The 54,945-nt window shown below is 74.1% G+C and carries 52 protein-coding genes, 2 pseudogenes and 1 riboswitch (2 of these 55 running past the window's edge); of the genes and pseudogenes, 26 read left to right on the plus strand and 28 right to left on the minus strand.

Going from position 1 to position 54,945, the window contains the following annotated elements:
• The 4 genes from LG324_RS01770 to LG324_RS01785 form a co-directional block, all read right to left on the minus strand.
• Window positions 1-466: the 5' portion of a hypothetical protein gene (locus tag LG324_RS01770; protein WP_404351295.1), read on the minus strand. It extends 2,159 nt beyond the left edge of the window; the window shows 466 of its 2,625 coding nt (coding positions 1-466); its start codon is at window positions 464-466; its stop codon lies off the left edge, out of view.
• Between the two features lie 166 nt (window positions 467-632).
• The gene (gene map, locus LG324_RS01775) at window positions 633-1,406 is read right to left on the minus strand and encodes a type I methionyl aminopeptidase (RefSeq protein ID WP_030527218.1); all 774 of its coding nucleotides are present in this window, start codon (window positions 1,404-1,406) and stop codon (window positions 633-635) included.
• A gap of 118 nt (window positions 1,407-1,524) precedes the next feature.
• Window positions 1,525-2,886: a dicarboxylate/amino acid:cation symporter gene (locus tag LG324_RS01780; protein WP_404351299.1), complete on the minus strand. Its 1,362-nt coding sequence runs from the start codon at window positions 2,884-2,886 to the stop codon at window positions 1,525-1,527.
• Between the two features lie 203 nt (window positions 2,887-3,089).
• Window positions 3,090-3,770, minus strand: a complete 681-nt coding sequence (locus LG324_RS01785; protein WP_404351302.1) for an NUDIX domain-containing protein — start codon at window positions 3,768-3,770, stop codon at window positions 3,090-3,092.
• 92 nt (window positions 3,771-3,862) lie between these two features.
• Between LG324_RS01785 and LG324_RS01790 the strand changes: the two genes are divergently transcribed.
• Window positions 3,863-4,876: an SPFH domain-containing protein gene (locus LG324_RS01790; RefSeq protein ID WP_030527215.1), complete on the plus strand. Its 1,014-nt coding sequence runs from the start codon at window positions 3,863-3,865 to the stop codon at window positions 4,874-4,876.
• Window positions 4,873-5,760 (plus strand): hypothetical protein, encoded by an 888-nt coding sequence (locus tag LG324_RS01795; protein WP_404351305.1) that lies wholly within the window; start codon window positions 4,873-4,875, stop codon window positions 5,758-5,760. Before LG324_RS01790 ends, LG324_RS01795 begins: the two co-directional genes overlap by 4 nt.
• A 107-nt stretch (window positions 5,761-5,867) precedes the next feature.
• Here the strand turns inward: LG324_RS01795 and LG324_RS01800 are convergent, their stop codons facing one another.
• On the minus strand, window positions 5,868-8,642 hold the full coding sequence (locus LG324_RS01800; RefSeq protein WP_404351308.1) for a DEAD/DEAH box helicase: 2,775 nt from the start codon (window positions 8,640-8,642) through the stop codon (window positions 5,868-5,870).
• Window positions 8,643-9,004: 362 nt separating this feature from the next.
• On the opposite strand from LG324_RS01800, the gene LG324_RS01805 reads away from it, so the two are divergent.
• Entirely contained in the window at window positions 9,005-9,127 is a 123-nt protein-coding gene (locus tag LG324_RS01805) for a hypothetical protein (protein ID WP_404351311.1), read from the plus strand.
• A 21-nt stretch (window positions 9,128-9,148) separates the two neighbouring features.
• Here LG324_RS01805 and LG324_RS01810 read toward each other — a convergent pair whose 3' ends face one another.
• On the minus strand, window positions 9,149-9,820 hold the full coding sequence (locus tag LG324_RS01810) for a DUF2461 domain-containing protein (protein WP_404351314.1): 672 nt from the start codon (window positions 9,818-9,820) through the stop codon (window positions 9,149-9,151).
• A gap of 59 nt (window positions 9,821-9,879) precedes the next feature.
• On the opposite strand from LG324_RS01810, the gene LG324_RS01815 reads away from it, so the two are divergent.
• Window positions 9,880-10,716, plus strand: a complete 837-nt coding sequence (locus LG324_RS01815) for an Fpg/Nei family DNA glycosylase (protein ID WP_404351317.1) — start codon at window positions 9,880-9,882, stop codon at window positions 10,714-10,716.
• A 27-nt stretch (window positions 10,717-10,743) separates the two neighbouring features.
• On the opposite strand, the gene LG324_RS01820 is transcribed toward LG324_RS01815, so the two are convergent.
• The gene (locus LG324_RS01820; RefSeq protein ID WP_404351320.1) at window positions 10,744-12,396 is read right to left on the minus strand and encodes an ABC-F family ATP-binding cassette domain-containing protein; all 1,653 of its coding nucleotides are present in this window, start codon (window positions 12,394-12,396) and stop codon (window positions 10,744-10,746) included.
• 167 nt (window positions 12,397-12,563) lie between these two features.
• On the opposite strand from LG324_RS01820, the gene LG324_RS01825 reads away from it, so the two are divergent.
• The gene (locus tag LG324_RS01825) at window positions 12,564-13,613 is read left to right on the plus strand and encodes a zinc-binding dehydrogenase (RefSeq protein ID WP_404351323.1); all 1,050 of its coding nucleotides are present in this window, start codon (window positions 12,564-12,566) and stop codon (window positions 13,611-13,613) included.
• Between the two features lie 117 nt (window positions 13,614-13,730).
• Here the strand turns inward: LG324_RS01825 and LG324_RS01830 are convergent, their stop codons facing one another.
• Window positions 13,731-14,261: a YdeI/OmpD-associated family protein gene (locus tag LG324_RS01830; protein ID WP_030527207.1), complete on the minus strand. Its 531-nt coding sequence runs from the start codon at window positions 14,259-14,261 to the stop codon at window positions 13,731-13,733.
• A 4-nt stretch (window positions 14,262-14,265) separates the two neighbouring features.
• Window positions 14,266-15,426, minus strand: coding sequence for a WD40/YVTN/BNR-like repeat-containing protein (locus tag LG324_RS01835; RefSeq protein WP_404351326.1), 1,161 nt, complete (start codon window positions 15,424-15,426; stop codon window positions 14,266-14,268).
• A 468-nt stretch (window positions 15,427-15,894) separates the two neighbouring features.
• Between LG324_RS01835 and LG324_RS01840 the strand changes: the two genes are divergently transcribed.
• Window positions 15,895-17,076 carry an acyl-CoA dehydrogenase family protein gene (locus LG324_RS01840; protein ID WP_404351329.1) on the plus strand — a complete coding sequence of 394 codons (1,182 nt, stop codon included), beginning with the start codon at window positions 15,895-15,897 and terminating at the stop codon, window positions 17,074-17,076.
• Window positions 17,077-17,201: 125 nt separating this feature from the next.
• Here LG324_RS01840 and LG324_RS01845 read toward each other — a convergent pair whose 3' ends face one another.
• The 5 genes from LG324_RS01845 to LG324_RS01865 form a co-directional block, all read right to left on the minus strand.
• A complete protein-coding gene (locus tag LG324_RS01845; RefSeq protein ID WP_404351331.1) occupies window positions 17,202-18,062 on the minus strand; it encodes an aldo/keto reductase in 861 nt (286 codons plus the stop codon).
• A 112-nt stretch (window positions 18,063-18,174) separates the two neighbouring features.
• Window positions 18,175-18,993, minus strand: a complete 819-nt coding sequence (locus LG324_RS01850) for a ketose-bisphosphate aldolase (RefSeq protein WP_404351334.1) — start codon at window positions 18,991-18,993, stop codon at window positions 18,175-18,177.
• Window positions 18,990-19,868 (minus strand): SIS domain-containing protein, encoded by an 879-nt coding sequence (locus LG324_RS01855; protein WP_404351336.1) that lies wholly within the window; start codon window positions 19,866-19,868, stop codon window positions 18,990-18,992. Before LG324_RS01855 ends, LG324_RS01850 begins: the two co-directional genes overlap by 4 nt.
• A gap of 308 nt (window positions 19,869-20,176) precedes the next feature.
• Complete coding sequence (locus tag LG324_RS01860; RefSeq protein ID WP_404351338.1) at window positions 20,177-20,356, minus strand: hypothetical protein; 180 nt, start codon at window positions 20,354-20,356, stop codon at window positions 20,177-20,179.
• A 130-nt stretch (window positions 20,357-20,486) separates the two neighbouring features.
• A complete protein-coding gene (locus LG324_RS01865; RefSeq protein WP_030527200.1) occupies window positions 20,487-20,693 on the minus strand; it encodes a DUF2945 domain-containing protein in 207 nt (68 codons plus the stop codon).
• A 299-nt stretch (window positions 20,694-20,992) separates the two neighbouring features.
• On the opposite strand from LG324_RS01865, the gene LG324_RS01870 reads away from it, so the two are divergent.
• Window positions 20,993-24,292, plus strand: coding sequence for an ExeM/NucH family extracellular endonuclease (locus LG324_RS01870; protein ID WP_404351341.1), 3,300 nt, complete (start codon window positions 20,993-20,995; stop codon window positions 24,290-24,292).
• Between the two features lie 94 nt (window positions 24,293-24,386).
• Here the strand turns inward: LG324_RS01870 and LG324_RS01875 are convergent, their stop codons facing one another.
• Together LG324_RS01875 and LG324_RS01880 are read right to left on the minus strand one after the other, a co-directional pair.
• Window positions 24,387-25,946 carry a DEAD/DEAH box helicase gene (locus tag LG324_RS01875; RefSeq protein WP_404351343.1) on the minus strand — a complete coding sequence of 520 codons (1,560 nt, stop codon included), beginning with the start codon at window positions 25,944-25,946 and terminating at the stop codon, window positions 24,387-24,389.
• Between the two features lie 252 nt (window positions 25,947-26,198).
• Window positions 26,199-27,146: an ROK family protein gene (locus tag LG324_RS01880; protein ID WP_404351345.1), complete on the minus strand. Its 948-nt coding sequence runs from the start codon at window positions 27,144-27,146 to the stop codon at window positions 26,199-26,201.
• A gap of 90 nt (window positions 27,147-27,236) precedes the next feature.
• On the opposite strand from LG324_RS01880, the gene LG324_RS01885 reads away from it, so the two are divergent.
• From LG324_RS01885 to LG324_RS01900, 4 genes are all read left to right on the plus strand, one after another.
• The gene (locus LG324_RS01885) at window positions 27,237-28,043 is read left to right on the plus strand and encodes a DeoR/GlpR family DNA-binding transcription regulator (RefSeq protein ID WP_036829115.1); all 807 of its coding nucleotides are present in this window, start codon (window positions 27,237-27,239) and stop codon (window positions 28,041-28,043) included.
• Window positions 28,044-28,267: 224 nt separating this feature from the next.
• Window positions 28,268-29,527, plus strand: a complete 1,260-nt coding sequence (locus LG324_RS01890) for an extracellular solute-binding protein (RefSeq protein ID WP_404351348.1) — start codon at window positions 28,268-28,270, stop codon at window positions 29,525-29,527.
• A 5-nt stretch (window positions 29,528-29,532) separates the two neighbouring features.
• Entirely contained in the window at window positions 29,533-30,498 is a 966-nt protein-coding gene (locus tag LG324_RS01895; RefSeq protein ID WP_404351351.1) for a carbohydrate ABC transporter permease, read from the plus strand.
• Window positions 30,495-31,319, plus strand: a complete 825-nt coding sequence (locus tag LG324_RS01900; RefSeq protein WP_030527193.1) for a carbohydrate ABC transporter permease — start codon at window positions 30,495-30,497, stop codon at window positions 31,317-31,319. Before LG324_RS01895 ends, LG324_RS01900 begins: the two co-directional genes overlap by 4 nt.
• Window positions 31,320-31,471: 152 nt before the next feature.
• Here LG324_RS01900 and LG324_RS01905 read toward each other — a convergent pair whose 3' ends face one another.
• Complete coding sequence (locus LG324_RS01905; protein WP_404351353.1) at window positions 31,472-32,179, minus strand: M50 family metallopeptidase; 708 nt, start codon at window positions 32,177-32,179, stop codon at window positions 31,472-31,474.
• Between the two features lie 96 nt (window positions 32,180-32,275).
• On the opposite strand from LG324_RS01905, the gene LG324_RS01910 reads away from it, so the two are divergent.
• The 3 genes from LG324_RS01910 to LG324_RS01920 all read left to right on the plus strand — a co-directional run bounded on the left by LG324_RS01910 (window position 32,276) and on the right by LG324_RS01920 (window position 34,263).
• On the plus strand, window positions 32,276-33,199 hold the full coding sequence (locus tag LG324_RS01910) for an N-acetylglucosamine-6-phosphate deacetylase (RefSeq protein WP_404351356.1): 924 nt from the start codon (window positions 32,276-32,278) through the stop codon (window positions 33,197-33,199).
• Between the two features lie 87 nt (window positions 33,200-33,286).
• A complete protein-coding gene (locus LG324_RS01915) occupies window positions 33,287-33,952 on the plus strand; it encodes an LON peptidase substrate-binding domain-containing protein (RefSeq protein WP_404351359.1) in 666 nt (221 codons plus the stop codon).
• A gap of 29 nt (window positions 33,953-33,981) precedes the next feature.
• The gene (locus tag LG324_RS01920; protein WP_030527189.1) at window positions 33,982-34,263 is read left to right on the plus strand and encodes a MazG nucleotide pyrophosphohydrolase domain-containing protein; all 282 of its coding nucleotides are present in this window, start codon (window positions 33,982-33,984) and stop codon (window positions 34,261-34,263) included.
• Between the two features lie 34 nt (window positions 34,264-34,297).
• Here LG324_RS01920 and LG324_RS01925 read toward each other — a convergent pair whose 3' ends face one another.
• A complete protein-coding gene (locus LG324_RS01925; RefSeq protein WP_404351362.1) occupies window positions 34,298-34,996 on the minus strand; it encodes a dienelactone hydrolase family protein in 699 nt (232 codons plus the stop codon).
• Window positions 34,997-35,150: 154 nt separating this feature from the next.
• Window positions 35,151-35,918 carry a fructosamine kinase family protein gene (locus tag LG324_RS01930; RefSeq protein ID WP_030527187.1) on the minus strand — a complete coding sequence of 256 codons (768 nt, stop codon included), beginning with the start codon at window positions 35,916-35,918 and terminating at the stop codon, window positions 35,151-35,153.
• A 93-nt stretch (window positions 35,919-36,011) separates the two neighbouring features.
• On the opposite strand from LG324_RS01930, the gene LG324_RS01935 reads away from it, so the two are divergent.
• Genes LG324_RS01935 through LG324_RS01950 form a run of 4 tightly spaced genes read left to right on the plus strand, consistent with a single transcriptional unit; the run spans window position 36,012 to window position 39,246 of the window.
• A complete protein-coding gene (locus tag LG324_RS01935; RefSeq protein WP_404351365.1) occupies window positions 36,012-36,785 on the plus strand; it encodes a GAF and ANTAR domain-containing protein in 774 nt (257 codons plus the stop codon).
• Window positions 36,786-36,808: 23 nt separating this feature from the next.
• Complete coding sequence (locus tag LG324_RS01940) at window positions 36,809-37,960, plus strand: App1 family protein (protein WP_084696599.1); 1,152 nt, start codon at window positions 36,809-36,811, stop codon at window positions 37,958-37,960.
• A 37-nt stretch (window positions 37,961-37,997) separates the two neighbouring features.
• Entirely contained in the window at window positions 37,998-38,858 is an 861-nt protein-coding gene (locus LG324_RS01945) for an Fpg/Nei family DNA glycosylase (protein ID WP_404351368.1), read from the plus strand.
• Between the two features lie 49 nt (window positions 38,859-38,907).
• Complete coding sequence (locus LG324_RS01950; protein WP_404351371.1) at window positions 38,908-39,246, plus strand: rhodanese-like domain-containing protein; 339 nt, start codon at window positions 38,908-38,910, stop codon at window positions 39,244-39,246.
• Window positions 39,247-39,328: 82 nt separating this feature from the next.
• On the opposite strand, the gene LG324_RS01955 is transcribed toward LG324_RS01950, so the two are convergent.
• Window positions 39,329-39,643: a multidrug efflux SMR transporter gene (locus LG324_RS01955; protein WP_030527182.1), complete on the minus strand. Its 315-nt coding sequence runs from the start codon at window positions 39,641-39,643 to the stop codon at window positions 39,329-39,331.
• Between the two features lie 10 nt (window positions 39,644-39,653).
• Window positions 39,654-39,719: riboswitch (guanidine-III (ykkC-III) riboswitch) on the minus strand.
• A gap of 259 nt (window positions 39,720-39,978) precedes the next feature.
• On the opposite strand from LG324_RS01955, the gene LG324_RS01960 reads away from it, so the two are divergent.
• Window positions 39,979-41,634: an alkaline phosphatase D family protein gene (locus LG324_RS01960; protein WP_404351373.1), complete on the plus strand. Its 1,656-nt coding sequence runs from the start codon at window positions 39,979-39,981 to the stop codon at window positions 41,632-41,634.
• A 96-nt stretch (window positions 41,635-41,730) separates the two neighbouring features.
• On the opposite strand, the gene LG324_RS01965 is transcribed toward LG324_RS01960, so the two are convergent.
• The gene (locus tag LG324_RS01965; protein WP_404351376.1) at window positions 41,731-43,296 is read right to left on the minus strand and encodes a M20/M25/M40 family metallo-hydrolase; all 1,566 of its coding nucleotides are present in this window, start codon (window positions 43,294-43,296) and stop codon (window positions 41,731-41,733) included.
• A gap of 299 nt (window positions 43,297-43,595) precedes the next feature.
• Here LG324_RS01965 and LG324_RS01970 point away from each other — a divergent pair, with 299 nt between their 5' ends.
• Window positions 43,596-44,810, plus strand: a complete 1,215-nt coding sequence (locus tag LG324_RS01970) for an ATP-binding protein (RefSeq protein WP_404351379.1) — start codon at window positions 43,596-43,598, stop codon at window positions 44,808-44,810.
• Between the two features lie 129 nt (window positions 44,811-44,939).
• Here the strand turns inward: LG324_RS01970 and LG324_RS01975 are convergent, their stop codons facing one another.
• The 3 genes and pseudogenes from LG324_RS01975 to LG324_RS01985 all read right to left on the minus strand — a co-directional run.
• Window positions 44,940-45,104, minus strand: a complete 165-nt coding sequence (locus LG324_RS01975) for a hypothetical protein (protein WP_404351382.1) — start codon at window positions 45,102-45,104, stop codon at window positions 44,940-44,942.
• Window positions 45,105-45,291: 187 nt separating this feature from the next.
• A pseudogene (locus LG324_RS01980) lies at window positions 45,292-45,387 on the minus strand (hypothetical protein); the annotation flags it as partial.
• A gap of 139 nt (window positions 45,388-45,526) precedes the next feature.
• Window positions 45,527-45,799: pseudogene (locus LG324_RS01985) on the minus strand (PAS domain-containing protein); the annotation flags it as partial.
• Window positions 45,800-45,923: 124 nt separating this feature from the next.
• Between LG324_RS01985 and asd the strand changes: the two are divergent.
• The 4 genes from asd to LG324_RS02005 all read left to right on the plus strand — a co-directional run bounded on the left by asd (window position 45,924) and on the right by LG324_RS02005 (window position 49,268).
• Window positions 45,924-46,775, plus strand: coding sequence for an archaetidylserine decarboxylase (gene asd / locus LG324_RS01990; RefSeq protein ID WP_404351385.1), 852 nt, complete (start codon window positions 45,924-45,926; stop codon window positions 46,773-46,775).
• A 153-nt stretch (window positions 46,776-46,928) separates the two neighbouring features.
• Complete coding sequence (locus LG324_RS01995; RefSeq protein WP_404351388.1) at window positions 46,929-47,534, plus strand: alpha/beta hydrolase family esterase; 606 nt, start codon at window positions 46,929-46,931, stop codon at window positions 47,532-47,534.
• Complete coding sequence (locus tag LG324_RS02000; RefSeq protein ID WP_404351391.1) at window positions 47,531-48,007, plus strand: hypothetical protein; 477 nt, start codon at window positions 47,531-47,533, stop codon at window positions 48,005-48,007. Before LG324_RS01995 ends, LG324_RS02000 begins: the two co-directional genes overlap by 4 nt.
• 40 nt (window positions 48,008-48,047) lie before the next feature.
• Entirely contained in the window at window positions 48,048-49,268 is a 1,221-nt protein-coding gene (locus LG324_RS02005; RefSeq protein ID WP_404351393.1) for an FAD-binding domain-containing protein, read from the plus strand.
• Between the two features lie 3 nt (window positions 49,269-49,271).
• Here LG324_RS02005 and LG324_RS02010 read toward each other — a convergent pair whose 3' ends face one another.
• The 3 genes from LG324_RS02010 to LG324_RS02020 form a co-directional block, all read right to left on the minus strand.
• A complete protein-coding gene (locus LG324_RS02010; RefSeq protein WP_404351396.1) occupies window positions 49,272-50,696 on the minus strand; it encodes an HNH endonuclease signature motif containing protein in 1,425 nt (474 codons plus the stop codon).
• A gap of 137 nt (window positions 50,697-50,833) precedes the next feature.
• Window positions 50,834-51,412 (minus strand): DUF664 domain-containing protein, encoded by a 579-nt coding sequence (locus LG324_RS02015; protein ID WP_404351399.1) that lies wholly within the window; start codon window positions 51,410-51,412, stop codon window positions 50,834-50,836.
• The gene (locus tag LG324_RS02020; RefSeq protein WP_404351401.1) at window positions 51,409-51,984 is read right to left on the minus strand and encodes a dienelactone hydrolase family protein; all 576 of its coding nucleotides are present in this window, start codon (window positions 51,982-51,984) and stop codon (window positions 51,409-51,411) included. Before LG324_RS02020 ends, LG324_RS02015 begins: the two co-directional genes overlap by 4 nt.
• Before the next feature lie 55 nt (window positions 51,985-52,039).
• Here LG324_RS02020 and LG324_RS02025 point away from each other — a divergent pair, with 55 nt between their 5' ends.
• Both LG324_RS02025 and LG324_RS02030 read left to right on the plus strand, forming a co-directional pair.
• Window positions 52,040-53,011 carry a YafY family protein gene (locus LG324_RS02025; protein WP_030527173.1) on the plus strand — a complete coding sequence of 324 codons (972 nt, stop codon included), beginning with the start codon at window positions 52,040-52,042 and terminating at the stop codon, window positions 53,009-53,011.
• Between the two features lie 57 nt (window positions 53,012-53,068).
• Window positions 53,069-54,475 (plus strand): amino acid permease, encoded by a 1,407-nt coding sequence (locus tag LG324_RS02030; RefSeq protein WP_404351404.1) that lies wholly within the window; start codon window positions 53,069-53,071, stop codon window positions 54,473-54,475.
• Window positions 54,476-54,515: 40 nt separating this feature from the next.
• Here LG324_RS02030 and LG324_RS02035 read toward each other — a convergent pair whose 3' ends face one another.
• Window positions 54,516-54,945 carry the 3' portion of a VOC family protein gene (locus LG324_RS02035; protein WP_404351406.1) on the minus strand. The gene runs 260 nt beyond the window's last position, so the window shows 430 of its 690 coding nt (coding positions 261-690); its start codon lies beyond the right edge, outside the window; the stop codon is at window positions 54,516-54,518.

A 54,945-nucleotide genomic window follows, 5' to 3' on the forward strand; every position in this document is an offset into this window, starting at 1 on the left:
CGGGGGCTCCGTCGACCGGGACGTCGCTGAGCACGCGGGCCCCGGGCTCACCGGCGAGCAGCACGGTGAGGCGCGCGACGATGCGCGCCAGCGACGGCTCGTCGACGGGGTAGACCGTCACGACCTTGCCGGCGCCGGACGGCTCCGCGTACTTGGCCTGCGTCGCCGCGACGAGGCGCCGGGTCCGCAGGTGCTTGCACGTGAGGTCCTCCGCGAGCGCCTCTGCGACGACGAGCGGCACGACGTGCTCGGCCCGGGACGGGACGCACGACACGTGCACCTTCCAGCCGGAGTCGGGCAGGATGCACGGGGTGCGGTAGACCCGCCACGGCCCCTGGTCGCTCACCTCGACGCGCTCCGGGACGACCGCCGGCCCGAGGACGTCAGCGGCGTCGCACGGGACCTGCCACACGTCGTCGTAGAAGTCGGGGTCGGCGTCGGCGTGGGCGAGGTGGCGTGGGTCCATCCGGGCTCCTGCGGCTCAGGGTGGAGGAACGCCGGCGGCTCCCCCAGGCTGTCGATCCTGTCGGCGTCGCGCACCGGCCGTCAGTGACAGGTGTCACCGGTCGGGATGACCGGTGTCATCTCCGGGGTCGGCGCGCCCGCCGTGGCAGCGCCCTGGGCGGGGCCGCTCAGGCCGCCGGCGGCAGGGTGAGGACGTCGACGCCGTCCTCGGTGACGACCACGGTGTGCTCGCTGTGCGCAGTGCGGCAGCCGGTCTCGCTGCGCAGGGTCCAGCCGTCGGGGTCGGTGACGAGGCGGTGGGTGTCGGCCATGACCCACGGCTCGATGGCGAGCATCAGGCCCGGGCGCAGGGTGTAGCCGCGGCCCGGCCGGCCGGTGTTGGCGACGTGCGGGTCCTGGTGCATCGTCGAGCCGATGCCGTGCCCGCCGAACTGGGTGTTGACGGAGTAGCCGGCGCCCTCGAGCACCGCGCCGATGGCGTGCGAGACGTCGCCGAGCCTCGCCCCGGGCCCGGCGACGGAGATCGCCGAGGCGAGCGCGCGCTCGGTGACGGCGATGAGCGCCTCGTCCTCGGGGGCGGGCGTCCCCACGACGAAGCTCACCGCGGAGTCGGCCGCGACGCCCCCGAGCACGACGGCGAGGTCGAGGGTCAGCAGGTCGCCGTCGGCGAGGGCGCGGTCGTGCGGCAGGCCGTGGAGGACGGCGTCGTTGACCGACGTGCAGATGTAGTGACCGAACGGGCCGCGGCCGAAGGACGGCTCGTAGTCGACGTAGCAGGAGGTCGCCCCGGCGTCCTCGATCATCGCCCTGGTCCAGGCGTCGATCTCGAGGAGGTTGGTGCCGACGGTCGCCCGCTCCCGCATCGTCGCCAGGATGGCGCCGACGAGCGCGCCGGTGGCCCGGGCGCGCTCGACCTGCCGGTCGTCGAGGATCTCGATCATCGGGGCGGCCTTTCGGTGGGGGTCGGGTCCAGTCTCACAGGGCCGGACGCCGCGGTCGCCCGCACGCCCCGAGGGGTGTGCGGGCGACCGAGGGACGGTGCGGTGCAGTGCGCGTCGGTCAGGCGGCGACGAGCGCCGGGTCCCCGACGGGGTCGCTCGCGCGGTCGCCGTCGTAGACGCTCTCGTCGAGGATGCCCTCGCGCCTGGCGACGATCGTCGGCACGAGCGCCTGCCCGGCGACGTTGGTCATCGTCCGCATCATGTCGAGCACGGGGTCGATGGCCAGCAGCAGGCCGACGCCCTCCAGCGGCAGCCCGAGCGTCGACAGGGTGAGCGTGAGCATGACGACGGCGCCGGTCAGGCCCGCGGTGGCCGCCGAGCCGACGACGGACACGAACGCGATGAGCAGGTAGTCGGTGACGGACAGGTCGACCCCGAAGAACTGCGCGACGAAGATCGCGGCGAGGGCCGGGTAGATCGCGGCGCAGCCGTCCATCTTCGTCGTCGCGCCGAGCGGCACGGCGAAGGAGGCGTACTCGCGAGGCACCCCGAGGTTGCGGGTCGTCACGTACTGCGTGACGGGCATGGTGCCGACGGAGGAGCGCGAGACGAAGGCCAGCTGGAGGGCCGGCCAGGCGCCGGAGAAGAACTTGCGCGGCGAGAGGCCGTGCAGGCGCAGGACCACCGGGTAGACGACGAGCAGGACGATGGCGCAGCCGACGTAGACGTCGATCGTGAACACGGCGAGCGGCGCGAGGAGGTCCCAGCCGTAGGAGGCGACGGCGTTGCCGATGAGACCGAGCGTGCCGAGCGGCGAGAGGCGGATGATCCACCACAGCACCGTCTGGACGACGGCGAGGAAGCTCTCGGAGAACGCGACGAAGGGCTCCGCCTTCTGGCCGGTCTTGAGGACGGCGACGCCGATGAGCAGGGCGACGACGACGATCTGGAGGACGTTGAAGCCGAGGCTGACCGAGCCGTCGTCACCCGTGCTGCCCTCGAGGCCGAGGATGTTCGAGGGGACGATGCCCTGGAGGAAGTCGGTCCACGAGCCGGTGGTGCCGGGCGCCGAGGCGGCGGAGCGGTCGACGCTCGTGTGCAGGCCGGGGTCGGTGAGCAGGCCGATCGTGATGCCGATGACGACGGCGACCGCGGCGGTGATGGCGAACCAGAGCAGCGTCTGGCCGGCGAGCCGCGCCGCGTTCGTCACCTCGCGCAGCCGGGCGACGCTGACGACGATCGCGAGGAAGACGAGCGGGACGACGATCGTGCGCAGCAGGCTGACGAAGCTGCTGCCGATGACGTCGAGGGTCGTCGCGAGCCCGTCGACCGACCAGGTGCGCGCGACCCAGCCCAGCAGCGCGCCGACGACGAGGCCGGCGATGATCTGCGCCCAGAACGGGAACCGGGGGCGGCGGTGCGCGCGGGTCGGTGGGGCGTCGTCCGGGTGGCGGGCGTCGGTGGCGGTCGAGGAAGCCACGGGGTTCCTTCCGAGGGTGGTCTGCAGGGGGACGGGCGCAGCGGTGCGCCGGAGGTGCTCGTGCACGGGGGTGGTGGTCCCACCCGAGGGGCGCCAACACGACCTCGCCGCGAGGGATTCCCCCCCCCCCTTCCTCCCGCGAACGCGTGTGAAATCGCCGGTGACCCCCGGCGATTTCACACACGTTCGCGGTGGAGCGGGGGTCAGGTGTCGCCGCGGGTAAGGGGCGGGCTGAGGACCTCGAGGGTGCCGCGGCGGTAGAGCCGGGCCGGGCGGCCGCCGTCGGCCGTCGAGGTGCGCTCGGTCTCGGTGAGGAACCCGGGGGTGCGCGTCACCTTGCGGTGGAAGTTGCGGGGGTCGAGCGGATGGCCCCACACGGCCTCGTAGACCGCGCGCAGCTGGGCGACGGTGAACTCCTCGTCGCAGAAGGCGGTGGCGAGCGGCGAGTACTCGAGCTTCGCGCGGGCCCGCTCGAGGCCGTCGGCGAGGATCCGCGCGTGGTCGAAGGCCAGCGCCGCGAGGTCGAGGTCGTCGACGGCGACGAAGCGTGCGGCCGCGGCGTCGGTGCCCGCGGTGGGCTCGGGCAGGTCCGGCGCGAGCGCCAGCCAGGCGACCGAGACGGTGCGCATCCGCGGGTCGCGGTCGGGCGCACCGTAGGTCGCGAGCTGCTCGAGGTGGACGCCGTCGCCGACCCCGGTCTCCTCGCGCAGCTCGCGCCGCGCGGCAGCGAGGAGGTCCTCGTCGGGCCGGACGAACCCGCCCGGCAGCGCGAGCGCACCGGCGTACGGCGCCTCGCCCCGCTCGACGAGCAGGACGGTGAGCCGGCCGGCGCGCACCGTGAGGACGACGAGGTCGACGGTGACGGCGAAGGGCGGGTGCTCCATGCCGCCATCCTACCGGGTTTTCGTCATCTTGACGAGATGGGTGACGAGGGCTTATCGTCACATCAACGACAAGTCCTACCGAGGAGGCAGAGATGGCCACCATCACCCGTTACCCGTTCGCCGCCCACCTGCGCAGCACGACGACGATGCACGTCCACCACCTGGCCGGCGGCCGGGTCCGGCACAGCGGCCCCGGTGCCTCGTTCTGGTTCCGGCCGATGTCGGCCGCGATCAGCGAGGTGCCGGTCGACGACCGCGAGCAGTCGGTCCTCGTGCCGGTGCGCAGCGCCGACCTCCAGCAGCTGAGCGCCGCCGGCGTCGTCACCTACCGGTTCGCCGACCCGGTGCTCGCCGCGACCCGCGTCGACTTCGCCGTCGACGTCGCGAAGGGTGTCTGGCTGCGCACACCGCTCGAGACGGTCGGCGGGATGATCCACGGCGCGGCGGCCGCCGCCGTCACCTCGACGCTCGCCGGCCTCGACCTGCGCGCCGCCCTCGCGACGCCCCCCGCCGAGCTCGCGACCCGGGTCACCGCGGCGCTCGCGGTCGACGAGCGCCTGACCGCCGTCGGCGTCGAGGTCGTCGGCGTGCGCTTCGGGCTGCTGCGGCCCGAGCCCGACGTCGAGCGTGCCCTGCAGACCCCGGCGCGCGAGGTCATCCAGCAGGAGGCCGACCGGGCGACGTTCGAGCGGCGGGCGGTCGCCGTCGAGCGCGAGGCCGCCATCGGGCAGAACGAGCTGGCCAGCCGGATCGACCTCGAGGCGCGGCGCGAGCGCCTCGTCGCCCAGCAGGGCGCCAACGACCGGCGCGAGGCCGAGGAGAAGGCGGCCGCGCAGGCGGTCGGGGTCCGGGCCGAGGCCGAGCGCACGACCGCTCTCGCCGAGGCGTCGGCGCAGGCGCTGCGGCTCACCGGGGCCGCCGAGGCGGAGGCCGAGCGCGCCCGGCTCGCGGCCTACGAGCAGGCGAGCCCCGCCGTGCTCCTGGCCCTCGCCGCCCGCGAGGCCGCCGGCAACCTGCCCCACGTCGACCAGCTCGTGCTCACCCCCGACCTCCTGAGCGGCGTGCTGGCCCGGCTCACCGCCCGCGCCGAGGACGGCGCTCGATGAGGACGCCCCGGGCGGTCGTCGTCCGCCGGCGCACCGAGTACGACGAGCTCCTCGCGCGGCACGGGACCCTCGGCCAGGCGGAGTTCTTCCTCCGCACGCGCGGGCAGTCGATCGACCCCGTCCGCGAGCGCCACGAGCGCACCGGCGCCGCGGTCGCGGCGGTGCTCGGGGCCATCCCGGCGGAGTGGCGGCGGGCCGAGGTCGAGCGGGACGAGCTGCCGCGCTTCCTCTTCGAGCCCGGCGACGTCGTCGCGGTCGTCGGCCAGGACGGCCTCGTCGCCAACGTCGCCAAGTACCTGCACGACCAGCCGGTCATCGGGTTCGACCCCCTGCCCGGGGCCAACCCCGGCGTCCTCGTGCCGCACGACCCGGGCTCGGCGGCAACCCTGTTCGCCGCCGTCGCCACGGGGCGGGCACGCATCGTCGAGCGGACGACGGTCGTCGCCCGTACGGACGACGGGCAGGAGCTGCGCGGCCTCAACGAGGTGTACGTCGGCCAGCCCGGCCACCAGTCGGCCCGCTACGACCTGGCGTGGCGGGGTCGCTCCGAGACGCAGTCGTCGTCCGGCGTCATCGTCGGGACCGGGACGGGCGCCACCGGCTGGTGCGCGTCCATCGCCCGGGCGAGCGCGCCCGACGCGGTGCTGCCGTCGCCGGACGAGCGGGGGCTCGCCTGGTTCGTGCGGGAGGCCTGGCCGTCCCCGACGACCGGGACGACCCTGACCGCCGGGGTCCTGGGTGCGGACGAGGCGCTGCGGCTGCGGGTGTCGTCGGACTCGCTCGTCGTGTTCGCCGACGGCCTCGAGGCCGACCGGTTGCTCGTCGGGTGGGGGCAGGAGGTGTCCGTCGGGGTGGCCGAGCGGGGCCTGCGCACCGTCGCCTGACGTCCGTGTCACCCCCGTCCCTTCCGCGAACGCGTGTGAAACCGCCGGTGACCCCCGGCGATTTCACACACGTTCGCGGAGACGTGGGGTCGGGTGCAGGGCCGTCGTCAGGTGAGGGGGGCGAAGCGGGTGACGACGAGCACGGGCTCGCCGGCCTCGTCGGTCGCGGCGAGGTCGAGCTCGGCGCCGATGCGCCAGTCGTGGTCGCCGTCCTCGTCGTCGAGCACCTGCTCGACGACCCAGGTGCCGTCGCCCTCCTCGACCCGGAACAGCTGGGGACCGCGGGCGGCCGGCCCGGTGGAGACCTCGCCGTACTCCGCGAGGTACTCGGCCGCGGCCTCCTGCCACTGCTCGGCGGTCAGGCCGCCGTCGAGCGCGGCGAGCGCCTCGAAGCGACGCAGGGCCAGCAGCTCGACCCGACGGAACATGCTCTGGCGCACCATGACCCGCAGCGCGCGCGGGTTGTCGGACAGCGCCCGACCCTCGGTCGACGGACGGACCTCGGTGCCCGGCTCGTCGCCGTCGGGGTGCGCCAACGACTCCCACTCGTCGAGGAGGCTGGAGTCGGTGTGGCGTACGACCTCGCCGAGCCACTCGACGAGGTCGTCGAGCTCCTCGGTGCGCGCCGAGTGCGGCACGGTCGAGCGCAGCGCCCGGTACGCGTCGGTCAGGTAGCGCAGGACGATGCCCTCGGCGCGCGCCAGCTTGTGGTGGGCGACGAACTCCCCGAACGACATCGCGCGCTCGAACATCTCGCGGACGACCGACTTCGGCGAGAGGTCCCGAGGGTCGACCCACGGGTGGCTCTGGCGGTAGGTGCGCAGCGACAGCTCGAGCATCTCGGCGAGCGGCTTGGGCCAGGTGACGTCCTCGAGGGCGTCCATCCGCTCCTCGTACTCCATCCCGTCGGCCTTCATCGCGGCGACGGCCTCGCCGCGAGCCTCGAACTGCTGGGCCTGGAGCACCTGGCGCGGGTCGTCGAGGGTGGCCTCGATGACGCTGACGACGTCGAGGGCGTAGCCGGGCGCCTCGGGGTCGAGGAGCTCGAGCGCGGCGAGCGCGAACGCCGAGAGGGGCTGGTTGAGGGCGAACCCGTCGTGGAGGTCGAGCGCGACCTGGAACGGCCCCTCGTCGTAGCGGCGCCCCTCGCGGCGCAGGAAGCGCTCGAGCGGGGTGACCTCGCGCGGCGCCTCGTCCCCGCTCTCCGCCGGCGCAGCCGGGGTGGCGTCCTCCGTCGCGGCGGGGGCGAGACCGGCGGCGGCCAGCGCCTCGCCGAGCGCGCCCATCCCGCCGGCGTCGAGCGGCTGCGGGGCCGGCTCGGGGGTGGCGGCGGGAGCCGCGTCGGGCTCGCCGGCCACGGCATCCGGCTCGGGCGGCAGCCACGCGTCGACGCGCGAGCCGTCGTCGGGCTCGACGACCCCGGCCCGCACCAGCGAGCCGAGCACCTGCACCGCGCGCTCGACGAGTCGCTCGCGCCGCTCCTCGCTCTCGTGGTTGTCGAGGACGAGGGTGTGCAGGGCGTCCTGCTGGCCCTCCCACTGGTCGAGGACGTTGAGGACCATCGCGTGCGTGACGCGCATCTTGGGCTGGAGCGGCTCGGGCGCGGCGGTCACGAGCTTGTCGAACGAGGCCTCGGTCCACGTCAGCACGCCCTCCGGCGGCTTCTTGCGGACGATGCGGCGCTCCTTCTTCGGGTCGCCGCCGGCCTTCGCGAGGGCCTTGCTGTTCTCGATGACGTGCTCGGGCGCCTGGACGACGACGTAGCCGACGGTGTCGAAGCCCGCCCGCCCCGCGCGGCCGGCGATCTGGTGGAACTCGCGCGCCCGCAGCAGCCGCTGCTTGCGGCCGTCGTACTTGGTCAGCGAGGTCAGCAGCACCGTGCGGATCGGCACGTTGATGCCGACGCCGAGGGTGTCGGTGCCGCAGATGACGGCGAGCAGCCCGCCCTGCGCGAGGGTCTCGACGAGGCGCCGGTACTTCGGGAGCATCCCCGCGTGGTGGACCCCGATGCCGTGGAGGACGAGCCGGCGCAGCGTCTGGCCGAAGCCCTTGCCGAACCGGAAGCCGCCGACGGCCTCCTTGATCGCGGCCTTGCGCGCCGACGAGACGATGTCGACCGAGGCGAGGGCCTGCGCCTGCTCGACCGAGCCCGCCTGGGTGAAGGACACGACGTAGACCGGTGCCTTGTCGTCGCGCAGGAGCAGCGCGAGCGCGTCGTGGACGGGCATGAGGGACCACTCGTACTCGAGCGGCACGGGGCGCTGGACCCCGGTGACGGTGACGACCTCGCGCTCCGTGCGGCGCTGCAGGTCGCGCTCCAGCTCGGTGGTGTCGCCGAGCGTGGCCGACATGAGCAGCATCTGGGTGTCGGGCAGGAGGAGCAGCGGCACCTGCCAGGCCCAGCCGCGGTCCGGCTCGCCGTAGAAGTGGAACTCGTCCATGACGACGAGACCGACGTCGGAGGCGTCGCGCTCGCGCAGGGCGTGGTTGGCGAGGACCTCGGCCGTCGCGCAGATGATCGGGGCGCCGGGGTTGACCGCCGCGTCGCCGGTGAGCATCCCGACGTTCTCGGCGCCGAAGGTCTCGACGAGGGCGAAGAACTTCTCGGAGACCAGGGCCTTGATCGGCGCGGTGTACCAGGAGCGGCGGCCGGTGGCGAGGGCCAGGGCGTGGGCCGCGACGGCGACGAGGGACTTGCCGGAGCCGGTCGGCGTCGCGAGGACGACGTGCGCGTCCTCGGCGAGGGCGAGGACCGCCTCCTCCTGCGCGGGGTAGAGCGCGAACCCCCGTTCACCGGCCCACTCGACGAAGACGTCGAGCGCGGCGTCGGCGCCGAGGTCGCCCAGCGGGCCGTCGGCGGAGAGGCGGTCGGTGAGCGTCATCGCTCTCGATCCTCCCACCTCGCAGGCGGCTGACCGTCGGCGCCCGCGGCTACCGTGACGAGGGACGAACGGAGCACCGATGACCGACGAGATCTTCTCCGCCTACCTGGGCCGCCGCAAGACGGCCTCGGACGCCTTCGTGGCCGGCGACGTCGGCCCGCTGCACGAGGTGTCGACCCACTGCGACCCGGCGACGATCCTCGGCCCGGGCGGACCGCGTCGTCACCGGCGCCGACGCGGTCAACGCGGCCAACGCCGACGGGGCCGCGCACCTGGCCGGGGCCGAGCGCAACGACCTCGAGACGCTGCACTCCGGCGAGGAGGGGGACCTCGCCTGGTGGGTCGGGGTCCAGCGGTCGGTCGTGTCCGTCACCGGGCAGGACGCGGCCGTCCCCATGGACCTGCGCGTCACCGAGCTCTACCGGCGCGAGGACGGCTCCTGGAAGGTCTTCCACCGGCACGCCGACCCGTTGAAGGACTCCTGACCCCGGCGCCGGCCGGATGCCTCAGCGCCGGTGCGGGGCCTGCGAGGCGCCGACGTGCTCGGTCATCCACTCCACGAGCGGCCGCACCGCCCGCCAGTCGGCACGGACGTGGTCGAGCACCGCGTCGGTCGCGAGCCAGTCCGGGGCGCCGTGCCGCCGCGACACCACGAGGTGCTTGTGGCGCATTAGGTCCAGGCGCGGGTGGTCGGCCGGGACGCCGCGCGGTCGGGTCCTGACGGCCTCGCCGCCGGTCTCCCAGCCCTGCCCGACGAGCCGGTGGACAACCGCCTCCAGCGCCTGGCCGGTCGCCGGGGCGTCGACGGCCGCACGGTAGCGGGCGGTCTGGTCCGGACCCGTCGGGTGGAAGCCGCCGCCGGTCATCAGGCCGGCCGCCGACACCTGGACGTACCAGCCGACGCCCGGCACGGTGGCCGCCAGCGCGCCCTGGTGGTCCTTGTAGGGGGACTTGTCGTGGCTGAAGCGCACGTCGCGCTGCGGACGGTAGAGGTGCGCCGCCCCGAACTCGTCGGTCAGCGCCTCGGTGAGCCACTCCATCGGCTCGCGCACCGACTCCTCCCACCGGGCCCGCTGCGCCTGCCACCACGTCCGCGTGTTCTCGGCCGCCAGCTCCTCGAAGAAGTCGAGCGCGTCGAGGGGGATGCCCTCCGCGCTCGCGCCGCCGTGCCCGTCCATGCTGTCGAGCCTAGGGACCGCCGGCCCCGCTGTCGTCCCCCCGCGGCGAGGATGGGGCGATGCCCGAAGGCCACACGATCCACGCGCTCGCCGGGCGGGTGCAGGACGCCTTCGCCGGCACGCCTGTGCGGTTCTCCTCGCCCCAGGGCCGGTTCGCGGAGTCGGCCGCCGCCCTCGACGGCGCCTGCGTCGAGTCGGCCGAGGCCCACGGCAAGCACCTGGCCATCCACGTCGAGGGCGAGCAGGTCGTCCACGTGCACCTCGGGCTGTTCGGGCGCTTCGGGGTCCGGCAGCACCGGCGCGTCGACCGCGGCGAGCCGCCGACCGACCTTCCGGTGGCCGGCCAGGTCCGGATGCGGATGGTCAACCGCACCCACGTCGGCGACCTGCGCGGCCCGATCGTCTGCGAGCTCGTGACCCCCACCGAGTGGCGAGAGGTGCGTGCCGGTCTCGGGGCCGACCCGCTGCGCGACGACCGGCTGCCCGACGCCGTGCGCGACCGGCTCGCGCGGACGCGGCGCGCCATCGGGGCGGTGCTCATGGACCAGTCGCTCGTCGCCGGCGTCGGCAACGTCTACCGGGCCGAGCTGCTGCACCGCCACGAGCTCGACCCGCACACGCCGGCGCGCGACGTGCCGGCCGGTGTGGTGACGGCCATCTGGGACGACCTCGTGCGGCTCATGCCGCTGGGGGTGCGCACGGGCCGGATCCTCGTGTCCGACAGCGACGTCGAGCGCGCCGAGGCGCTCATCGCGAAGGGTGGCACCGGGCGCGTCCGGCCGCACTACGCCGTCTACCGGCGCCACGGGAAGCCCTGCCCACGCTGCGGCGAGACGGTCGTCAAGGAGACGATGGCCGGGCGCAACCTCTTCCGCTGCCCGGGCTGCCAGCGCTGACCCCGCCGGCCTGCGGGTGGGTCGCCGTCAGCCGACGTGCGTGACGGTGACCCGGCCGTCCTCGACGTGCCAGCGCTGGTCGAGGCGGACGGTGTCGAGCAGCCGTCGGTCGTGCGTGACGAGCAGCAGCGCCCCGTCGTAGGCCTCGAGGGCCTCCTCGAGCTGCTCGATCGCCGGCAGGTCGAGGTGGTTGGTCGGCTCGTCGAGCACGAGGACGTTGACACCGCGCGCCTGGAGCAGCGCCATCGCGGCCCGGGTGCGCTCGCCGGGTGAGAGGCGCCCGACGAGGCTCGCGACCTGGTCGGCGCGCAGCCCGAACTTCGCGAGCAGCGTGCGGACCTCGGCCGAGGTCATCTCGGGGACGGCCGCCTCGAAGGCGTCGGCGAGCGGCCGGTCATCCGCGAGCCCGGTCCGCGCCTGGTCGATGCCCCCGAGCGCGACCGAGGCGCCGAGGCTCGCCCGGCCGGTGTCCGGGGCCAGCCGCCCGGTGAGCAGGCCGAGCAGCGTCGTCTTGCCGGCGCCGTTGGGCCCCGTGACGCCGATGCGCTCGCGCGCCGCCACCTGGACCGACACCGGGCCGAAGGCGAAGTCCCCCAACCGGATCGCGGCGTCGCCGAGGGTCGCGACGACCGAGCTCGAGCGCGGCGCGCTCGCGATGCTGAACTGCAGCCGCCACTCCTTGCGGGGCTCGACGACCTCGTCGAGCCGCGCGATGCGCGACTCCATCTGGCGCACCTTGCGGGCCTGCTTCTCGGAGGACTCGGTCTGCGCCCGGCGGCGGATCTTGTCGTTGTCGGGGCTCTTGCGCATCGCGTTGCGGACGCCCTGCGAGCTCCACTCGCGCTGCGTCCGGGCCCGTCCCTCGAGGTCGGCCTTGGTCGCGGCGAACTCCTCGTAGGCCTCGCGGGCGTGCCGCCGCGCGACGGCCCGCTCCTCGAGGTAGGCGTCGTAGCCGCCGTCGTAGACCGCCACGGCGTTCTGCGGGAGGTCGAGCTCGACGACGCGGGTCACGACCCGGGAGAGGAACTCGCGGTCGTGCGAGACGAGGACGACCCCGGCGCGCAGGCCACCGACGAAGTCCTCGAGCCGCTGCAGGCCGGCGAGGTCGAGGTCGTTCGTCGGCTCGTCGAGGAGGACGACGTCGAACCGGCTGACCAGGAGGGCGGCCAGCGCGGCGCGGGCGGCCTGGCCGCCGGACAGGGCCGTCATCGGGGTGTCGGTCGGCAGGTCGAGACCGAGGTCGGCGAGGACCGGGGCGAGGCGCTCCTCGAGGTCCGGGGCGCCGGTCGCCTGCCAGTGGTCGAGGGCGTGCGCGAACTCGTCGCCGGCCGAGGCGGGGGCGTCGTCGGCCGCCATCGCCGCGGCCGCGTCCTCCATCCGGGCGGTGGCGGCGGCGGCACCGGTCCGCCGGGCGACGTACCCGGCGACGGTCTCGCCCGGGACGCGCTCGTGCTCCTGCGGCAGCCAGCCGACGAACGCGTCGGCCGGGGCGGTGCTGACGGACCCGCCGAGTGGTGCGAGGTCGCCCGCGAGGATGCGCAGCAGCGTCGACTTGCCGGCCCCGTTCGCGCCGACCACACCGACGACGTCGCCCGGCGCGACGGTGAGGTCGAGGGACTCGAAGAGGGTCCGGTGCGCGTACCCGCCGGCGAGGCCCTTGGCCACGAGGTCCGCGCTCATGCGCCGATCGTAGGCGGCGGCCCCTGCCCTTCTCCGGGCGACCTGCGCGGGTCCGCGTGCGGTCGCACCCGGAGAACCGCAGGTCGCGCGGAGCAGGGACGGACGCGCACGCCGGGTGTCCGGACCCCGGTTGGCCGGGACGCGTCCCGAGGGTGTCCACTGGAGGGATGCGAGCCATCCACCTCTTCGGGGCCGGCGACGTCCGCGTCGTCGACGCACCCGACCCCGCCCTGCGCCGTCCCACCGACGCGGTCGTCCGCGTCGTCCGGTCCTGCATCTGCGGCAGCGACCTGCACCCCTTCCACAACGCCGAGCGCGACGAGGCCGGCCACCCCATCGGCCACGAGTTCGTCGGCGTCGTCGAGGAGGTCGGGTCCGAGGTCGCCACCGTGCGCCCCGGTGACTTCGTCATCGCCCCGTTCGTCGTCTCGTGCGGCGTCTGCGAGTTCTGCCGCGCCGGGCTGCAGACGTCGTGCGTCCGCGGCGGCTGGTGGGGCGACACCGAGGGCAGCGGCTCGTCCGGCGGGCAGGGCGAGGCCGTCCTCGTGCCGCTGGCCGACGGCACCCTCGTCCCGGTCCCCGGCATCACCGCCGACACCGACGAGCGGATGCTCGCCTCGCTGCTGACGCTCTCTGACGTCTACGGCACCGGGTGGCACGCCGCGCTGACCGGCGGTGTCTCGCCGGGCAGCACGGTCACGGTCATCGGAGACGGCGCGGTCGGGCTGCTCGCCGTCCTCGCCGCCCGACAGCAGGGCGCCGAGCGCATCGTCCTCATGGGCCGGCACGCGACCCGCACCGACCTCGGGCGCGACTTCGGCGCCACCGATGTCGTCGCCGCCCGCGGCGAGGAGGGCATCGAGGCGGTGCGCGACCTCACGGACGGCGGCAGCCAGGTCGTCCTCGAGTGCGTCGGGATGATGGACGCCTACGAGCAGGCCCTCGGCGTCGTCCGGCCCGGCGGCACCATCAGCCGCGTCGGCGTGCCGCAGTACACCGACGGGCCGGTCGGTCGGGTCCTGTTCAGCCGCAACGTGACCCTGACCGGCGGCGTCGCGCCGACCCGCGCGTACATCGACGAGCTGCTGCCCGGCGTCCTCGACGGCAGCGTCGACCCCGGCCGCGTCTTCGACACCGTTCTGCCCCTCGAGCAGGGCCCCGAGGGCTATGCCGCGATGGACGAGCGGCGCGCCCTCAAGGTGATGCTCCGCCCCTGACCGCCGCGCGCCACCCTCCGGGCGTCGAGTGCGGAAGTGGCTGCCCCGGCAACCACTTCCGCACTCGACCCCGGAGAGGCGGGGTGGTGTGGGAGCGCGGCGTGCAGGGATGCGCGGTCAGGAGGGCTCGGGCAGCTTGCCGCTGCGGGCGACGTCCGGGTCGGTGCACGACGACAGGTCGAAGCAGCACGGCCGGCGCTTGCCGTGGTCGATCTTGTCGATGCTCACGCCGACCCGCTTGGCGCGCGTCTCGGCGCTGCGCGTGGCGCCGACCCAGCGCACCCACTCCCAGCGGGCCATCGGCGTGATGTCCTCCCAGACGTCGCGGATGTGCTGCGGCGCCTCGTCGAGCGCGCCGGCGAGGTCGGCCGGGACCTCGGGCTCGGGCCACGCCTCGGCGACGGCCAGCTCGAGCTCGACCGGCGCATCACCGGCGGTGTCGGGCAGCCGGACCCAGTGGCCACGCCGCCCGTCGGGCTCGACCACCGTCTCGAACGCCTCGCCGTCGAGCGTCCCCGTCACCGCCACCTGACCGCGTGACGGCAGCGCGCGGCTGGCGTCCTCCGGGAGGCGCACGAGCCGGGTCGTGCCGACCGTCTCGGGCGTGCCGGTGAAGCGGACCGTCGTCGTGCCGGTGCTCGTCGTCATGCGCTCATCCTCGCGGCTCGAGGACCTCCACGGCCAGCACCGTCGGCAGGTGACGGGCCACCTCGTCCCAGCTGTCGCCCTCGTCGCGGCTCGCGAACACCGACCCGCTGTTGGTGCCGAAGTACACGCCGGCGGGCTCCTGCCGGTCGCCGCTCATCGCCTGGCGGAGCACCGTGAAGAAGCACGACTCCTGCGGCAGGCCGTCGCGGCGGGCCTCCCACGACCGGCCGCCGTCGCGCGAACGCCACACGGCCGCAGCCGCATCGGGCGGGAAGCGGCCCTCCATGTCGCCGTTGAGCGGCAGCGTCCACACGGTGTCGGCGTCGCGCGGGTGGGCCCAGAGCGGGAAGCCGAAGGTCGACGGCAGGCCCTCGGTGGCGGCCCGCCAGGTCGCGCCGTCGTCGTCGGAGCGCCAGACGCCGTAGTGGTTCTGCTGGTAGAGCACGCCGTCGGAGGCCGCGTGCTCGAGGTGGTGGACGCAGAGGCCGACCTGCCCGTCCGACGGCCCGGCCGGGTGGTCGGCGGGCTCGTCGTGCGCGGCGTCGGCGAGGTCGTTGCGCCGCTCCCACGTGACGCCGCCGTCGGTCGTCGCGAACACGCCCGCCGACGAGATGCCGACCCAGATCCGTTCCGGGTCACGGGGGTCGGCGACGATCGAGTGCAGCACGAGGCCGGCGCCGCCGGGGTTCCAGTCGGGGCGCGAGGGGTGGTCGCTCAGGCCCTTGACCTCGTACCAGGTGCGGCCGTCGTCGTCGCTGGCGAGGAGGACGGCGGGCTTGGTGCCGGCGTAGAGGCGCTCCCCGACGCGGGCGAGCGACCAGACCTGCGAGAAGCCGTCACCGAAGGGGGCCGGTTCCTCGGTCCACCCGATCATCTGCGCGAAGCCGGGGTCGTTCGCGGCCCAGGCGTCCATCTGGCCCGTCGTCAGCTTGGTCAGCTCCCAGGTGTGTCCGGCGTCCTCGGAGCGCCAGACCCCGGCGCCGGACCAGTCACCACCGCCGCCGGCCCACATCGTGCCGGTCGCCGGGTCGCCGACGACGTGGTTGATCGGCCAGCCGTCGCAGTAGGGCCCGCGGACGCTCCAGCCGCCGCGGTCGGCGTCGCCGTCGAGGACGAAGGCGCCCTTGCTCGTCCCCACGAGGAGGTGGATGGGTGCGTCAGGCACGGTCGGCTCCTTCCGCCGAGGTCCCGCCCCGGAGGGTGGTGGGGCGGTGCCGACCAGTGTCCCGAGGACACGGGAGGGCGGCAAGGGTGCGGGCCGGACGGGATCGGTGAGCGCTCATGGAGGGTCCGACCGGCGCCGGCTGCGGAACTCATCGGTCGCGAACCCCGCACGTGCGGGCTTTTCGCGGGCCGGGAGCGTCACGGACAGCGATATCCCCGCACGTGCGGGCTTTTCGCGGTCGCGGAGCGGTGGGGGCAGCGATGACCCGGCACGTGCGGGCTTTTCGTGGTCGGGGGGCGGTGGGGGCGGCGATATCCCCGCACGTGCGGGCTTTTCGTGGACGGAGCGGGGCACAGGGTCGACGGCTCGGGCGCTCGCGGCCCGATCGCGTGCCCGGGCGGGTGATGATCGAGGGGTGCCCCGGGCCACCGACGTCCCGGGGCACGCCGAGCGACGGGAGCGCACCGCATGGACCTGGACCTGACCGACGACGAGCGCGACATCCGGCAGTGGGTGCGGACCTTCGTCGAGAAGGAGGTGATGCCGCTCGAGCAGGACGTCCTCGCCCGCGAGCGGCGCCACGAGCGCGGCCTGCCGGCCGAGGAGCTCGCCCGGCTCCAGGCCACGGCGCGGGAGTCCGGCTTCTTCGGCGTCCTCACCCCCGAGGAGCACGGCGGGATGGGCCTGTCGGCGGTCATGGCCGCCCTCGTCGAGGTCGAGCTGGGCCGTTCGTTCGTGCCCTTCCGGTTCGCCGGCGACGCCGACAACATCCTCTTCCACGCCTCGCCCGAGCAGCAGGAGGCCTACCTGCGCCCGACGATCGAGGGCACGCGCCGCAGCTGCTTCGCCATCACCGAGCCGGGCGCCGGCTCCGACGCGCGCGCCATCCGGACCAAGGCAGAGCGCGACGGCGACGACTGGGTGATCACCGGTGAGAAGACCTTCATCACCGGCGGGCACGAGGCCGACTTCGTCATGGTCTTCGCGGTGACCGACGCCGAGGCCCACCGCGAGGGTCGCACCGGTGAGTCGGTGACCTGCTTCCTCGTCGACCGCGAGCGCGGCTGGACCTCGCACCCCATCGACACGATGGGCGAGTGGGGCCCGGCGGCGCTGACCTTCGACGGGGTGCGCGTGCCGTCCTCGGCGGTGCTCGGCGAGGTCGGCAAGGGGTTCGCGCTCGCGATGCAGTGGATCGGCAAGGGCCGCTACCTGCTGCCGGCGAGGGCGCTCGGCGGGTGCGAGCGGATGGTCGAGATGGGGATGGAGTGGGCACGCAACCGCGTCACCTTCGGGCAGCCGATCGCCGAGCGGCAGGCCATCCAGTGGATGATCGCCGACTCGGCGGTCGACATCGAGGCGCTGCGCTGGCTCGTGCTGTCGGCGGCGTGGCAGGTGGATGCGGGGCGCGACAGCCGGCAGGCGCAGTCGATGGCCAAGCTCTTCGGGGGCGTGCGCGCCAACGAGATCGTCGACCGGATGCTCCAGGTCCACGGCGGGATGGGGTACACCCGCGAGCTGCCGCTCGAGCGCTGGTACCGCGAGCTGCGGCTGCTGCGCATCTACGAGGGCACCGACGAGATCCAGCGTCGGACCATCGCCCGCAACCTCCTCAAGGGGCACGCCAGTGTCCGCGGCCACCTCGGCTGACGCCCCTCCTACCCGCACCACGCGTATCGGGTGACCCGATACGACCGCGCCTCACCCCGGAACCGTTCCGGGGTGAGGCGCAGCGTTGTCGGGTCACCCGATACGCGTGGGACCTGCGAGGGGGGTCAGGAGGCGGAGAGGCGCTCCACCTCGTCGGCGGTCAGGCGCAGGTCGGCGGCCCGGACCGAGTCGGTGATGGACTCGGGCCGCGAGGCGCCGGGGATGGGGATGACGACGTCGGCGAGCGCGAGCTCCCACGCGAGCGCGACCTGGTGCGGGGACACCCCGTGCTCGCGGGCGACCTCGGCGAACGCGCCGTCGTCGTCGCCGAGCCCGGAGGCCTTCTTGATGCCGCCGAGCGGGCTCCACGGCAGGAACGCGATCCCGAGCTCCGCGCAGTGCCGCAGCTCCTCGAGCGAGGAGCGGAACGCCGGCGAGAACTGGTTCTGCACCGACACGAGCCGCCCGCCGAGCACCTCCTGAGCCTCGTCGATCTGCGCGACGGACGCGTTCGAGATGCCCGCCATCCGGATGACGCCCTCGTCGAGGAGGTCGCGGAGCGCACCGACGGATTCGGCGTACGGCACCTCCGGGTCGGGACGGTGGAACTGGTAGAGCCCGATCGCGTCGACGCCGAGGCGCTGCGCCGAGGCCTTCGCCGCCTCCTTGAGGTACTCGGGCCGACCGTCCTGCGTCCACGAGCCGTCGCCGGGGCGCAGGTGCCCGCCCTTGGTCGCGACGAGGATGCCCGAGGCGTCGCCGCTCCACGAGCCGAGCGCCTTCGCGATGAGGGACTCGTTGTGGCCGACCTCGCCGGCGTCGCGGTGGTAGGCGTCGGCGGTGTCGACGAGGGTCACGCCGGCGTCGAGCGCCGCGTGGATGGTGCGCACCGAGCGCTCCTCCTCCGGGCGGCCCTCGATCGACATCGGCATGCCGCCGAGGCCGATCGCACCGACCTGCAGGTCTCCGAGTGCACGCTGCTCCATGTCACCAGCTCCTTCGGTTCGGGGTGGGTGCGCACCGGTCGGGCGCGCACCACGTCACCTCGGGGCCAAGGCGGTCAACGGCGCCGATGTTCCCGCCGCGGAGCTCGGGCTCTCAGCCGTGGAGCAGGCGCAGCAGCCGCGCGACCTCGGCGGCCAGCTCCTCGCGCCCGGGTCCGACGTACTTCCGGGGGTCGACGACCCGGGGGTCGGCGGCGAGGACGTCGCGCACGGCGGCGGTGAAGAGCGCGTTGAGGTGGGTCGAGATGTTGATCTTCGTCATCCCGGCGCTCACGACGGCGGCCAGGCCCGCGTCGTCGAGGCCCGAGGAGCCGTGGAGGACGAGCGGCACGGGGACGGCGGCGGCGATGCGCGCGACGAGGTCGGTGTCGACGGCGGCGTCGCGGGTCGTCATCGCGTGCGAGGTGCCGACGGCGACGGCGAGCGAGTCGACGCCCGTGGCCTCGACGAACGCCGCGGCCTCGGCGGGGTCGGTGCGGACGCCGGGCGCGTGCACCCCGTCCTTGCCGCCGACCTCGCCGAGCTCGGCCTCGACCCGAACACCCGCGGCGTGGCAGTGCTCGACGACCGCGCGGGTCGTCGCCACGTTGTCGTCCCAGGGCAGCCGGGAGCCGTCGAACATCACGCTGTCGACACCGAGCGCGACGGCCTCGTGGACGAGGTCGACGTCCTCGGCGTGGTCGAGGTGCACGACGACCGGCACCGCGGCGCGGCGGGCCAGCGAGAGCGACGCGAGCGTCACCGGCTCGAGCGCCCCGTGGAAGGCCGCGGTGTTCTGGCTGACCTGGAGGACGACCGGCAGGCCGGCCTCCTCGGCTCCGCGGACGATGCCCTCGGCGTGCTCGAGCAGGACGACGTTGAACGCGCCGATGCCGTGGCCGCCGGCGCGGGCCTGCGCGACGGCGTCGGTCATCCGAGCACGACCGAGCGGGTCAACGAGCGCGGGTGGTCGGGGTCGAGCCCGCGCCGCTCGGCGAGGGCGACGGCGAACCGCTGGGCCACGACGAGCGCGGCCATCGGGTCGAGGTCGTGGTGTACGAACCGGGCTCCGGTGGAGGCGACCTCGTCGGCCAGGCCGTCCGGGACCTCGCCGAACGCCCAGACGAGGCGACCGGGCTGCGCGATGGAGACCGGGCCGTGCCGGTAGTCCATCGCGGGGTAGGCCTCGGCCCAGAACTGCGCGGCCTCGCGGGTCTTGAGGGCGGCCTCGGAGGCCAGCCCGACCGTCCAGCCGCGGCCGAGGAAGGTGCACTGGTCGACGTCGAGGAGGCCGTCGACCTCGAGCTCGAGCGCCGCGCGGCAGTCCTCGGTGGCGGCGGCCAGGTCCTCGCCGAGGTGCGCGCGCAGCAGGGCCAGGGCGCTCGTCGCGAACCGGGTCTGGACGACCGACTCCTCGTCGGCGAAGGGCATCCCGACGACCTGGTCGGCGGCCTCGGCGGCCGGGGAGTCCTCGACGGCGGTGAGGAGCGTCGCGGGCGTCCCGTCGAGCGCGGCGAGGAGGTCGACGACCTCGGTCGTCGTGCCGGAGCGCGAGATGGCGACGACGCGGTCGTACCGGCGCCCGGTGGGGAACTCGCTGCCCGCGAAGGCGTCGGTCTCGCCGTGCCCGGACCGCTCGCGCAGCGCCGCGTAGGCCATCGCGACGAACCAGCTCGTGCCGCACCCGACGACCGCGACGCGCTCGCCCTCGCGGGGCAGGCGGTGGGCGACCGTGCCGGCGAGCGTGGCCGCCTCCGTCCAGCAGTCCGGCTGCGAGGCGATCTCGGTGGCGACGTGCGTGGTGGGCATGCGGTGTCCTTCGGCCGGGCGAGGCGGACGAGCGGATGTGCGCGAACGCCTCCTCATTCGATCAGAACCGCTCACACCAGCACAAGCCGACCGAGGGACCGCGCGACACCGGGACGTCCCGATTCGGCATCCCGGACCCTGACTTGGCCCACATATTGCCCATCCGCCACCTCGGAGGGGCCCGGAAGGGCTCCCAGAGGTGGCGGATGGGCAATCAGTCGGGTCGGGGGCGTCGGGAGGAGGGGCTCCCGGGCGGGAAGAAGGGCTCCCGGGCGGGGAGAGGGTCTCCCGGACGCGGCAGGGAGGGGTCAGCCGCCGTTGCTCTTGCGGTTGGCCCAGCGCTCGCCGGCGTCGCCGCCCCAGGCGTCCCACGCGACCCGTCCGGAGCTGGGGTAGCCGTCCGACCCGCGCCGGAAGCCCTCGGCGTCCTTGTCGCCGGCGTGGCGCGAGAAGTAGTCGCGCATCCGCTTGAGGACGTCGGCGCTCACGTCGTCGCCGTCGGCGAGCTGGTGCGCCCGCTTGCGCCCGGTGTCGGTGAAGCCCTTGCCGGCCTTGCCGTCCTCGATCCACCCGACCGCGCGCTTGGCCGCCTTCCGGACGTCCTGCGGCGGGACGGGCTCACGAGTGCTTCTTCAGGGCCGACTCCTTGTGCGCCGCCGTCGCGCCGGTCTTGTCGGACTCGACGATGTAGTACGGGTCGTCGTCGGTCGGCTTGAACTTCTGCCCGTCGTGCTGGAAGTCGGAGGTCTTCTTCTCCTTGACCTTGCCGTGCGTCTCCCCCTGGGAGGTCCCCCACGAGACCTTGTCGCCCTTGCTGTACGCCATCTGCCGCTCCGTCCGCTCGCGTGTCGTCGTGCTCTCGGTCCATCGACCGTAGCCATCGCCATCGACGCATGGACCGGCGCTGACCTGCTGTTTCGCACCTTCGACAGGCGCGCCGCCCCGACGGCGGGGGGACGGCGACCCGGTCTTCGGTGGTCGTCACGAGGCGTTCGCCGACCGTTCACGGATCCGCACCCCGCCCCGGTGGCCGAGGTCGGACCCCGGTGTTAGGTTCGCCGCGCGACGGGAGCCGAGGGGTCGTTGACAGGCCGCCCCCCTCCCGCCCTGACCCAGGAGGATGCATGACCCGGACGCCCCTGCGGCGGCTGCTGACGGGGGTCGCCACGAGCGCCCTCGCGCTCGCCGCCCCGGTCGCCCTGACGCCCACCACGGCGTCGGCCGCCACATCGGACCTCTTCTTCTCGGAGTACGTCGAGGGATCGAGCAACAACAAGGCGGTGGAGGTCTTCAACGGCACCGGCGCCCCGGTCGACCTCGCCGCCGGCCAGTACTCGGTCCAGGTGTTCGCCAACGGATCGTCGTCCGGCAGCGCGCCCATCGCGCTCACCGGCACGGTCGCCGCGGACGACGTGTTCGTCCTCGCGAACACCTCGGCGAACGCGGTGCTCAAGCCCCTCGCCGACCAGCTGTCGGGCAGCGCCAACTGGAACGGCAACGACGCCGTCGTCCTGCGCAAGGGCGACGCCGTCCTCGACGTCATCGGGCAGGTCGGCACCGACCCCGGTGCGGCCGGTTGGGGCTCCGGGGACACGACGACCTTCGACCACACGCTGCGCCGGATGGCCTCCGTCTGCGCCGGCGACACCGACGGCAGCGACGCGTTCGACCCGGCCACGCAGTGGGACGGGTTCGCCCGCGACACCTTCGACGGCCTCGGCACCCACGCGGTGACGGGCTGCGACGGCGGCCCGGTCGAGGACGAGGCCCCCTCCGTCCTCTCGACGACCCCGGCCGACGGCGGCACGGTGACCCCGCGCCAGCGTCTCGGCGTGACGTTCTCCGAGCCGGTCGCCCTCACCGACGGCGCGCTGTCCCTCGCGTGCTCGGCCTCCGGCGACGTCGCCCTCGCGGTCTCCGGCGGACCCACCGACTGGTCGATGGCGCCCGCCTCGCCCCTCGCGGACGGCGAGTCCTGCACCCTGACCGTCGCGGCCGACGGGGTCACCGACCTCGACCAGGTCGACCCGCCCGACACGATGGCCGCCGACGTCACGCGCCGCTTCACGGTCGCGAGCTCGTGCGACGCCGACTTCACGCCGGCCTACGCCATCCAGGGCAGCGGCGCCGAGGCCGCGGTCACCGGCCCCGTCGCGACCGAGGGCGTCGTCGTCGCCGACTACCAGGGCGCCTCCCCCGCCCTGCGCGGCCTCTACGTCCAGGACCTCGAGGGTGACGGCGACCCCGCCACCTCCGACGCCGTCTTCGTGTTCACCGGCAGCGACGACAACGCCTCCGTCGGCGACGTCGTCCACGTCACCGGCACCGCGGGTGAGTTCCAGGGCCAGACCCAGGTCACCGCGAGCAACCTCGAGGTCTGCGGCACCGGCTCGGTCGCCCCGACCGAGGTCGCCCTGCCGATGACGCGCGCCGACGACTTCGAGCGCTACGAGGGCATGCTCGTCACCTTCCCGCAGGAGCTGACCGTCACCGAGCTCTTCCAGCTCGGGCGCTTCGGCCAGGTCACCGTCGCCTCGGGCGGCCGCCTGCAGCAGCCGACCAACGTCGTCGCCCCGGGCCCCGAGGCCAACGCGCTCCAGGCGCAGAACGACCTCAACCGTCTGATCGTCGACGACACGACGCAGGCCCAGAACCCCGACCCGATCGTCTGGGGTCGTGGCGGCCGGCCGCTGAGCGCCGAGAACACCCTGCGCGGCGGCGACACCGTCACCGGCGCCACCGGTGTCCTCACCTACACGTGGGGCGGCAGCTCGGCCAGCCCGAACGCCTACCGCCTGCGGCCGGTGACGGCCGACGGCGCCGGCATCGAGTTCGCGGCCGCGAACCCACGGCCGACCGCCGCCCCGAACGTCGGTGGCGACGTCCAGGTCGTCGGGATGAACCTGCTCAACTACTTCAACACCTTCACCGGGTGCACCGGTGGTGTCAGCGGTGCCTCGCTCGACTGCCGCGGCGCCGAGAACCAGGCCGAGCTCGACCGGCAGACGGCCAAGACCGTCGCGGCGATGACGACCCTCGACGCGGACGTCTTCGGCGTCAACGAGATCGAGAACGACGGCTACGGCCCGGACAGCGCGCTGGCCCACCTCGTCGACCGCCTCAACGCGGCGACGGCTCCCGGCACGTTCGCCTACCTCGACGTCGACGCCCGCACCGGGCAGGTCGACGCCATGGGCGACGACGCCATCAAGGTCGGCGTGGTCTACAAGCCCGGTGCGGTCACCCCCGTCGGCACGACCGCGGCGCTCAACTCCGCCGCGTTCGTCACCGGCGGCGACCCGGCGCCGCGCAACCGCGCCTCGCTCGCGCAGGCGTGGAAGGTCAATGCGACCGGCGGCGTCTTCGTCACCGACGTCAACCACCTCAAGTCCAAGGGCTCGGCCTGCTCGGCCCCGGACACCGGTGACGGTCAGGGCAACTGCGCGGTCGTCCGCACCAACGCGGTGAAGACGCTCCTGCAGTGGCTCGGCACGGACCCGACCGGGACCGGCGACACCGACGTCCTCCTCGTCGGCGACTACAACTCGTACGCCAAGGAGACGCCGATCCGCACCCTCGAGGAGGGCGGCTTCACCAACCTCGTCGAGAAGTTCCAGGGCGAGGACGCCTACTCGTACGTCTTCGACGGGCAGTGGGGCTACCTCGACCAGGCGATGGGGTCGGCCTCGCTCGTCTCCCAGGTCACCGGGGTCGCGGACTACCACATCAACAGCGACGAGCCGTCGGTGCTGGACTACAACACCAACTTCAAGTCGCCGGCCCAGGTCGCGTCGCTCTACGCGCCCGACCAGTACCGCGTCTCCGACCACGACCCGGTCATCGTGGGCCTCAGCCCGCGGGGTCCGCTCGGGGCGACGGCGGCCTTCGCCGACGCCTCCGTCCAGTGCGGTCGCGACAACGCGTCGCTGACGGTGTCGGTGGCCAACGCCGACGACGCGACGACCGTCGTCGTCGACTGGGGTGACGGCACGAGCACGACGCGCGAGAACGCCTCGGGCGACGTGACCCTCGGCCACACCTACCGGACGGCCGGCAAGCACACGGCGACGGTCACCGTCACCGACGCGGCCGGCACCGTGGTGCGCACCAGCGCCGGCGTCGTCGTCGACTACCGCCTCGACGTCCTGCCGCAGGGCACGCTGACCCTGCCGCGCGGGGTCACCGTCCCGGTCATCGCGGCCGTGCGCGACTGCAACGGGCTGCCGGCCCGCGGCATCACCGCGCCGGTCGTCACGCTGACCGGCGCCGACGGCAGCACCGTGTCGAGCACGTCGATGCGGGCCGTCGGCCCGCTGTGGCTCGACACCGTGCGGACCAAGGGCCTGGCCAAGGGCACGTACACGCTGAGCGTGACCGTGCCCGAGACCGGCCAGTCCGAGTCCTCGACGCTGCGCCTGCGCTGAGCCGCCGAGGGGCCTGACGGGGCCCGGCACGACGGACCCCCGGGTCGCCACGCAGGTGGCGGCCCGGGGGTCCGGTCGTGAACGGGGGTCTCGCTCAGGCGCCGCGGCGCGGGCGCGCGCTCTGCGAGAAGGACGCCGCCGAGCCGCCGGAGCGGCCCCCGGCCGAGCCGGCGCCCGAGGACGCGCGGCGCGGGCCCGAGCGGGTCGGACGGCCGGAGGACTGACCGGCGGAGCGCGCCTGGCCCTGGCCGCGGCCGCCGCCCTGCCCGCCGCGGGCGGAGCCGGAGCCCTGCCCACCGCGGGACGGGCCGCCACCCTGGCCCCCGCGGGAGGGGCCGGAGCCCTGGCGGCCTGCGGGGCGACCGGAGCGCGACCCGGCGCCGGACCCGCCACGACCACCGGAGGCGCCACGACCACCGGAGCGCGAGCCGGAGCCGTTCCGACCCCCGTCGGCCGCCGGCGCGAGGACGAGACCGCCCTCGACGAAGGTCCGCTCACCCGGCGCGAGCCGGCTGAGCATCGGGTGCTTCGCGTCCACCCGCGTCGTCGTCGGCTTGACCCCGGCCTTGCGGGTGAGGTCACGGACGTCGCGCACCTGGTCGTCGGTCATCAGCGTGACGACGGTGCCGGACGCGCCGGCCCGGGCGGTGCGCCCGGAGCGGTGCAGGTACGCCTTGTGCTCGACCGGCGGGTCGGCGTGGATGACGAGGGCGACCTCGTCGACGTGGATGCCGCGGGCGGCGATGTCGGTGGCGACGAGCGTCTTCGCGGTGCCGGAGTGGAAGGCCTCCATCGTCCGGGTGCGCGCGCCCTGGCTGAGGTTGCCGTGCAGCTCGACCGCCGCGACCCCGGCCGCGTTGAGCTGCTTGGCCAGCTTCTTCGCGCGGTGCTTGGTGCGGGTGAACACGACGGTGCGCCCGGGGGCGGCGGTGAGGTCGACGAGCACCGGCAGGTGGTCGGCGGTGCCGACGTGCAGCACGTGATGCTCCATGGTCGCGACGGGCGACTGCGCGGAGTCGGCCTCGTGGGTCACCGGCTCGTGCAGGTAGCGCCGGGCGATGACGCCGATGCCGGCGTCGAGCGTGGCGGAGAACAGCATCCGCTGGCCGCGCGGCGGCGTCGCGTCGAGCAGGCGCCGGACCTGCGGGAGGAAGCCGAGGTCGGCCATGTGGTCGGCCTCGTCGATGACGGTGACCTCGACGGCGTCGAGGGACACGTGGCCCTGGCCGATGAGGTCCTCGAGGCGCCCGGGGCAGGCGACGACGACGTCGACGCCCTTGCGCAGCGCGGTGACCTGCGGGTTCTGGCCGACCCCGCCGAAGACGGTGCGCGAGGTGAGGCCGAGGGCGCTCGCCAGCGGCGTCATCGCGTCCTCGATCTGGGTCGCGAGCTCGCGGGTCGGGGCGAGGACGAGGGCGCGGGGGCGCTTGGGCTGGCGTCGGGTCCGGCTCTGCGAGAGGCGGGTCAGCAGCGGGAGCAGGAAGGCGACGGTCTTGCCGGAGCCGGTCCGGCCGCGGCCGAGCACGTCACGGCCGGCGATCGAGTCCGGCAGCGTCGCGGCCTGGATGGGGGTGGGGGTCGTGATGCCGCCGGAGGCGAGCACGTCGACGAGGGTGGACGGCACGCCGAGCGCGCCGAAGGAGGAGGTGGTCACGAAGGGGGTCTCCCGGGAGTGGGCGTCGCCGGTCCGCGGACGGCAGCGACGGGGCTGGATGTTCTGCCGGGCGGGGCTCTGGGGCCGCGGCTCAGGGTGATGCGGACCGGGTCCGTCACACAGGCATCGACATCGGAGAGAACGTTGGGCCCGAGGCAGAACTGGGCGGGCCGCTGGTGACCAGTCTACCGGTCGCGGGGCGGTCCCCCCGACCACCGGGGCCCCGCAGGACCGTCGGGAGGACGCTGCGGGTCAGGCGGTCCCGGGCAGGTGGGCCGCCCCGATGGCGCCCGCCCAGTCGCCGAGCTCGGCCCGCACGACCTCGAGCGCGTCGTCGGGGCCGCGCAGGTGCAGGGCGGCGCGCAGGGGGTCGAGCAGGACCGGGCCGGCCTGGGCCATCCCGCCGCCGACGACGACGCGCCGCGTGCCGGCGGACGCGACCACCGGTGCGAGCGTGCCCGCGAGGACCTCGATGGCGTCGCTCCAGATGCGTTGTGCGACAGCATCGCCGGCGGCCACGGCCTCGGCGACGGTGCGCGCGTCACCCTCCCGGCCGGCCTCCCGCCACCGGTGGCCGACGGCTCCGGCGCCGGTGAGCGCCTCGAGGCACCCGCTGCGCCCGCAGCCGCACCGCGGACCGGCCGGGTCGACGACGACGTGCCCCAGCTCCCCGGACCAGGACGAGCCGCGGACGACGCGACCGGCGGTCATGAGGGCGACGGCGACGCCCGTGCCGAGCGGGACGAAGAGGACGTCGTCGACCCCGCGGGCCGCTCCGAGCAGGTGCTCCCCGAGCAGCCCGGCCCGCACGTCGTGGCCGACCGCCACCCGTCCGGGCACCCGCCCGCGGAGGGCGCCGAGGAGGTCGAGGTCGCGCCACCCGAGGTTCGCCGACCACTCGGCGACGCCCCGGCGCTCGTCGACGAGCCCGGGGACGACGACCCCGACCCTCGACGGCGTCGCGCCCGCGAGCCCGTCCCCGGCGGCGACGGCGAGCAGCCGGTCGACGCCGCCGGCGACGACGTCGCCGAAGCGAGCCGCGAGCCCCTCCGGCGTCGGCTGGACGTGTCGCGCCACGACCGAACCCTGCTGCACGAGAACGGTCTTGATGCGCGTCCCGCCGATGTCGACGCCGACGGCGAGGTCGCCCCCGTCGACGGCAGGACCGCCGTCCGCGGGGGTCGGGCCGGGAGTGCTCAAGGGATCCTCCGCGTGCGCGAATGCGATGGGTTGGCGGGCCGATCGAGCATAGACGGACGCGGGCCGCCGGGCGCGCCCTACGATGACCGCGTGAGCGACGAGGCCAACGGCACCCGCACGCCGACCTCGCGGTGGGCCGCCGTCCTCGACCTGCTCGCCACCCGGGGGCGGCTCTCGGTGACCGAGACCTCGCGTGAGCTCGGCGTCTCGGAGGCCACGGTACGGCGTGACTTCACCGAGCTCGCCCGCCGGCAGCTCGTGACGCGCCACCACGGCGGGGTCGTCGCGACCGCGGTCGCCTACGAGCTCCCCTACCGCTACCGCGTGAGCCAGACCGACGAGGGCATCGACCGGATCGCCGCCCGCGCGGCCGCGCTGGTCGGCCCCGGGGAGGTCGTCGCCCTCAACGGCGGGACCACGACGACGGCCACGGCGCGCGCCCTGACCTCCCGCGAGGACCTCGTCGGCGAGGACGGCCCGGCGCTCACCCTCGTGACCAACGCGCTCAACATCGCGGCCGAGGCCGTCCTGCGCCCCCACGTGCAGTGCGTCTCGCTCGGTGGCGTCGCCCGGCCGGAGTCCTACGAGGTGACCGGTCCGCTGGCGGCCCAGGTCATCCAGCAGCTCTGGTTCGACGTCGCGGTCGTCGGGGTCAACGCGCTCTCGGCGGCCGAGGGGGCGACCTGCCGGTTCGAGGACGAGGCCGCGGTCGTGCGCGCGATGGTCGAGCGCTCGCGACGGGTCGTCGTCGTCGCCGGGGCGGCCAAGCTCGGCGAGCGCACCTTCGCGGCCATCTGCCCGGCGGAGCGCATCGGCACGCTCGTGACGACCGCCGACGAGGCCGCCCCGGAGGTCGCCGCGCTGCGCGAGCGGGGCGTCGAGGTGCTCTGCGTCTGACCGCGACGCCGCCCCGGTGGCCGACCCGCGCGCGGTGCTGTTCACTGCTCGGGACAGCAGCCGCGACATCCGCCACGGATGAGCGTTCGTGATCGCTTCGTTTACCTATCGCTCACAAACGTGCGCGTGTGTACAGTGGCAGGCGCCCGGGCCGGCGGGTGGTCACGAGCCACGCGGCGGGCAGGGCGGCACGCCGGACCTCCGGCTTCTCGACGAGGAGAGCGATGAGCAGCACGCGACGACACATCATGCTGGCCGCGACCGCGGTGACGGGGGCCATGGTGCTCTCGGCCTGCGGGGGCGGCACGGGGGCCGGGCAGGCCGCCGGGGGCTCGGGGGACGGCGAGAAGGCCACCTCGATCACCCTCATGGCCGCCGAGTACTCCAAGGACAACACCAAGGCGTTCTGGGACGCCTTCGCGAAGGAGTACAAGAGCAAGTACGGGTACACCCTCAACGTCAACGTCGTCAGCTGGGACAACATCGACCAGCAGTCCTCGACGATGATCCAGAACAACCAGCCGCCGGACATTCTCAACCTCAACGCGTACGCCAGCTACGCCAAGGACGGCCTGCTCTACGACGCCGACGCGGTGCTGCCGTCCGAGGTGAAGTCCGACATCCTGCCGACGTTCGTCCAGTACGGCACGTACGACGGCAAGTTCTACGGCTTCCCGGACCTCTCCAGCGCCCGCGCGCTCTTCTACAACAAGACCCTCTTCGACGAGGCCGGCATCAGCGCGCCCCCCACCACCTGGGCCGAGCTCGAGGCCGACGCCAAGAAGGTCAAGGACGCGACCGGCGACGCCGGTTACGCGATGCCGCTCGGGCCGGAGGAGGCCCAGGGCGAGTTCTCGATGTGGCTGTTCAACAACGGCGGCGACTGGAAGAGCGACGGCTCCTGGTCGATCAACTCGGACAAGAACGTCGAGACGCTGACCTTCCTCAAGAAGCTCGCCGACGAGAAGCTCACCCAGTCCAACCCGGCCCGCACCAACCGCGCCGACGCCTTCGACCTCTTCAAGTCCGGCAAGGCCGGGATGGTCGTCGGCTTCAGCCCGCTCGCGGCTGCGCTCGACGCCGACAAGACCGTCGACTACGGCGTCGCGCCGTTCCCCTCCAACGACGGTTCCGAGAGCAAGACCTTCGGCGTCACCGACTACCTCATGGCGTTCAAGAAGAGCGGCAACCAGGACGCGGTCAAGGCGTTCTACGAGCTCTACTACGACAAGGACCAGATCAACACGTTCATCGAGAAGGAGGGCTTCCTCCCGGTGACGACCTCGGGCCTGGAGTACTTCCAGAAGGACGACGCGCTCAAGGTCTACCTCGATACCCTGCCGAACGCGCGGCTCACCCCGACCGACGACCCGACGTGGGACAAGGTCAAGCTCGCCGTCCAGCAGAACCTCGGCGCCGCGATGACCGAGGACCCGAAGTCGGTCCTCGACAAGCTGCAGCAGTCGGCCGAGGCGGAGAGCTGACCGACGTGACGACGACCGACGACGTCCAGGCGCCGTCGGCCCGCACCACCCCCGGCGGTCCGCGCGCTCGACGCCGGACCGCCGGGGTCGGTCGGGTCAGCGCGCCGGTCGCGCTGATCTGGCTGGCGCCCGCCATCGCGCTCATCGTCGGCGTGGTGTTCTACCCGGCCGTCATGCTCTTCCGCGCCTCGCGCTCGGAGTACTCGATCACCGGGCTCTACAAGGGCTCGGCCGGCTGGGACAACTACAGCAAGGTGCTGGCCTACCCGGACCTGCCGGTCGTCCTCAAGAACACCGTCGTCTGGGTCGTCGCCGTCGTCGCCATCACGATCGTCCTCTCGCTGGCCCTCGCCCAGCTGCTCGTCAAGGACTTCCCCGGCCGGCGCTTCGTGCGCTGGGCGGTCATCGTGCCGTGGGCGGCTTCGCTCGTCATCACGAGCCAGCTGTTCGTCCTGCTCTACGACAGCAACTACGGGCTCATCAACCACGTGCTGACCGGGCTGCACCTCATCGACGAGCCGATCAGCTTCCTCGGCGACGACCGCTTCACGATGGCCTCGATGATCGTCGTCGGCGTCTTCGTCTCGCTGCCCTTCACGATCTTCGTCTTCATCGCGGGCCTGGCCGCCATCCCGACCGACGTCATGGAGGCCGCCGAGGTCGACGGCGCCTCGCCGTGGCAGCGCTGGCGGCAGATCACCTTCCCGCTGCTCCGACCGGCGATGCTCATCGCGACCGTGCTCAACACGATCTACGTGTTCAACAGCTTCCCGATCATCTACACGCTCAACGACCGCAACCCGGGCTTCACGCACGACACCCTCATCACGTTCATGTACAAGCTCGCGTTCAAGAGCCAGGAGAAGGACGTGGGGATGTCGGCCGCGACCGGCGTGCTCAACGTGGCGATCATCCTGCTCGTCGTCCTCGTCTACCTCAAGGTCGTCAACTGGCGGGAGGAGACCCGATGACGACGACCCGCCGGCCCCGGCTCGTCGCGTTCACCGCGGCCGTCGTCGCGCTCGTCTTCCTCGCGCCGTACGTCGTCATGGTGCTCGACAGCCTCCGCACGAGCACCGACGTCAAGACGACCCCGCCGTCGTTCCTCCCGCGGGTGTGGCAGTGGGACACCTACGCCACCGTCATCGGCGACGGCCGGTTCCCGCACTGGCTGCTCACGTCGCTCATCGTGTCGGTCGGGGCGACCGCCGTCGTCGTGCTCGTGGCCGTCCCGGCGGCGTACATGACGGCGCGGCACCGCTTCCCGGGTCGCGGGGTCTTCCTGCTCGTCGTCCTCGTGACGCAGATGTTCGCGCCCACCTCGCTCGTCGTCGGCCTCTACCGGCAGTTCTTCGAGCTGAACATGATCAACACCTACGGCGCGCTGATCATCACGAACGCGGCGTTCAACCTGGCCTTCGCCATCTGGATCCTCCACGGGTTCTTCTCCTCGATCCCGGTCGAGGTCGAGGAGGCGGCCGCGCTCGACGGCGTCGGCCGGGTCGGGATGCTCCGGCGCATCATGCTGCCGCTGACCCTGCCCGGGCTCGTCACCGCGACGATCTTCACGTTCATCGCGGCGTGGAACGAGTACGTCGTCGCGCTGACGCTGATGATCGACGACGACAAGAAGCCGCTGACCGTCGGCTTCCGGTCCTACGTCACCGGCTACGAGCAGAACTGGGACCAGCTGTTCGCGGCGTCGGTCATCGCGGTCGTGCCGGTCGTCATCCTCTTCGCGGTCATCGAGAAGCACCTCGTCGGCGGCCTGACCGCCGGCTCCGTCAAGTAGCCCTCCCCCCATTCCCGACTTCTTGCGAGTTGAGCCGCTCGACACGCCGTCCGCACGGCGTGTCGGCGGCGGAACTCGCAAGAAGTCGGGTGGATGGTCGGCGCGGCGCGGCGCGGCGCGGCGCGGCGCGGGTCGGACGGTGCGTGCCGCCGTCAGGTGCGGAGGGCGGGGACGACGGTGCCGGCGAGCACCCAGGTCGACGCCCCGAGGACGAGCACGAAGCTCAGCAGCCAGAGCACGCGCGGCACGCGGGTCAGCTGCGCGAGGACGGCGGGGTCGCTCGTGCCGGGGTCGCGCGCGCCGGCCACGGCCGCGAGGTGGCGCCACGCGCCGACGACGAGGACGAGCCCCACCCCGACGAGCACCTGTGCCTGCACCCGGACCGCGCCCGACCACCACAGCCACGCGGTGAGCGCCCCGACGACGAGGACGACGAGCACCGTCAGCGCCGACCGCGACCGGACGAACGCGACGAGCAGGACGACGAGGACGGCCGCGAGCACCGGTGCGGCCCAGCCGCGCACGGCCAGCCAGGCCAGCGCGGCACCGACCACGGCGGGCGCCGGGTAGCCGGCCCACGTCGTCGCGACCCGACCGGGGCCGCGCGCCGGCCCGACCGTCACCGCGTGCCCCGACATGTCCCCCCGCAGGACGAACCCGGTGAACCGGCGGCCGCACAGCATCCCGACGACGGCGTGCCCGAGCTCGTGGACGAGCGTCACGCCGAGCCGCAGCACGGACCAGACCGGCCCCACCCCGACGGCGACCAGCGCCGCGACGAGCACGACGAGGAGCGGCCGGCCGGAGAGGGCGACCTCCCCCACCGGCTGCACCCGCTGCCACACCTGCCCGACGTCCACGGTCACGGACCGTAACGGCCGCACCTGTGCCCCCGGTGGGAGGGCCCGGCCGGGAGCCCCGGTGGGACGGCCCGGGCGGCCGGTAGCGTCGGGGAGGTGACCGGCCTCGTCGACATCCACTGCCACGGCGCCGCGGGCGCCGAGCTCGGCCTCGCGACCGACGGCTCCCGGGCCGCAGCCGCCCACCACCGCGCCGACGGGGTCGAGCACCTCGTCGCGAGCCTGGTCTCGGCACCGTTCGACGACCTCGTGGCGCGGGTCGCGACGCTCGGTCCGCTCGTCGCGGACGGCACGCTGGCGGGCATCCACCTCGAGGGGCCCTTCCTCGCGCACGGCCGTCGCGGCGCCCACGACCCCGCCGCGCTGGCCGACCCCGAGCCCGCGCTCGTCGAGCGGCTCGCGGAGGCCGCGGCGCTCACCGGGGCACCGGACGCCCTGCGGCAGATGACGCTCGCCCCCGAGCTGTCCGGCGCCGACCGGCTGGTGCGCGCCCTCGTCGAGCACGGGGTCCGCCCGGCCGTCGGGCACACCGAGGCCGACGCCGCCCTGACCGCGCGCACCCTCGCCGCCGTCGCCGACCTCCAGGGCGCCCCGGCGCTCGTCACCCACCTCTTCAACGGGATGGCGCCGATGCACCACCGGGCCGGTGGACCGGTCGCGGCCGCCCTCGCCGCCGCGGCCCGGGGCGACGCCGTCGTCGAGCTCATCGCCGACGGCGTGCACGTGGCCCCCGAGGTCGTCCGGATGGTCTTCGAGACGGTTGGGCCGCAGAGCATCGCCCTCGTCTCCGACGCCATGGCCGCGACGGGCCTCGGCGACGGCCGGTACCGGCTCGGCGGCCTCGAGGTCGAGGTCACCGGGGGGACGGCGCGCACGACCGACACCGGCTCGATCGCCGGCAGCACCTCGACCCTCGCCGGGTGCGTCCGCTGGTGCCTCGAGGTGGTCGGGCTGCCCGAGGACGACGTGCTCACCGCCGCGACGAGCACTCCCGCGCGCGCCCTGGGCCTCCTCGTCTGACGAGCCGCCGGTCGGCGCTTCGACCCGTCACCCGAAGGGGTGCGGATGCATCGCGTGCGCAGGTCGACGCGTGCCTACAGTTGGGGCATGGAGACGCTGCCGATCTTCCCCCTGGGCGGGGTCCTCCTGCCCGGCGGCCGGATGCCGCTGCAGCTCTTCGAGCCGCGCTACCTCGACCTCGCCCAGCGGCTGGCCGACGAGCCCGAGGGCGAGCGGCGCTTCGGCATCGTCCGGATCCGGCAGGGGCACGAGGTCGGCGAGGGCGCGGCCACCGACCTGCACGAGATCGGCTGCGAGGCGGTCGTCGACGCGATGGCCATCGCGCAGGGCTCGGCCGGTGCGGTCGTGCACCTCGTGGCGCGTGGTGGGCGACGCTTCCGGCTCGACGCCATCGACGAGGGCGCGGGCACCTCGTTCCTCACCGGTCGTGTCTCGTGGCTGCTCGAGCCGGCGGCCGCGACGGACCCCGACCTGCGGGCGCTCGCCGCCCGGGTGCTCGCCGCGCACGCGGCCTACCTCGAGGCGCTCGGGGCCACTGCGGACCCGGTCGAGGGGCGGCCGGTCGACCTCGCCTACCGCATCGTCGAGCGGATGGTGCTCGAGCCGGGCGACCGCCAGCGGGTCCTCGACTCCGCCGACGCGGTGACCCGCCTGCGGCTCGTGCTGGGCCTGCTGACGCGCGAGACGGCCATCGTCCAGCGCTTCCGCGCCGTCCCGACGCCGACCGACCTCGGCGGGGCGTCCCTCAACTGAGGGTCGGGCCGCCTCGTAGGCTGCCGGGCATGGACCTCGGCCACCTCCAGCGCGTCATCGAGCAGACCTACGGTGAGCGCGACCGCGAGCGCGGGGTGCCGAGCACCGTGGCCTGGCTCGCGGAGGAGGTGGGGGAGCTCGCACAGGCGGTCCGCAAGGGGACGGCCGCGCAGCGCGAGCACGAGTTCGCCGACGTCGTCGCGTGGGTGGCGTCGCTCGCGAACCAGACGGGGGTCGACCTCGACGCGGCGCTGGCGCGCTACGCCGACGGCTGCCCGAAGTGCCACGCGATGCCCTGCGCCTGCGCCTGACCCGCATCCCCCCGGCGGCTGCCGGCCGGTCGGGTCAGCCGGTGGGCAGCGTCCGGGCGAGGAACTCCTCGGTCCGCGCCCAGGCGGCGGCCGACGCGTCGGCGTCGTGGTTGACGAAGTCGTCGTTGTCGAAGGCGTGGTCGGCGCCGGGGTAGGTGACGACCTCGGCCGGGGCGTCCCCGCCGGTCACCCGCTCGGTGATGCGCTCGACGACGTCCATCGGCAGGTAGGCGTCGGACTCGCCGAAGACGTGGAGCGAGGGCGTCGACACCGACGGCACGGCGTCGACGAGCTGCGGCAGCGCCGAGCCGTAGAACGAGACGAGCGCATCGGCCGGCTCGCCGGCGACGACGGCGTAGCCGAGCCCGCCGCCGAAGCAGAAGCCGACCACGCCGGCGCCGCCGGTCACGGTCTCGTCGTCGCGCAGGGCCCGCAGCGCCTGGGTCGAGTCGGCGACGGCGGCGTCCCAGTCGAGCCGGCCGAGCAGCCCCATCGCCTCCTCGAGCATCGACGGCCCGTTCGGCACGTCGGAGACCCCGAGCCGCCAGAAGACCTCGGGGGCCAGCACGACGTACCCGAGGGCGGCGAGGTCCTCGGCGCGCCGGCGGATGTAGGGGCTGATGCCGAAGATCTCCTGGAGCAGCAGGACGCCGGGGCCGGTGCCGCTCTCGGGGAGCCAGCGGTGGGCCGGCATCGTGCCGTCGGGGAGGGTGACGTCGACGCGCTCGCTCATCGGGTCAGTATGTCCGTGCCCGCTGTGTCGTGCAGGAACCGTCGAAGGTGTCGTTCCCCGTCCGTGCCCAGGGCGCGGGACGGGGTGTGCAGGAACCGTCGAATGTGTCGATTTCCGTACGTCGCGTCCGCGGGACGAGGGATGCGGGGCGCGGTCAGGCGTAGCGGCGCGCGGCGTCGAGCGCCTGCCGGACGTAGCCGCCGCCGAAGAGCACCGCGTGGAGCAGCAGCGGGTGGACCTGGTGCAGCAGCACCCGCTCCCGCCAGCCGTCGGCGAGCGGGGCCGCCTCGTCGTACGCCGCGAGGAGGCGTTCGAGGCCGGGGGCGCCGAAGAGCGCGAGCATCGCGAGGTCGCCCTCGCGGTGGCCACCGTGCGCGGCCGGGTCGATGAGGACCGCTCCGTCGCGGGTCCACACGACGTTGCCCGACCAGAGGTCGCCGTGGATGCGCGCGGGCTCGTCCGGGGTGTCGAGGGCGCCGGACGCCAGGCGCTCGGCCAGCCGCTCGAGGAGTGCCACGGCGTCGTCGTCGAAGGTCCCGCGCTCGCGGCCCAGCCGGGCCAGGGGCAGCACGCGGGCCTGCGCGTGGAAGGCACCCCAGGTGTCCCACCGGCCGAGCACCAGCGGCAGGGGCTCGCTCAGCGGGCCGAGCCAGCCGTCGCCCTCCCAGCCCTCCGGCGCGCAGCCCCAGGCCGGGGCGCCGGCCGCGTGCAGCGTCGCGAGCCCGCGGCCCAGCTCCTCGGCGGCCGTCGGCGTCGCCGGAGCGGCGTCGAGCAGCGGCAGCTCGAGGTGGTGCGGCCCGTCGTCGAGGACCTCGGCGACGGCGGCGCCGCGCGCGGCCGCGAGCCAGCGCAGCCCGGCGGCCTCCCAGGCGAAGTAGCCCGCGGGCGCCGTGGTCGAGGTCTTCCGGTACCGGCGCGGCATGCGTCCCATCGTGGCACTCGCGGCGCCCCCGACGTGCAGCCGCTCGGTATCCTGCACGTCGAGCAGACCGGGTGACCTCGGAGGATTCCCCTGATGACGAACACGTTGACCGTCCCACCGCCGGAGAACGAGGACACCGACCAGACCGCACTCCTGGCCCGGCTGACCGATGAGGTCAGCGGGGTCCTGGAGTCGATGGGCGAGCTGTCGGACTACCTCGAGCGCGTCGTCCACGCCGTGCGCCGCGCCGTCGACGGCTGCGACGAGGTCGGGGTGACCATCCTGTCCAAGGACCGGCCGCACACCGCCGCCTACACGACCGTCCAGACCCTCGAGATCGACGCGGTCCAGTACGCGCTCGACGAGGGGCCGTGCCTCGAGGCCGCCCGCACCCGCGAGGAGCAGCTCGTCGTCGACCTCTGCTCGGACGACGGGCGCTGGCCGCTCTTCGCGCAGGCCTCCCGCGAGGACGGCCTGCGCAGCCTGTACGCCGTCCCGCTGGTCAGCGGTGACCAGTGCGTCGGGGCGCTCAACCTCTACGCCTGGGCCACGGACGCCTTCGACGGGTTCGACGCCGCGCTCGTCCGGGTCGCCGCGAGCCGGTGCGCCGACGCGGTCGTCGCCGTCACCGCTCTCGACGGGATGCGCGAGCTCGCCGGCCAGCTCGAGCAGGCGATGGCCAGCCGCGCCGTCATCGAGCAGGCGAAGGGCGTCATCATGGCGATGCGGGGGGTGCCCGAGCACGACGCGTTCGAGATCCTGCGCAAGACCTCCCAGGACCGCAACGTCAAGGTGCGGCTCCTCGCCGAGGACGTCGTCGCGGGTGTCCTGCGCGGCAGTGCCGACCCGGGTGGTGGGGGCGCCTGATCGGCGTGTCCTAGAGTCGGGTCATGGCGCGTCCCCACGCGGCAGCCCTCGTCGAGGATGCCTACACGAGCCGCAAGGCGCGGTTCCTCGAGGCGCGCGGCTGGGTGACCCGGATCGTGCCCTCGACGGGCTACGGCAGCTCGTCGCAGCTGCGCGTGTTCGGGCGCGTCATCCACACCCGGGGGCGTCCCGAGGACGAGCCGACTGAGCCGACGTACGCCGCGCGCCTGCGCGCCGTCGAGCTCGAGACCCGGGGCTGGAAGGCCTTCTTCGCCACGCCCGCGGTCGAGGAGCCGGTGACGGTGCGGGTCAACGAGCGCCTGGTCAGCACGCGCACCGACCGGGGCGGGTTCATCGACCTCGTCATCCGCGGGCACGGCCTGACCCCCGGCTGGCACCAGGTGTTCCTCTCCTCGCCCCGGGCCGAGACCATCGACGTGCCGGTGCTCGTCGTCGGGTCGCAGGTGACGCACGGGATCATCTCCGACATCGACGACACGGTGCTGTCGACCTCGCTGCCGCGCCCGATGATCGCCGCCTGGAACACGTTCCTGCGCTCCGAGGGCGCCCGGCGCCCGGTGGCGGGGATGGCCACGATGTACCGCGAGCTGCTCGCCGCGCACCCCGAGGCGCCGGTCGTCTACCTCTCGACGGGCGCGTGGAACACCGCGCCGCAGCTGACCCGCTTCCTGCAGCGCAACGGCTACCCGGCGGGTCCGATGCTGCTCACCGACTGGGGCCCGACGAACACCGGCTGGTTCCGGTCCGGGCAGGAGCACAAGCGCGCGCAGCTGCACCGCCTGGCCCGTGAGCTGCCGAACGTGCGCTGGCTCCTCATCGGTGACGACGGCCAGCACGACCCGCGCCTCTACACCGACTTCGCGGCGGCGCGACCGGACCGGGTGCGCGGCATCGCGATCCGCGAGCTGACCGCGGGCCAGCAGGTGCTCTCGCACGTCATCCCGATGGCCACGGACGACATCGCGCCGGCCCCGACCGAGCGGCTCGAGGTGCCGGTGGTGCGCGGCCCCGACGGCTACGAGCTGTCCCGTCGCGTCCGGGGGCTGTGGGAGGGCGGGGTGCCGCAGCGCACGCTGCGCGAGTACGCCTCCACCGTCGTCACCTCGTCCGAGGACCCGCCGGCCTACGTCGTCGAGGACCCGGACGAGCGCTGACCTCCCCCGCGTCGGTGGTGGACGGTAGCGTCGGGCCATGCCCGAGCTGCCCGAGGTGCAGGCGCTGGCCGACTTCCTGGCCCAGCGCACCGACGGGCTCGTCGTCACCGGCGTCGAGCTCGGGAGCTTCCACGTGCTCAAGACCTTCACGCCGCCGCCCGACGCCCTCGTCGGCGCCCCGGTCGACGGGGTGTCGCGGCACGGCAAGTTCCTCGACCTCGACTGCGGCGGCACGCACCTCGTCTTCCACCTCGCGCGGGCCGGCTGGCTGCGCTGGTCCGACGCGATGCCGGCGACGGTGCTGCGGCCGGGCAAGTCGCCGATCGCGCTGCGGGTGCGGTTCGACGACGCGTCGGGCTTCGACCTCACCGAGGCCGGCACCCAGAAGCGCCTCGCCGCCTACGTCGTCAACCGCGTCGAGGACGTGCCGGGCATCGTCTCGCTCGGGCCCGACCCGCTCGCCGACGAGTTCACGCAGGAGGTCTTCGCGGGCATCCTCGCGGAGCACCGGATGCAGGTGAAGGGGCTGCTGCGCGACCAGTCGATCATCGCCGGGGTCGGCAACGCCTACTCCGACGAGGTGCTGCACGTCGCGAAGCTGTCGCCGTTCGCGATCGCGGCGAAGCTCGACGCCGAGCAGGTGACCCGCCTGTACACGGCGCTGCGCGAGACCCTCGCCCACGCGGTGGCGACCGCGTCCGGCAAGCCGGCGAAGGAGCTCAAGGACGCCAAGCGGGCGGGGATGCGGGTGCACGGCCGCACCGGCGAGACCTGCCCCGAGTGCGGCGACGTCGTCCGGGAGGTCTCGTTCGCCGACTCCTCGCTCCAGTACTGCGCCACGTGCCAGACCGGCGGCAAGCCCCTCGCCGACCGGCGCACGAGCAAGTTCCTCAAGTAGCGCGGACGCGACCGCCGGCGCCGGCCGGGCCGTGCGCGATGCTGGGGGCATGAGCGAGTTCCCCGACGTGCCGGTCTCCGCGGTCCCCGACGACGCGACCTTCCTCGACATCCGCGAGCAGGACGAGTGGGACCGCGGCCACGCCCCCGGCGCCGTCCACATCCCGATGGCCGAGCTGCCGCAGCGCCTCGACGAGCTCGCGCCCTTCCTCGACCGCGACGAGCCCCTCGTCGTCACCTGCCGCTCCGGCGGTCGCGTCTCGCGGGTGCTGCCGTGGCTCGCGCAGCAGGGCTACGAGGTGGCCAACCTCGAGGGCGGGATGCGCGCCTGGCACGCGCAGGGCCGCCCGATGGAGGCCGCCGGCGGCGCGGAGCCCCAGGTCCCCTGACCCCCCGCCCGATCGCGTGCTACACCGCAGTCACTGCCGCTGTGACGACACGTACTGCGGTGTAGCCCGGCACGGAGGCGGGTCAGGAGACGAGCTTGAGGCCGACGACGCAACCGACGATGCCGAGCACGAGCAGGACCCGCAGCAGCGAGACCGGCTCCTCGCCCGTCGCCATCGCGACGGACACGGTGAGCACGGCGCCGATACCGACCCACACCGCGTAGGCGGTGCCGACGGGCAGCTCGCGCATCGCCCAGCCGAGTCCGCCCATGCTCGCGGCGAGCGCGACGACGAAGACGACGGCGGGGACCGGACGGCTCAGGCCCTCGGACCGGCCGAGGGCGGTGGCCCAGACGGCCTCGAGGACACCGGAGAGGACGAGGACGACCCACGACATGACGTGCTCCTGCGGGCCGTCTTGTCGCGTCACCGGGTACGGCGCCCATCGTCCGGGAGCCCGTGCGGGGCTCTGCCGCCACTGTCGCACGCCCCGTCCGCCGGGGCAAACCCGTGTCGATGGTCTCGTCTGTGACTCTCTAGCTCTTCCACTAGACGAAGCCAGACGCGGGCATCGACGGGTGGCACCGCGGTCGCCGGCTCGCTCTTGACGCTCCCCTGACCCGGGCCGGGTGAGCCGCAGGGGCACCGGCCACCCCGGGGTCACGGACCCTTCACGCACCCCTCGTGCCGTGCTCCCCCGCCGGTTGCCCACCGGCGGCGAGGGTGGCGGCCATGACCACGACAGCCTCCCGCCGGACCCTCCTGCGCGTCGGGGCGGTCGCCGCCGCCGGCGCCGCCATGTCCACCGCCGCCCTGCGCGCCGACGCCCGCCCCACCGCGGCCGCCCCGACGCCGCGCACCGACCCCTTCACGCTCGGCGTCGCCTCGGGCGACCCCTCCCCGGACGGCTTCGTCCTCTGGACGCGGCTGGCCGTCGAGCCGCTGGCCGCCGACGGCCTCGGCGGGATGCCGGACCGCACCTTCGTCGTCGGCTGGCAGGTCGCCCGGGACGAGGACTTCCGTCAGGTCGTGCGCTCCGGCGTGGTCCCGGCCCGGGCCACCAGTGCGCACGCCGTCCACGTCGAGGTCGGCGGCCTGCTGCCCGGCCGGGAGTACTTCTACCGCTTCCGCCTCGGGCGCTTCGTCACCCGCACCGGCCGCGCGACGACCGCCCCCGCGCCCTGGCAGTCGCCGACGTCGCTGACGATGGCCTTCGCCTCCTGCTCCAACCTGCCGGCGGGGTACTTCACGGCGTACGGGCACCTCGCCGACGAGCGGCCCGACCTCGTGCTCCACCTCGGGGACTACCAGTACGAGGGCGCCGGGGACGGCATCGGACGGCACCACGCCGGCCCGGAGACGACGACGCTCGCGGGCTACCGGCAGCGCCTGGCGCAGTACAAGACCGACCCCGACCTCCAGGCGGCGCACGCCGCCGCCCCGTGGCTCGCGGTCTGGGACGACCACGAGGTCGACAACAACTACGCCGACGACGTGCCCGAGAAGGTTTCGGAGACACCGGGGTTCCTGGACCGGCGGGCTGCCGCCTACCGCGCCTACTACGAGAACATGCCGCTGCGCCGCACCTCCGTGCCGCGCGGGCCGGACCTGCAGCTGTTCCGGCGGGTGGGCTGGGGCTCACTCGCGACGTTCCACATGCTCGACACGCGGCAGTACCGGTCCGACCAGGCGTGCGGCGACGGCTACAAGGACTGCCCGGAGGCCGCCGACCCGCAGCGCTCGCTGCCGGGGCACGCGCAGGAGCGCTGGCTGCTCGACGGGTTCCGCCGCTCGCGCGCCCGCTGGGACCTGCTCGGGCAGCAGGTCTTCTTCGGCCGCCGTGACAACGACCCCGGCGCCGCGACGACCGTCTCGATGGACGCCTGGGACGGCTACCCCGCCTCGCGCGAGCGGGTGACCCGCGGCTGGGTCGACGCGGGCGTGCGCAACCCGGTCGTCCTCACGGGCGACGTGCACGCGCACTGGGCCTCCGACCTGTTCCTCGAGGGGGACGACAGCCGGGTGGTCGGGTCCGAGCTCGTCACCTCGTCGATCACGTCGGGCGGCGACGGGTACGACGAGGCCGACGGCACGCACCCGTGGGCCGCGTGGAACCCGAACCTCCGGTTCTGGACCAACCTGCGGGGCTACGTCAGCACGACGATCACCCGGGACGAGCTGACCGCGCGCTTCCGGTGCGTCCCGGTCGTCACCACCCCCGGAGCGGAGGCCTTCACCCGCGCGACCTTCGTCCTCGGCGACCGGGAGCGGGGGCTCGTCCAGGTGCAGGACGCCCCGATGGCGAGCGCCGTGGCCCGCGGCACGGCACGCTCGGACGCGGACAAGGTCGCCGACACCGTCCGCGAGGAGACGCACGGCGGCAGCTGACCGCTGCGATTCGGGCTCCGACACAGGCGGACCCGCCCCGCATCGCCCCGGTCGTGGGGGGGTGGGGGGCGGGTCCCTGTACGTGGTGGGTCGGCGTCAGGCGCGGAAGCCGTCGAAGACCCGGTACATGAAGTCCGTGCCGCGCTCGAGGGCCTCGACGTAGATCCGCTCGTCGTTGCCGTGCATCCCGATGAGCTGGTCGTTGTCGATCACGTACGGGTAGACGCCGTACCCGGGGATGCCGCGCTCGCGCCACGGCCCGAGGCTCGTCCCGGCCTCGAAGAGCGCCGGCGAGAAGACGGCCTTCGGGTAGGTGCGCTTCGCCGCCCGCTCGATCGCGTCGTAGAGCGGGGTGTCGAGCGACGCCGGCGCGGTGGCCCACGTCTCGTCGAGCTGGTCGAGGTAGTCGGCCTCGCTGACACCCTCGGGCGCCCCCAGACGGACCTCGATGTCCTTGCCGCGCAACGTCCGACGCAGCCGCGCCACGAAGTCACGCGGCTTCTCGCCACCGGGGATGCCCCGGCAGTTGACGCGCACGTGCGCCTCGGACGGGATGACGTTCTCCTTGTACCCCGCGTCCTCGATGACGAAGGCGGTCGTCGTGCGCAGCAGCGCCGAGTGGAGGTAGGGGTAGTCGGAGTACCGGACGACGAGCGTGGCGGCCCGCTCGCGGACCTTCGTGCTGCGGGTGCCGAGCATCAGCCGGATCGCGTTCGCGAACCGGCGGTCGTCGGTGGCCCGGGCGAGGGCGGAGAAGTACTCGCGGGTGACCTTCGTGAGGTGCACCGGGGCGAGGTCGTCGCCGATGTCCGCGACCGCCCGCGACAGCGAGACGATCGCGTTGTCCGGGATGGGCTTCGACGAGTGCGTCGCGGTGCCGGAGGCGTAGAGGTCGAGGTTGAAGTAGACCTTGTCCTGGCGGGTGACCGTCACGAGCATCGGCGTCGTGCCGTTGGACTGTGCGAGGAACCAGCCGCCCTCGGTCAGCACCATCCCGGCGTCGAGCTTGTCCCAGTGCTTCTCGGCGAGCCAGCCGGAGCCGTAGCTGCCGGCCTCCTCGTCGCAGTCGGTGAGGACGATGATGTCGCGCTCGAACCGGTGCCCCTCCTGGACGTGCCGCAGCAGCCCGGCGATGGACGCCGCGTTGGCGCCCTTCATGTCGAGTGCGCCACGGCCGTAGATCTCGCCGCCCTTCACCACGGCGGCGAAGGGGTCGACCGACCAGTTCTCGCGCTCGACGGGCACGACGTCGGAGTGGCCGAGCAGGAGCAGCGGCCGCGCCGAGGTGGTCCCCTTGATCCGCGCGATGAGGTGGACGTTGTCCGGCTGGGGGGTCGGGATGATCTCGGAGCGGACGCCGGCGGCGTCCCAGACGCCGCGCAGCCACTGCGCGTGCGCCCGGGTCTTGCCGCCCTCACCGAAGTTCTGGGTGTCGAAGGAGATCATCCGGCGCAGGAGCGCGAGCGGGGTCGGGGCGGTCGCGGCGGGCAGGCCGGCGACCGGTCGGGCCACGGCCCCGCTCCCGCTGACGAGGCCGGTGGCCGCGAGGGTCGCGGCGCCACCGGCGCCCGCGAGGAGGGCGCGTCGCCCGAGGAGGCGGCGGGCGGTGTCGCCGTCGGTGGGGGTGGTGTCGGCTGGTCCGGTCGATGGGTGGTCGGTCATCGTCGTGGTCCTCACGTCATTGTGTGGTGGATGTCGTTGTGCGGTGGATGTCGCTGTGTGGTGGATGTCGCTGTGTGGTGGTCCCGGGGCGCCCCGACTGTTTCCCCGGGTCCGGGGGTGACCCACGGGTAGGCCCGGCGTCGTCGACGAACGGTCCCCGCGGTGGTGCGAGCGGTCGGGCGACCTCCGCGGCGGGGTGACATGGGCGGGCCATGTCACCCTGGCGCGTCGGCGGCGACACGATCGGGGCGTCTGCGGATGTATCGGGTCAGGGCTAGAGATGCCCATACGGTGTGATCGTGGACCCGATCCGGAACCCCTACGCCCCCGGCGCCGGCCAGCGGCCGCCCGAGCTCGCCGGTCGCGACGAGCAGCTGGACGCCTTCGACGTCGTCCTCGAGCGGGTGGCCCGGGGCCGTCCCGAGCGCTCGGTGGTCCTCACCGGCCTGCGCGGCGTGGGCAAGACCGTCCTGCTCAACGCCCTGCGCTCGGCCGCGGTGCGGGCGGGGTGGGGCACCGGCAAGCTCGAGGCGCGGCCCGACCAGTCGCTGCGTCGGCCGCTGTCGTCGGCCCTGCACCAGGCGGTGCGCGAGCTCGGGCCGGCGGGCGGTGCCGGGGACCACGCGCTCGGGGTGATCCGGTCCTTCGCCCAGCGCGAGCCGGAGTCGGGCCGCTCGGCCCGGTCGGCCCCCAAGCTGCGCGACCGCTGGAACCCGGGCATCACCGTGCCCGCGGTCGCCGGGCGCGCCGACTCGGGCGACGTCGAGATCGACCTCGTCGAGCTGCTGTCCGACCTCGGGGGGACGGCAGCCGACACCGGCCGCGGCATCGCCGTCTTCATCGACGAGATGCAGGACCTCGGGCCCGAGGACGTGTCGGCCCTCTGCGCGGCCGCGCACGAGATCAGCCAGACCGGGCTGCCGCTCATCGTCGTCGGCGCCGGGCTGCCGCACCTCCCGGCGGTCCTGTCGGCCTCGAAGTCGTACTCCGAGCGGTTGTTCCGGTACTCGCGCATTGACCGGCTCGACCACGACGCGGCGGACGCGGCGCTCGTGCGGCCGGCGGCCGACGAGGGGGCGGAATACGAGCCGGACGCGCTCGCGGCGATGTACCTCGCGACCGGCGGGTACCCCTACTTCATCCAGGCCTACGGGAAGGCGGTGTGGGACAGGGCACCCGGCTCGCCCATCACGCCGGCCGACGTCGAGGTCGCGGCGCCGGAGGCCGAGGCCGAGCTGGCGGTCGGGTTCTTCGGGTCGCGGTTCGAGCGGGCGACGCCCGGTGAGCGCGAGTACCTGCGGGCGATGGCGGAGGTCGCCGCCGCGGCCGGGGGCACCGACGACGCCGACGCCGTCCCGACCGCGGACGTCGCGGCGCACCTCGGGCGCAAGCCCCAGTCGCTCTCGCCGGCCCGCGACGCGCTGCTCAAGAAGGGCCTCATCTACTCCGGCGAGCGGGGGCTCATCGCCTTCACCGTGCCGCACTTCGGGCGGTACCTGCGCGACCACACCTGATCCGGGCACGCGCGGGCGGGCGTGCAGCAATCGTCACATTCGTCGATTTCTGCACGGCGTACAGGACGGGCACCGGTCGCGCTCCGGAATGCGCGCGACCGGTGCCCGTCCAGCCCGGGGGGCGCCGCCTCAGGTGCGGCGCATGACGTCGAGGAAGGTCCCGACCTCGGCGCGGAGCATCTCGGCCATCTGGGCCAGGCCCTGGCCGACGCGGGGGTCGAGACCGTAGCCCCCGTCCGACATCGAGGCGTTGCCGTCGACGGCGTAGCGGAGGTCGTCGACCATCGGCGACATGTCGCGCACCATGCCGTGGACCGACTAACTCGCGTTGATGCTGCGGCCGGAGGCGGCGATCATCTCCTGGACCTGGTTGGTGATGTCCTCCGTCGACTTCGCGGTGGTCTCGGCGAGCGACGTGGTCCTCGGAGGCGACGACGTCGAACCCGCGGCCGGCGGTCCCGGCCCGGGCCGCCTCGATCTGCGCGTTGAGGGCGAGGAGCCTGGTCTGGGCGGCGACCGAGGAGATGAACCCGACGACGTTCTCGATCTCGCGCGAGGCGCCACCGAGGTTGGCCATCGTCGTGCGAGCGGATCTCGCGGTAGTGGGGCTCGATGACGTTGAGGGCCGAGCGGCTCGGCACGCGACGGTTCGAGTGGTAGCCGATGATCGAGCCACGGGCGTCGAACGTCGGGGTCACGTGGGCGAAGACCCAGTCGTGACCGCCGTCGCCGGCCATGTTGACGACGTAGGCGAAGAGCTCCTGGCCGGCCTGCAGCCGGTCCCAGAGGAGCTTGAACACACCCGCGGGCATGCTCGGGTGGCGGATGATGTTGTGCGGCTTGCCGAGCACGTCCGCCTCGTCGAAGGCGGAGACGCGGCAGAACACCTCGTTCGCGTACGTGATCCGACCCTGCAGGTCGGTCTTGGTCACGATGATCTCGTCGCGACCGAACGTACGCTCGACGCCGCTGGGGGTCGTGCGTGTCATGGGGGGCCTTTCTCCGCAACGGCAATGTCCACCCCGCTCATCGGCGCCGCGACGGGGTGCTCGAGCAAGATCGCGTCAAGATCGGCTCAGGATCGGCGTCGGCCGCCCTTGCTAGGTTGGCCGGGTGCTCGGACGCCTCCTCATCGCCGTCGTCTCGGTCCTGCCCCGGCACGGGATGAGCCGCGGCGCCGGCTGGCTGGCGAGCCGGACCATCCCGCGCCGCCGGCGCGCCACCGTGCTGGGCGGCTTCAGCCGCGTCGTCGGCGCCGACCCCCGCGAGGCGGCGCTCCCGCTCGAGGAGTACCCGACGCTCAACGCGTACTTCACGCGCACCCTCGCGCCCGGCCTGCGGCCGGTGGCCGCGGGGGCGCTCGTCTCGCCTGTCGACGCCACGGTCGGGGCCTGGGGCGAGGTCGTGTCCGACACGCTGGTGCAGGCCAAGGGGCACGACTACTCGCTCGCGGCCCTGCTCGCGGACCGGGCGTACGCCGACCTGTTCGAGGGCGGCACCTACACGACCCTGTACCTCTCGCCGAGCGACTACCACCGCATCCACGCCCCGATCGACGGTCGGGTCACGGCGGCCACCTACGTCCCGGGCGACCTCTGGCCGGTTAACAGCGCCGCGGTGGCGAACGTCGCCGACCTCTTCGCGCGCAACGAGCGCATCGTCGTGCGGATGGAGACCGAGGGCGGCGGCCACGTGGCCGTCGTGCCGGTCGGCGCGACGATGGTCGGGATGACGCGCCTCGCCTTCGACGAGCGGCTGCACACCAACGCCCACCGGCGCGAGGTGCAGCGGTACGACTACGACGAGCCGCACCACCTCGCGGCCGGAGACCCGCTCGGGCACTTCGAGTTCGGGTCCACCGTCGTCCTCGTGTGCTCCCGGGGGGCCGGAGTCGTCGAGCCGCTGACGCTCGGGGCGTCCGTGCGGATGGGCGAGCGGATCGGGTCCCCGGCGACGTCCGGCTGAGACGGGGCGCGACGGTGTCGTCGCGCACCATGTCGCACGGGCCCAGGGGCGACCGCTCGTCCTGGGGTCGCACGCCACCGTGGCAGCGCAGTGCGGGTGGCACGGTGTCCCGGTCCGGCGTCGACGGAGCCGCCGGGAAACGGAGGCAGACCGATGACGTCCACACCGTCCGCCGCCCGCGCGACCGCCCTCGGGCGCAGCCTGGTCCTCCTCGTGGCGCTCGTCGTCCTCGGGGCCGTCGGCCTCGTCGTGACGACCTCGCCACCCGCGCGGGCCGCCGGGCTCACGCAGGTGACCGGGTTCGGCAGCAACCCCGGCGCACTGGCGATGTACAGCTACCGACCCGACGGGCTGCCCTCCGGCGCACCGCTGGTCGTCGAGCTGCACGGCTGCACCCAGAACGCGTCGACGTACTTCGCGAACTCCGGGTGGCGCGAGATGGCCGACCGCCACGGGTTCGCCCTCGTGCTCGCGCAGCAGAGCAGCAGCAACAACTCGAGCTCCTGCTTCAACTGGTTCCAGGCGTCCGACACGGCGCGCGGGCAGGGTGAGGCGCTGAGCATCAAGCAGATGACCGACTACGCGGTGTCCTCCTACGGCCTGGACTCCTCGCGGGTCTACGTCACCGGCCTCTCCGCCGGCGCGGCGATGACCGCCGTCATGCTCGCGACCTACCCCGACACCTACGGGGCGGGTCCATCAACGCCGGCCTCCCCTACCGCTGCGCGAGCAGCACGCTCGACGCGTTCTCGTGCATGAACCCCGGTGTCGACCAGACGCCGGCCGCGTGGGGCGATCTCGTCCGCGCCGCGTCCTCGGGGTACACGGGCAAGCGGCCGCTCGTCTCGATCTGGCAGGGGACGTCCGACACGACCGTGGCCCCGATGAACGCCGGCGAGCTGCGCGACCAGTTCACGAACGTCGCCGGCCTGTCGCAGACCCCGACGAGCACCGGCACCGTCGCCTCGGGTGTCACCCACGAGGACTACGCGGGGCGGGTGCGGGTCACCCGCGTCCAGGGGATGACGCACGGCACGGCCGTCGACCCCGGGACGGGCACCGCGCAGTGCGGCACGGCCGGTGCGTCCTTCATCGACACCTCGGTGTGCGCCGCCTACCAGTCCGGCGGCTACGCCTACGCGACGGGCTCGAACCAGAACCTCGGCCTCTACAACACGTACTACACGTCGACGCTCAGGCAGACCTCGACGGGCTACTGGGAGAAGTGCTGAGCCACAGCGGTTCCGCATCGGCGGCGGGGTAGAACGGAGCATGCGCCTCCCCACCCCGCCGCCACCCGGCGGTGACGACCCCGTCGCGTGGGTGCGCGAGCACCTCGGCCACCTCGTGCGCGAGGGCGCCGACGGCACGCGGCGGGGCGGGCACGTCGGGGGGCAGAGCGCCGCCGACACCGCGCTCGCGACGCTCGACGTCAGCGGGTACGCGTCGCGCCGCAGCACCGTCCTCCCGGTCGAGCGGCGCGGGGCGAGCCGGATGTCCCCGTACATCCGGTACAACCTCGTGACGCTGCGCGAGGCGTGGGACGCGGTCGCCGACGCCCCGGCCCGCGACCGGGCCAAGTACCGCGACGAGCTGCTCTGGCAGGAGTACGCCCGTCACCTTTACGCCCGGGTCGGCCGGGCGCTCGGCCGACCGCTGCGGCGCGAGCAGCCGCGGACGGCGGACCGCTGGCCGACCCCGTGGCCCGACGAGATGGCGTGCATGGCCGCGACGACGGGCGAGCTCGTCGAGGACGGCTGGCTGGTCAACCAGACCCGGATGTGGCTCGCCTCCCAGTGGGCGGTGCGGGCCGGCGCGGACTGGCGGGTCGGCGAGGACGTCTTCTTCGCCCACCTGCTCGACGGCTCGCGGGCCGCGAACCGGCTCGGGTGGCAGTGGACGGTCGGCACGGGGTCCGGGCGTCCGTACGGGTTCAGCCGCTGGCAGGTCGAGAAGCGGGCGCCGTCCCTGTGCCGCGGGTGCTCGCTCGCGGATCGCTGCCCCGTCCAGGGCTGGCCCGAGGACGGCGTCGGCCCAGCGGCGGACGGTCCGCCGCTCGGTCGGGCGCCCGTCCCGGCGGGCCCGGCCGAGGTCGAGGGGGGTGGGGCGGACGAGGTCTGGCTGACCGCGGAGTCCCTCGGCGACGCCGACCCCGCCCTCGCCGCCGACGAGGAGCGCCCGGCGGTGTTCGTCCTCGACGAGCCGCTGCTGGCCGGGCTACGGCTCTCGGGGAAGCGCCTCGTGTTCCTCGCCGAGGCGCTCGGCGACCTCGCGACGCGGCGTCCGCTCGAGGTGCGGCTCGGGGTCGTCGCGGAGGAGCTGGCCGGGCGGCGGCTCGCGGTCACCCACGCGCCCGTGCCCGGGTTCGCCCGGCGCGCTGCCGAGGTGGAACCCGTGGAGGTCCATCCCTACCCGTGGCTCGTGCGGCCGCGCAGCGTGCCGGTGCAGTCGTTCACCGCGTGGCGGCGCGCGGTGGGGGCGCCCCGCTCCTGAGGGTCAGAAGGGAGGGGTGTCGGGCCACCGGGTCGGAGGTCGCCGAGGCGGGTGGTCGCCGGTCGGTGCGACGGTGAACCGTCGGCTCGGGCGGTGGACCTCGACCCGACAGGGCGCTCGTCCCCAGCGGTCGCCGCCGAGGCGCGACTCGAGCGCGTGCTCGACGTCGCTGTGCGGACCGTCCGGAACGGTCAGCCGGGGTTCGCCCGGTGGGGCGGCGAGGTCGTCGGGGGCCGGGAGGTCCCGCGGCGGCCGGTCCCGGAGGTGGTCGGGCGGGTCGGTCGTGCGGACCCGCCCGGTGGGGTCGGTGACGGTGTAGGTGCCGTCCGGGTCCAGCCGCGTGCGCCATCCGGGCCGCTGCTTGGTGCGGTGGTGGCGGCGGCAGAGGCAGACGAGGTTGAGGGCGCTGGTCGGGCCGGCGGGCCAGGGCACGACGTGGTCGAGGTCGCACCACCGGGCCGCGACGGAGCACCCGGGGAAGCGGCAGTGCCCGTCCCGTGCCCGGACCAGGGCCGCGAGGGCCGCACCCGGCCGGTAGGCGGTGATCGCCAGCGCGTCGCCGGCGTCGAGGAGGGCGCCGGTGACCGGGTGGGCGTCGTGCTCGACGACGGTGGTGCTGACGGTGGCCTGCCGGAGCACGAGGTCGGTGAGCGCGCGGGCCCGGGCCCGGTCGATGCGCGCGCACGTCCCGTCGTCGACGTAGCGCTGCGCGAGCGCGTCGATCGCCGCCCACGCCCCGCGCGCCTCCTCGCTGGGGAAGGTCCCCAGCCACGTGTCGACCCCCGGCTCGTCGACCCAGCGGCGCAGACCCGTCGCGGAGCGGGCACGCTCGGCGCGCTGCCGCAGGAGGTCGGGGTCGATCGTCGCGACCAGGCGGCGGACGCGGCGACGCAGCCGGGTGGCGTCCTCCCGCTCGAACCACTCGTCGAGGGACGCCACGACCGTCCGGCGGACGTCCGCCGGACACTCCTCGAGCTCGGCGGCGACGACGTGCGCGCGGGACGCGTCGAGGCGGCCCTGACCCATCGCCTCGTGCAGGCCGCCGAGCCCGGTCTCCGTCGGCGTGCCCTCGGGGCCGTCGGCGGCCCGTCGCACGGCGTCCCGGACCCGCTGCTCGGCGGCGATGGCCGAGAGGCACAGGACGCCGGAGACGATGGCCGGGGCGTCGAGCCCCACGTGCCCAGGGGCCTTCCGGACCTCGCGGACGGTGCCGTCCTCGGCCCGCTCGGGCTCGAGCGCCACGAGGCCGACGAGGACCTCGTCCTGCAGTGCCGTCGCCTCGTCGACGAGGGCCCGGAGCTCGCCGAGGGTCGCCGTCAGCGCCTCACGGGTCCCGACCCGCGTGCCGTGCGAACGCCCGGTGGAGAGGGCCGAGCGCGCCCGGCGCACCACGTCGAGGAGGTCGTCGGACCTGCGGTCGGTGCCCATGTGCTCCCCCCTCCCCTCGGTGGTCCGATCCTATCGAACGCACGTCCGATTGACAAGAGCCCAGAGGGGCTGAATTGGTTGCACGGCAACCTCATTCGCCACACCACCACCATGCTGATCCCTCTCCGGGCGAGGGCTCAGGACGGTGCGCCCCCACCCGGTGGACGCCAGTCCTCCGGCGGGTCCTCACCGACCCGGCCGTCCACCGCCTCGCGGAGCAGGTCGGCGTGGCCGGTGTGCCGTCCGTACTCCTCGAGGAGGTCGAACAACAGCCGCCGGATGCTCGCGTGCCGGCCCTCCTCGTCCGCCGCGTGCGCGGCGCCGTCGAGCCCCCGAGCCTCGACGGCCTCGCGCACCAGGGCCCGGTTGCGCTCCACGGCACCGTCGTACAGCGCGTACAGCACCTCCGGCGGGTCGGACGCGGCGGAGGTCATCTCCCAGTCGTCCTCGTCGTCCCAGCCGTTGTCGTCCCAGACGTCGGGCATCGGTGCGCCGGAGAGGCGTCGGGTCGAGGAGAAGTCCTCGACCGTTGCGAGGTGCTTGAGCAGCGCCCCGAGGCTGAGGGTGGACGTGGGGATGGTCGCGCGCAGCCCGTCGGCGTCGAGGCCGTCCGCCTTGTACCGGAACGTGGCGCGCATCCGGTCCAGTGACCCGAGGAGCTGGTCGGCCTCGGAGCCGGCGAGCGGCGGCTCCCACGGCGGCGGGGTACGGCTCACGGCAGGCGCTCGAGCATCGCCAGCGAGCGCTCGACGACGAGCGCGGTGGCGTCCGCGTCGTACGACGGCAGGGAGCTGTCGACGAACAGGTGGACGTCGCCGGGGTAGACGAAGAGCTCTGCGGCGGAACGACCCTCGACGAACTCGCGTGCGGCGTCGACGTCCCCCTCGGCGCCGAAGAAGGGGTCCTCGGCCATGCCGTGCACCTGCACCGGGAGCCCGTCGGGCCACGTGCCGAAGTTCGACAGGTCGGCGAACGCCTCGAACAGCAGGGCTCCCGCGGCCCCGGGGGTGTTCTGCGCCACCTGCTGGGCCGCCATGACGCCGAGCGAGATGCCGGCGACGACGAACCCGTCACCGAGCCCGTCGGCGGCGGCGACGCCCCGGGCCCGCATCTCCGCGAAGCCGACCGACCCGACGTACGCCGCGCCCTCGTCGATCGACGCGAAGGTGCGCCCCTCGAACAGGTCCGGTGTGTGCACGGTGTGCCCGGCGGCGCGGAAGCGGTCGGCGAGGTCGACGACCCCGGGGGTCAGGCCCTGGATATGGTGGAGGAGCAGCATCTCGGTCATGCGCAGCACCGTAGGGGCGGTTGCGGACGGTCGGCGTCCGGTTGAGGATGGCGGCGTGCGCCCCGACACCAGCCCGGCCGCCCGCGCCCTCATCACGATGGAGGCGATCCAGGACGAGCCGGGCATCACCGCCGAGCGGCTCGCCGAGCGACTCGGGGTGTCCGCGAGGGCGGTCCGGCGCTACGTGGGCATCCTGCGCGACGCCGAGGTGCCGGTGGAGTCGACGCGCGGGCCGGCCGGTGGCTACCGGCTCGGCCGGGGCACGCGGCTGCCGCCGCTGGTCTTCAGCAGCGCCGAGGCGCTCGGGCTCGTCATGGCCGTGCTCGACGGCCACCACGCCGCGGCCGACCCGACCGATCCGGTGGGGGTGGCGGTGGCGAAGCTCCTGCGGGCGATGCCGCAGCACGTCGCCGACCAGGCCGACGTCGTGCGGCGCACCACCGCCGCGGCCCCCGACCGCGGCGCCGCGCGGCCCGACCCGGCGACCACCGTCGCGCTCGTGCGGGCGCGCAGCGAGACCCGGTGCGTCACCGTGCACTACCGCTCCGAGAACGGCCGCGAGTTCACGACCGACGTCGAGCCGTGGGCCGTCGTCGTGCGGCACGGGCGGTGGTACCTGCTCTGCCGGTCGCTGCGCTCGGCGTCGGTGCGGACCTACCGGGTCGACCGCGTCCATCGGGTCGACCTGCTGGACAGCACCTTTCGCGTGCCGGACGACCTCGATCCCGTCGCCTCCCTCGAGGAGCACCTCGGCGCGGGATGGGAGCACGCGACCGAGGTCGTCATCGACCTTCCCCCGGAGCGTCTCGACCACGTGCCGCGCACGCTCGGGCGGCTGGAGGCCGACGGCCCCGGCCGGACGCGGCTGGTCGGCACGACGAGCAACCTGCCGGGGTACGCGAGCGACCTCGCCCAGCTGCAGGTGCCGTTCACGGTCGTCGCCGGTCCGGAGCTGCGGGCGGCCGTCGCCGCCCTGGCCGATCGGCTCGCCGCTGCCGTCGCCGAGCCGGCCCCGTCGACGACCTGAGAGAAGCCCGGATCCTCCGGCGCGCGGGCCACCCCCGCGTGCGGTAGGAACGTCCGGGTGACCACGCCCGACCAGACCTCGCAGAGCGGCCAGAGCCAGCTCGGGACGAGTCTCAAGCCCCGCCACATCACGATGATCTCGATCGCGGGGGTGATCGGCGCCGGCCTGTTCGTCGGCTCCGCCAACGCGATCGAGCAGGCCGGCCCCGCCGTGCTCGTCTCGTACGCCCTCGCCGGCAGCCTCGTCGTCCTCGTCATGCGGATGCTCGGCGAGATGGCGACGGCCAACCCCGACACCGGCTCGTTCTCGGTCTACTCCCAGCGCGCGCTCGGCCGCTGGGCGGGCTTCTCGGTCGGGTGGCTCTACTGGTGGTTCTGGGTGCTCGTCATCCCCGTCGAGGCGACGGCGGCGGCGGACATCCTCAGCCGGATGGTTGGCCTCGACCAGTGGATCTGGGCGCTGCTCGTGACCATCCTGCTCACCGGGACCAACCTCGTGTCGGTCGGCAACTACGGCGAGTTCGAGTTCTGGTTCGCGCTCGTCAAGGTCGTCGCGATCATCGCCTTCATCGCGCTCGGCGTGCTCGCCATCCTCGGCCTGCTGCCGACCTCGGAGGTCAGCGGCGTCTCACGGCTCTGGGAGCCCGACGGCTTCTTCGCCGGCGGCGGTGGCGCCGTCATCGCCGCCATGCTCACGACGATGTTCTCGTTCATGGGCACCGAGATCGTCACGATCGCCGCGGCGGAGTCGCCCGACCCGGCCAAGGGGATCACCAAGGCCGTCAACTCGGTCATCTGGCGGATCTTCATCTTCTACATCGGCTCGATCGCGGTCATCGTCTCGCTGGTGCCCTACAACCGGCTCGAGAACGGCTCGTACCAGACGGTGCTCGAGGCGATCGGCATCCCGGGAGCGCCGGTCATCATGGACGTCGTCGTCCTCACCGCCGTCGCGTCCTGCCTCAACTCGGCGCTCTACACCGCCTCGCGGATGGTCTTCTCGCTCGCGGCCCGTGGTGACGCGCCGAGGGCCATCGGCCGGGTGAACGCCCGCGGCGTGCCGGTCGTCGCCATCCTGCTCTCGATGGTGCTCGGCTTCCTCGCGGTCGTCGGCAACTACGTCCTGCCGGACAAGATCTTCGGCTACCTGCTCGCGACATCGGGTGCCATCGCGCTGTTCGTCTACCTGTCGATCGCGGTCAGCCAGCTCGTCCTCGGCCGGCGGATGCGGGCGTCGCACGAGGTGCCGCCGGTGCGGATGTGGCTCTTCCCCGGCCTGACCATGGTCGTCATCGGGTTCATCGTCGTCGTCATCGGCCTCATGGCCTTCGACCCCGGCCAGCAACAGGCCATCGCCTTCTCGGTCGTGTCGGCGGCGGTCATCGTCGCGCTCGGGGTCTACCGGCAGCGGCGCGCGGGTGACGCGCGGGAGGTCGTCGAGGACGAGCCGGCCGTCCGCGCCTGAGGCAGTTCGCCGGGGCGACGGTCGGCGCCGCGCGCCCGGCTCAGGCGCCGGGCGCGCAGACGACGCCGCGGTTGCCGTCCGGGTCGGCGAGGACGACCAGCCGGGGAGCCTGGCTGTCGTCGACGACCGTCGCGCCCGCGGCGACGGCGGCGGCGATGCGCGGGCCGGCGGCCTCGGGGGCGACGTAGACCTCGACGTGGACGCGCTGTCCGGCGCGCTCCTCGGCGGGGTCGTCGAACCAGAGGTTGGGGATGCGCTGGGCGGCGTCCCGCACCTCGTCGCCGGGCGTGCCCCGGCCGCGGCTCGCGGGGTCGCCGGTGAGCAGCGCGGCCCAGACCGGGGCGACGCGCGCGGAGTCGGGGGTGTCGAGGCCGAGCTCGAGCACGCTGACGGCGGCCGGGTCGGGGGCGAGGCCCTGCGCGGCGGCGACCTCGGTGATGCGACGGGCGAGGTCGACGTCCTGCTGCGTC

Source organism: Phycicoccus jejuensis (genome assembly GCF_044797865.1).
GTDB lineage: Bacteria > Actinomycetota > Actinomycetes > Actinomycetales > Dermatophilaceae > Phycicoccus > Phycicoccus jejuensis.

Bases quoted from the DNA above. Each gene is read 5' to 3' on its own strand.
- LG324_RS01920 (WP_030527189.1), top strand. From the start codon at position 33,982: ATGGACCTCGGCCACCTCCAGCGCGTCATCGAGCAGACCTACGGTGAG.
- LG324_RS01850 (WP_404351334.1), bottom strand. From the start codon at position 18,993: ATGACCGACGCCGTCGCGCAGGCCCGCGCCGGCGGCCACGGCATCGGC.
- LG324_RS01830 (WP_030527207.1), bottom strand. From the start codon at position 14,261: ATGACGACGAGCACCGGCACGACGACGGTCCGCTTCACCGGCACGCCC.
- LG324_RS02005 (WP_404351393.1), top strand. From the start codon at position 48,048: ATGCGCCTCCCCACCCCGCCGCCACCCGGCGGTGACGACCCCGTCGCG.
- LG324_RS01940 (WP_084696599.1), top strand. From the start codon at position 36,809: ATGGCGCGTCCCCACGCGGCAGCCCTCGTCGAGGATGCCTACACGAGC.
- LG324_RS01975 (WP_404351382.1), bottom strand. From the start codon at position 45,104: ATGTCGCCGATGGTCGACGACCTCCGCTACGCCGTCGACGGCAACGCC.
- LG324_RS01965 (WP_404351376.1), bottom strand. From the start codon at position 43,296: ATGACCGACCACCCATCGACCGGACCAGCCGACACCACCCCCACCGAC.
- LG324_RS01795 (WP_404351305.1), top strand. From the start codon at position 4,873: ATGAGGACGCCCCGGGCGGTCGTCGTCCGCCGGCGCACCGAGTACGAC.
- LG324_RS01960 (WP_404351373.1), top strand. From the start codon at position 39,979: ATGACCACGACAGCCTCCCGCCGGACCCTCCTGCGCGTCGGGGCGGTC.
- LG324_RS01865 (WP_030527200.1), bottom strand. From the start codon at position 20,693: ATGGCGTACAGCAAGGGCGACAAGGTCTCGTGGGGGACCTCCCAGGGG.
- LG324_RS01955 (WP_030527182.1), bottom strand. From the start codon at position 39,643: ATGTCGTGGGTCGTCCTCGTCCTCTCCGGTGTCCTCGAGGCCGTCTGG.
- LG324_RS01900 (WP_030527193.1), top strand. From the start codon at position 30,495: ATGACGACGACCCGCCGGCCCCGGCTCGTCGCGTTCACCGCGGCCGTC.
- LG324_RS01855 (WP_404351336.1), bottom strand. From the start codon at position 19,868: ATGCCCACCACGCACGTCGCCACCGAGATCGCCTCGCAGCCGGACTGC.
- LG324_RS01815 (WP_404351317.1), top strand. From the start codon at position 9,880: ATGCCCGAAGGCCACACGATCCACGCGCTCGCCGGGCGGGTGCAGGAC.
- LG324_RS01870 (WP_404351341.1), top strand. From the start codon at position 20,993: ATGACCCGGACGCCCCTGCGGCGGCTGCTGACGGGGGTCGCCACGAGC.
- LG324_RS01800 (WP_404351308.1), bottom strand. From the start codon at position 8,642: ATGACGCTCACCGACCGCCTCTCCGCCGACGGCCCGCTGGGCGACCTC.
- LG324_RS01810 (WP_404351314.1), bottom strand. From the start codon at position 9,820: ATGGACGGGCACGGCGGCGCGAGCGCGGAGGGCATCCCCCTCGACGCG.
- LG324_RS01825 (WP_404351323.1), top strand. From the start codon at position 12,564: ATGCGAGCCATCCACCTCTTCGGGGCCGGCGACGTCCGCGTCGTCGAC.
- LG324_RS01915 (WP_404351359.1), top strand. From the start codon at position 33,287: ATGGAGACGCTGCCGATCTTCCCCCTGGGCGGGGTCCTCCTGCCCGGC.
- LG324_RS01845 (WP_404351331.1), bottom strand. From the start codon at position 18,062: ATGGAGCAGCGTGCACTCGGAGACCTGCAGGTCGGTGCGATCGGCCTC.
- LG324_RS02000 (WP_404351391.1), top strand. From the start codon at position 47,531: ATGAACCCCGGTGTCGACCAGACGCCGGCCGCGTGGGGCGATCTCGTC.
- LG324_RS01790 (WP_030527215.1), top strand. From the start codon at position 3,863: ATGGCCACCATCACCCGTTACCCGTTCGCCGCCCACCTGCGCAGCACG.
- LG324_RS02010 (WP_404351396.1), bottom strand. From the start codon at position 50,696: ATGGGCACCGACCGCAGGTCCGACGACCTCCTCGACGTGGTGCGCCGG.
- LG324_RS01950 (WP_404351371.1), top strand. From the start codon at position 38,908: ATGAGCGAGTTCCCCGACGTGCCGGTCTCCGCGGTCCCCGACGACGCG.
- LG324_RS01890 (WP_404351348.1), top strand. From the start codon at position 28,268: ATGAGCAGCACGCGACGACACATCATGCTGGCCGCGACCGCGGTGACG.
- LG324_RS01930 (WP_030527187.1), bottom strand. From the start codon at position 35,918: ATGCCGCGCCGGTACCGGAAGACCTCGACCACGGCGCCCGCGGGCTAC.
- LG324_RS01785 (WP_404351302.1), bottom strand. From the start codon at position 3,770: ATGGAGCACCCGCCCTTCGCCGTCACCGTCGACCTCGTCGTCCTCACG.
- LG324_RS01945 (WP_404351368.1), top strand. From the start codon at position 37,998: ATGCCCGAGCTGCCCGAGGTGCAGGCGCTGGCCGACTTCCTGGCCCAG.
- LG324_RS01820 (WP_404351320.1), bottom strand. From the start codon at position 12,396: ATGAGCGCGGACCTCGTGGCCAAGGGCCTCGCCGGCGGGTACGCGCAC.
- LG324_RS01840 (WP_404351329.1), top strand. From the start codon at position 15,895: ATGGACCTGGACCTGACCGACGACGAGCGCGACATCCGGCAGTGGGTG.
- LG324_RS01995 (WP_404351388.1), top strand. From the start codon at position 46,929: ATGACGTCCACACCGTCCGCCGCCCGCGCGACCGCCCTCGGGCGCAGC.
- map (WP_030527218.1), bottom strand. From the start codon at position 1,406: ATGATCGAGATCCTCGACGACCGGCAGGTCGAGCGCGCCCGGGCCACC.
- LG324_RS02020 (WP_404351401.1), bottom strand. From the start codon at position 51,984: ATGACCGAGATGCTGCTCCTCCACCATATCCAGGGCCTGACCCCCGGG.
- LG324_RS01935 (WP_404351365.1), top strand. From the start codon at position 36,012: ATGACGAACACGTTGACCGTCCCACCGCCGGAGAACGAGGACACCGAC.
- LG324_RS01925 (WP_404351362.1), bottom strand. From the start codon at position 34,996: ATGAGCGAGCGCGTCGACGTCACCCTCCCCGACGGCACGATGCCGGCC.